This window comes from Neoalteromonas arenosi, assembly GCF_030362855.1.
GTDB classification, from domain to species: Bacteria; Pseudomonadota; Gammaproteobacteria; order Enterobacterales; family Alteromonadaceae; genus Alteromonas_E; species Alteromonas_E arenosi.
The window spans coordinates 1-47444 of record NZ_JAUCBP010000008.1; the positions used below are offsets into that span (position 1 = coordinate 1).

Below are 47444 nucleotides of genomic sequence, written 5' to 3' on the forward strand. Positions count from 1 at the left end.
GACATGACACCGATTGAGTATAGAAATGCCGCCTAGATATTCTACGAAGTAACTGTGTTAGATATGGGGTATTTACACTACTTTGTTAGTGAAATCAGGTTCAACACTCAACGAAAACCATGTTACAAATACGAAAAGAGGATAAAGGAATAAAGAAAGTGGATTCATTTGAAGAGTCATAAACCCGTTATGAATTGAAAAAACAGTACTTCCTGTAAACAAATGAAACCCTATGCCTACAAACACGAAAAAACGAAAAAATTGCAACTTCCTCATATATGCCTAACACCCCGATAAGGGGCAATTGCTTGCATGCGAGAATATCGGATCCGCATGCGAGTAATTGTCCCAGCGAGCGTAGTGAGTGAGCTTGATCGGTTTGTTATACGACATCTATAAATCAACCTCCTCTTCTACAGCTTCTGGATACCTGACTAATGCGAAACGGTTGTCTTTAGCATAGAGAAAAGCGTCTTTAACTACACCATCTTTCATATCCGCTTCATTAGAAACTAATTTGGTTTTGCGGATGTCGATCTGATTCCAACCTAGATCACCCATAAATATAGCTACGTCTTCGATAACATCACTTAGTACTTCATCCGCAGAAAACATCAGAAACGCATAACGCTTTCCATTTTCGAACACAGTCGAATCGTCTTCGGTGTATTCAGCGGTGCCGGTAAAAGCTAACACTTTTGACTATTCCTTTTGTCGTATAACACCCCGATAAGGGGCAATTGCTTGCATGCGAGAATATCAGATCCGCATGCGAGTAATTGTCCCAGCGAACGGAGTGAGTGAGCTTGATCGGTTTGTTAGGTGCCACGATAACTTCCATATGTCCCTACTGAATTTTTTAGCTGTTTCTCCAAAAGCGATTTAGCTTTGCGTTTATCGCTTGGACCAAACTTTTCAAGCTCTGGCATTAACTCTTTCAATGCCTCAAGTGAGTTCTTAGCAAAAGTATCAAAGTCCGATTGACTCTTACAAAGTCCGTTTAAAGGACCAACTTTAATTTTAGCTTTCTTACACACTTTGTGGAGCGATGTGGTTTGTTTCCGGCTCTAATTATCAGTATATTAAAAAATCTCTCTTGGCCAGTAACACTGACTTCAATTTTCAGGTGTTTTTTAGTGTACTCAATTGAGTCGTGCCACCTTTGATTTGACCGCTTAGTTTTATATCCGAATTCAAAAACAAGACAATCAAAGTAAGCTCCAATTTTGTCAAAGTAAAAACCATCAGCCATAACTAGTGGTACCTAACACCCCGATAAGGGGCAATTGCTTGCATGCGAAAATCGCGAAGCCGCATGCGAGGAATTGTCCCAGCGAGCGCAGAGAGTGAGCTTGATCGGTTTGTTATATGCCAACTACCTCTACCCCTGATTTTTCATTTAAGTTCATCATAGTCGCAAACTGTACAACCTCATCCAGTGACTCATTTGGATGACTTGTCGTAGTAACCCGTTTTGGGCTTGAGCCATCACCAATAGCTAATTCGTCAATTACATCCTCTATTTTTTCGCAGTCTTCACCGACCACGCAAAAGAGTTCATAACCTTGTTCCAGTAAACTCAAAATTAAATCATCCGTCTCCGAACTGTATTTATTCTTGGAAACTAAAACCACCTTCGAATGTTTCATGGCATATAACACCCCGATAAGGGGCAATTGCTTGCATGCGAGAATATCGGAGCCGCATGCGAGGAATTATCCCAGCGAGCGGAGTGAGCGAGCTTGATCGGTTTGTTAGGTGCTACCGCCATTGCCTCTCCAACATTTGAATCCTAGACTCTAGAACGTTACACATAGTATTTGCTGCAACCATTATCTCCCCATCACGCAGTGCAAATAATGCGGCAGACTCCTTGAGACCGGAATCATCAATTACATCTAGAGTTTGATATTGGTCTCCAATTTCCTGAACTCCAACTTTACAAGCTTCAAACGCGATTTCAAAATTACCTAGTTTTATTGCCCCTCTACCTTTTTCCAAATGTTCAGTAGGGGAATGCAGTGAATTTACAACGTATAGATAAATTAAAGTGCAACAAATGATTATGCTGGTGAAAGCTATGAACCAAACTTTTGAAACTTCCACAGCTTTCAAATTAGGCACCTAACACCCCGATAAGGGGCAATTGCTTGCGCGCGAGAATATCAGATCCGCGTGCGAGGAATTGTCCCAGCGAGCGTAGCGAGTGAGCTTGATCGGTTTGTTAGTACCCAATACCCAAAAACGACCTAAGAACACTATTCCACCCTATTCCTATTTTTAATTATCGTGCGATAACTAAAATACGTGAAAAACGGAGTTAACAGATAAATCGATAAGATTACATCAAAGGCAAAGAGTGGATAAATAATCTCAGCTTGTCCGACTGACCCACAAAACTCCCATTTAAGGATTGAAATGCATTCATAAACTGAAGTAGACCAAACATAAGCAGTCACACCAAATAAAGTGCTAATAATCAAAAGACTTCTCAGCATTTTCAAATACAATTTTTTGGATGGTTTTACTTTCAACTTCCCTGTTCCCCTTGGGTACTAACTCCCCGATAAGGGGCAATTGCTTGCGCGCGAGAATATCAGATCCGCGTGCGAGGAATTGTCCCAGCGAGCGGTGTGAGCGAGCTTGATCGGTTTGTTAGGTGCCATTTCCCCGAGCCTCTTTTAAAACAGCTAACTTATTACGGTAAACCCACATGATGAATGCAAGTAATAGCATAACAGGGCCTATGTAGAGACCACTCATTGTACTCTTACTCTTGTATCGAAGCGGGCCACCTAAATCTGAGTTAAAACAAACATTAGTGTATTGATAGCAGCTAATAGTTAAATTTGGCTCAAGCTCAACTAATGACTTTATTAGAACCTTAGCATTTAAAGCTTCATAAACGTATATCTCTGGGCCACTTCCTCTTGATCGCTTTTGTGCGTCTGAGTACACAAAATGGCTTACCTGATAAGTTTTTAAGTCATCCAAGATAGCTGCATTCAACTCATCACTTGCGATCCAATAACTTATTCCTAAAGAGACTAGGCCGAATAGAGCAATTGCCGAAATGGATTCTAAAACATCCTTCATATTTGACTTGGCACCTAACACCCCCATAAGGGGCAATTACCTGTAGGCTAAAATACGGAGCGAAGCGAAGGGAGCCTGCAGGTAAGTGTCCCAGCGCAGCGCGTTAATGGGCTTGTTATATGCCTACTCGCTGACCTCTTTCTTAGGCTCCATAAAGTTCATTATTCCGAGCAGGATCCAACCGCCAACCCAAGTGAAAAAGCCCAAGACAAAAGTGGCTAAACCAGCAATAAGTTTAGAACGTTTCTGTTTGTGAGCTAAGTATATAGCCAGTATCGCTGGGATCACTGCAAAGAATAAGGGAAGTAACATAACCATGTTTATATTAATATTCATAAACTACCTTGTTATTTGAAAAATCAAGAAAAGCTCCAAAAGCATAAAGAGTATTGACATGGGAATGTCCAGCTTTCGCAAACCTTTTACTCCTTTTTGAGCGCTCCAATCTTACCATATCACGGTATGAGGATGACCCAATATAGAACCATCCTCGATATACCCATTCGAAGCTACTACCAACTTTAGAAATAAAGTTTATCACCAATTTTCACTAGGCATATAACATCTTATTATGAAGACTTCACAGTAACACCGGGTAGGATTCATGCAACAAATCTCCATATTCGTATTTAATATCAGCAGCTTACAATAATTCACTCGTTAAAAAACACTGTTTTCTATGCGTGTTACTGAGAACCCTCAGTAATAACGGGCTCTGATTGCAAGCTATCATATGTAAATCAATGAGTTATCGTTTTAAGGCGCTGAAATTTGCGTGTTACTAAGACTTCTCATTAACTACACACCCAAATCTTACCCCATTTTCAGCAATAATGAGGCCTACAGCGCGATTTTAGCGTAAATTTATTGCGTATTACTGAGAATTCTCAGTAATTACACCCCCTAATTTGTACCAAAAACCATACGCTACGCGGGCTACAAGCCAATTATTCCTACTTTTTGTTGCGTGTTACTGTGAAGTCTTAGTAATTACGGATGGTCAAATTAGTCTGCTATTGGTCGAAAAGCTGACATTGACGATGGGATTTGGGTTGACTAATTCATCGCTTTAAATTTTTGCCTGATGGGTGGGTTTTCGAATGTCTGCAATACGTACAATCTAGACAGTCAGCATCAGTAGTGTCAATCAGTAAATAATGCAGCTACATGCGTTTTGATATCAGTTGGCAGTGTGCGTTAGTAGGTAGCTCTCAATTTTTTTATCTAGTGCCATGTATGCAGGTAAAAGGGTATTCCTTAAGAAGTCAGAATATCCTTGGCCATAAGCTTTTTGAGCCGCTAATCCACTTCTTAATTTCCCAAGCTCTAATTCTGATTTAATGAGGAGAGTCTCATTACTTCTATCGAAATATTGATGTCTTGTATCTCGAAGAATCGCATCGTGATAGGCATCACTGAGATAGGAGTAAACATCATTTCTATTATTTGAATAATCAAATAGTTTTGTAATATCACGGACTAGATCTTTATCTTGAAGATTCACAAGTTGACCATTTTCCAGCATCAGTTTGTAAACTGATTTATTGGGGAAAAACGTTGGGGTTTCAAGAATATCCAGCTTTTGATTGATTCGTGCCACGTTTTCAACATTTACTGGTGACTCTAGGAGGGCCTCTATCATTTGCTCCAAAGTGGATGACATAGCAGCTCTTTTAGTCAAGATAACTGACAGTTGCTCCATATCATCTTTTAGGTCTTGATGCAGAAACGTCAATGATTGATTGGCACTCTCTCTATCTGTTCGTTGTGCGTCCCACTGACCAATAACAACCGCTAAGTAAACGCCAATCAGAACCACGAATATATCGAGAATGAAAGCGCTCCAGTTCTGATCCCTTATGTGTTGGGCATAACGGCGTATAATCATGTATCGCAGCTCTCCTTATTAGCACTAAGAGGATAGCATCAGCGATTTTAAATAATCAATTTAATCTGCGAGTCGGCCTTTGCAACGCGCACAGCAAAGCGTCAGGTTTGATTGTATCGGAGTGTCATTGTTGGTTAGGCGGATACCCAAGTATCCATTTACTTGGGTATATATCGATAAATTGTACGGCTGAATACTATTCAACGATAAACGACATCCCTGCATTTTGCTCTAGTCGCTCGATTAGATTTTGTCCGAACGCCGATGCAGACGTCCAGATCCCACCTTTGGTGGGTAAGTCATCTTTAACCAGAGACACAGCAGATTCAGCGATCATTTTCGATGTACTTCCATAACCGGGATCCATAGTACCTTTTACCGATACTGTGACGGTGTTATCGTCTTCTTGAGCATGAAAAATCACATCAAAGAATCCGTTTTCACGCTCTTCTTTGCTTGGCCCTTCACCAGGTTTCGGCCCCTTGTCGCTACTCAAACTCTTATCTGAGGCAACGGCATTCGCAGTAGCTTCGCCTTTGTCACCAGGCCCAGTAAAGATCATTTCGTCATACACGAAGTCTTCGCCGTATGCGTGGCCGAGTAACATGTTAGTGCGATGAATATTACGCGTATTGATGGCGGCCATGATAAATGGCGCCGACCAACTGTTGAATTCAGCTTCAAAAATTGGCTTATCCCCGCGAGGTTGCTCGGCACCAGTGAATCCTGGGGTTAGTGAAAAAGGATTAAGCAACACTCCCATTACCGCAGGGTCCTGCTTCGCAGCTGCCATTGTCGCTTTTAAACTCGCGGCAGTGCCGCCCGAGAAAGTGCCTTTCATGCTGCGCACGCGACCTTTGACCTTGTTTACAGTATGCCCAAGTTTTTGCTTGGCTTGCTCTTGCAAGAAATACACGCCAAGATCAAAGGGGATCGAGTCAAAGCCGCAAGAAAATACAATGCGTGCGCCGGATGATTCGGCAGCTTTTTGATGCTTGCCAATCATTTGGTGCATCCATGCGGGTTCACCACACAAGTCAACATAGTCGGTACCGGTATTGGCACACATTTCAACGAGTTCGTTACCGTATAATTGATAGGGGCCGACGGTCGTCAACACCACTTTGGCAGATTCAACCATTGCCGCCAACGTCTCTAACTTTTCTGCGTCAGCAACGATTAACGGTGTGTCTGGAGCTGCGCCAACAGCGTCTCGAACGCTTTCTAGTTTGCTTAAACTACGGCCCGCCAAAGCCCAATTTAAATTATCTTTAGCGGGATATTGTTTGGCTAGATATTCAACGACCAGTTGACCAGTAAAACCGGTTGCACCATAAACCACTACGTCATATTTCTTTGTAATAGTCATATTTTTCGCTCACTTATCGCTAGGTAATTGCTCATAAGCTTAGCGCTAAAACTGATTAAAACAGAGTTTTATTGATGAACAGCGCACTATAGATAAGACTAACAGTGTAAACACAAATTAGACGGAAATTTAGGCGAACTTATGCCTTAACTGAGCGTTCAAGCCTCACTTCAACAACTCATGATCCGCTGGCAATTGCTTCATGATCCACATTACCAAGCGATGTTTGAGACTGGCCAAATCTTCTTTGTCTTCTGGCAGTGGTGTTAACAGCTTGTCATGGACCAATAATCGGTAAAGGCTTTCGACTTTATGCTTAGCTGAATCTGAATCGGAGAAAGGTTTATATCCGCGTTTTACCGCATAACGCTCTGCAACAACCATGGCTTTCTTTAGCAGTGCAGCCTCATTTTTAACTTTCTTCATTTAAATATTTGCCTTTAATTCATCAACGCATAGTGTGTAAAACCACTATAGCGGAATTGCTGGCTATGCGCAGGATTGTGTGACTTTTAATCCTACTCTGTAAGCTATTTCGCTTGCTACTTATACGTGCGTATAACTAAGTTTGCCTAACTTTTTAGTGTTTCCATTTCTGCAATTAAGGTCTTTAATTTTTGCATTTCGTTACCGTAGTAGAGTTTAACATCCGCTCTATAGATACGTTCTGCAGCAAATGCTAGCAGTATCGCAACAATGGCAATACCAATTAGAACAATAATGGGCACATTGAATATTGAAGCAAAAGGTAAAAATTCAGCAAAAAATTGCGCGGCTAAATGTGAATAACTAAGCCTGATTGCACAAACCAGGAATAGGCCTGGGTAGAGCCAACGATAAACATACACGTATTCCTGGATAGAGCGTTCCAGCCAAGCATCAAAAGCTTTTAGGTAGTCGAAACTACTCGCATCTTTGTTGATTTGTTTCAGCGCACGCAATTGTCTTTTACCAACCAAAACTAACCCAGTGAGCATCAGTCCAACAATGCCCCCTAAAATGGGAGCCCCCATGGCACTGAAAATTGCCAATATAACCACTGCGCCAATCAGCACACCGGTTTGATTTACTGCAAACATACGCTCGAATTTATCGACTAGGTTTTTTGACTTTTGGTTATACAAATCGTTTACCTTAGGCGCAATAAGTGCCATGTCATCGACAAAGCCCTCTTTCCACAATGCCTCAATTGATTTAGCCATTGTTGTTGTCTCCTGTGTTCATTAGTTTCGAAAGTCGCTGCTTTATGCGCACAATCCTCACGCCTACGTTATTAGCTGTGATCCCCATAATTTCCGCAATCGCCTGATTTGACTGTTCTTCGAGATACAGAAGAATGATGGCACGGTCGATTTCTGATAGATGATGAATTGCTCGATACAATGACTTCAACGAATCATCGGACAGTACCTTACTATCTTGGATCGTTTCTTCTGGGAGTGAATCGGACGCGAATTCCAGCGGCGCGTGCTGCTTTTTCTTTAAATAAGTAAGGCAGACATTGAGCGCGATTTTATATATCCAGGTAGTCCAAGCGCATTGCTTTTTGAATCGGCTATGGCTGCGCCATATTTGCAAGCACACTTCCTGATAATAGTCTTCAAAGTCTTCCTGACTATTGGTATATGCTCGGCAAACTTTGATGATAATACCGGCATAGGGCAATATCATGCTGTTGTAATAATCGCTACCCAATGTCTTCCTTTACCCTTTAAAAGTGATATTCATCTAATTAGTGGCAGGGTTTTGGAATTGTTACACTTGTAGCGAAAAAAAGTGAATAATATTCCTACTCTGGCGTTCTTGACGATTTACTCTCACTCAAGCCCAACATGTATCAGTAAACTGCAGGAGAATTATTACCCTTTCTGCCACACTTGAATCTTAAAATCAGCCGTCGCATGGTCAAGTTTGGCGAGTATATTGGCCTTTTTATCCTCGGATACGTGCCAATAGTAGGGCGTCATCATTAACAAGCTTTCCCTAATTTCAGCGTTATCCATAGTAATTCCAAATGTGACTTGATGTTCACCAAGGTATTCAAAACCCGTGGTATCGTATGTATTGGCCTGATGCTCAACCACTTCGTCATAGATCATCGCTTTGATCTCAGCCAAATGCTCAGCTGCTGGGTCAACGATTATCCATAATCCGCTCGGTTTAAGTATTCGCCGGATTTCGCTTGCGCTACTGGGTGCAAACACTTGTAGTACCGCATCTTGTTGATTGTCATTTAACGGTAACGCGAAGCTACTGCCCACGGCGAAATGATGCTCGCTACTTCTCTTCGCAGCTTTTTGAATGGCAGGTTTGGCAATGTCGATGCCGCTGGCAATAAGTGGACGTTTTTGACTTAAGAAATGCTGAGCAATGGTGCGCAGGTAGTAGCCCTCGCCACAACCGGCGTCAAATAATTTAAAATTTTCGTTCGCATTTAGGTACTGACTTTGGTTAAGCAGAGTCTCTGCAAGTTTAGCTGCCAGTGGCGCATAGGCTCCGCTGTCTAGAAATAAACGACGCGCGTTAACCATCGCTTTAGAGTCACCCGGGTTTTTACTCTTGCGGTGTTGAGCGAGAAGTAAATTGACATAGCCCTCTTTCGCACGATCGTACATATGCTGGTTTTCGCATTGCCAGATTTTGTCATTGAGGTGGAGCGGCAGTTGACACAATGGGCAAAGCCACTGGTGTTGTAATTCTTGATTCATTTTTGTCACTCAAACCGTCGGGCACAATAGCAACGTATTGGGTTTATACAACGTGTGATCTTGGATACTGGTTATTTAGACGCGTAGAGTAACTGAGATAGGCGGGAAGGAAAACATTTAACGCGAGTCGCGGTGCGATTAATGACTCGCGTTTTGAAAAACATTGGCACGTTGCCGAGCCGTTTTTTGTGGCACAATATTAGATACTTCTGATACCAATTTTTGAGTTTGTGTCCATGCGGTTATGCAAATTCCACCAACCAAAAAAGCTACAATTGGCACCAGAAGAACAATCAGTAAAGTCCATTCATTGATCATAAGTTAAACCTTCTTATTCAGCGCCGTTATTCTTCGGAGTAAGCGCTTCTTCAGCAGAAAGCATCTTAATTTGCACTTTTGCAACAAGCTGTGTAGACGTTTCACTGTCCAATGAATACTGGTAAGCGGTATTGCTAACTACTTCAAACGTTTGATTGGTGAGTTCCAATCGGGTTTCAGCCATATGAGTGTCAACCACCGCGTCTAAATAATGTGCTACGGGGTTTTGTTCAGGTGCCGCTTGAGCTGAAAGAGCTAGGCCGGACAGCAATGTTACAGTTGCGGCAGTTTTAATTAGTGACGAAGATTTCATTAGTCTGTTCCTTGTGTTTAATGGTTTATAAAACTGCACTTTGTTTGCTGCTTGGCAGTTGACTATTAAGTCGCTAACACTATTGCGATAGTTGTGCCAAACTTGAAAAAAATAATAAGCTATTGATATATATGGATATTTAAAATAAAAAAATATCAGGAGAGAACATTTAAATAATATTTTTAACCACTAATTAGCCTTTTTTACAACGGTGTGGTGAATTCTACTATTGCTCTTTATCTAAACGTTTTTGGATAAACTCATCAATGTCGGGTTTGTCGCGGCAGCGCAGTGTGCCACCGGCAAGTTGACTAATTATCCTCAGTACATTAGCTGCTGTATCGTCACAGGCAACCGTTTGGGTTTTGGGTCCTGGCTCCTCGGCAATTTCTGCCATGGTGGGTAAGTCTAAATCAGGTGAAGTGATGCTGCGTCTATATTCCTGGCTTGCGATTTCACCTTGTGATTGTATGTGCTGTTGATGGAGGCGATTAAAATAGCGCTCGGTCAGAGACATACTGCTTGAGCCAAATGAGCCTTGACTCTCTGATTCAACTTGATTTGCCGGCTCTGTTGATAATTCTTCAGTTGAAGAAAAGGGGGGCGTGTCTTGTTGAGTTGCATCTGGCAGCGGTTCTAGTGGCGTCTCAACTGTTTGTTCAAGTTCGCTCTCGAGGGCAACCTCTATTTTTTCTATTGGTTGGTTATCGGTCAGGTCTGGCGTAGTTTCTTCCACCTGAACAGGCAAGGGCGGATAAATAATGCGCGCTTTTATTGGCGCGGCTTTGTTTGGCGCTACTGCGGGGGTTGTAACTCCACCGCGACTTACTATCACTACAACCAGTGTGTGAATGACGAGCGAGACCACAACGAATACGAGAATGCCTCGGTTCGATGGTGGTCTGTATGGCGCTTTGTCAGGTGCAGAGATAGCAATCATGAAGCCTCTGAGCTTCCGCATATTTAAAAGTTCAAGTTTAATCCAGCTGTTTACATTTAAATCAAATGCACCATAGTGGTGCAATTTGGGGTCTGCGATCAAAAATGGTGCGCCAATCCCCATTATCCCTACCACTCGATATTGTAAGTGACTGAAATTAATACCAATAAAATTTGGCATAGGATTTGTGAGTGAAAGTCACCTAATTACAAAAAACACACAAAACTGCCGTGGGAGCAACCTATGAAACTAGTAACCGCCATCATAAAGCCGTTTAAGCTTGATGATGTACGAGAGGCAATCTCGGAAATTGGTATCGATGGATTAACCGTCACAGAAGTTAAAGGCTTTGGCCGTCAAAAAGGTCATACCGAACTTTATCGTGGTGCTGAATATCAAGTCGATTTCCTACCTAAAGTAAAACTCGAAATCGCTGTGTTGGACGACCAAGTCGAACGCTTAGTAGAAGCCATCGTAGGCGCAGCCAAAACCGGCAAAATCGGTGACGGCAAAGTATTTGTTTACGACTTAAATCAAGCTGTGCGGATCCGTACCGGTGAAGCTGATAACGAAGCGTTGTAACGCCAGAATTTAGATTTGCGGAGAACATTATAATGGAAATCACATTTGAACTTGGGTATGCGTTAGATACCTTTTACTTCCTGATTTGCGGTGCACTGGTTATGTGGATGGCCGCGGGTTTTGCTATGCTTGAAGCAGGCTTAGTTCGAACTAAAAACACCACTGAAATTTTAACTAAGAACGTCGCGTTGTATTCAATCGCTTGTATCATGTACATGGTGTGTGGTTATGCAATCATGTACGGTGGCGATACTTTCCTTTCTGGTATCGTAGGTGACGGTGCTACAGGCGAAGCTGATCCAGCGACTTATGCTCCTTCTGCTGACTTCTTCTTCCAGGTCGTTTTCGTAGCGACTGCTATGTCAATAGTATCGGGCGCGGTTGCAGAGCGTATGAAACTTTGGGCTTTCCTATTATTTGCCGTTGTTATGACCGGTTTTATCTACCCAATGGAAGGTGCGTGGACATGGGGTAACGGTGTTGCTGGTAGTATGGGCGAGTGCGGTGTATTCGGTTTGTACTCATTAGGCGGTATCGAAGAAGGCGCTTGTGCAGACATTACTGCATTCAATTGGAGTGACTTTGCAGGTTCAGGTATCGTGCATATGTCTGGTGCTGCTGCGGCTCTTGCGGGCGTTTTAGTACTAGGTGCTCGTAAGGGTAAATATGGTGCTGACGGCAGCGTTAAAGCGATCCCAGGTGCAAACTTACCACTAGCAACGTTAGGTACTTTTATCCTATGGATGGGTTGGTTCGGCTTTAACGGTGGTTCAGTCCTTGCGACTGCATCAGTTGAAAGTGCCAATAGCGTAGCTGTTGTATTTATGAACACTAACATGGCTGCTGCCGGTGGTCTGGTTGCTGCGCTTATCTTAGCTCGCCTATTATTCGGTAAAGCTGACCTAACAATGGCACTTAACGGCGCACTGGCAGGTCTTGTTGCAATTACAGCAGAGCCTTCAACGCCAACTGCTCTGCAAGCGACATTATTTGGTGCACTGGGTGGTCTATTGGTTGTTGGTAGTATCGTAGCCCTTGATAAGCTCAAGATTGACGATCCAGTAGGTGCAATCTCAGTGCACGGTGTTGTTGGTTTACTAGGTCTTCTATTAGTACCTGTTACAAACGATGGTGCAGATTTCATTGGTCAAATCGTTGGTGCACTAACAATCTTTACTTGGGTATTCGTAACTAGCTTTATTGTGTGGATGGCAATTAAAGCAGTGATCGGCGTTCGAGTTTCTGAAGAAGAAGAGTTCGAAGGTGTTGATCTTAGCGAGTGTGGCTTAGAAGCCTACCCAGAATTCACTAGTGGTCGCAGCTAAGACCGACTAGAGACATTCCTGACAGGCTAACGCGCTAAATATAATAATAAGGCCTGCTTACCATACTTTAGCCCCGCTCTGCGGGGCTTTTTTGTATCAGTAGCAAATAGTGGTATTACTCAGTATATTAATAGCTTAGGCAATTACAGGAGAATGAGTGATGCGCAAGCCAGCCGTGTTATTGAGTGCTTTATTAATGGCCGTTAGTGGTGCAGTGAGTGCTTACGATAGAATAACTGGCGAGCCTTTTGCGACCCGCTCTGAAGTGATCGCCACTAATGCTATGGCGGCAACCAGCCAACCGCTTGCTACCCAGGTGGCACTGCAAGTTATGCGCGAAGGGGGCAACGCCATAGATGCAGCTATCGCGGCAAATGCAGTGTTGGGTTTAGTGGAGCCAACGGGCTGCGGCATCGGTGGTGACTTATTTGCCATTGTTTGGGATGCAGAAACACAGCAGCTTTATGGGCTAAATGCCTCTGGCCGGTCTCCTGGAGGCCTAACCAAAGAGTACTTCGTCGAGCAAGGCCTAGAGCAGATTCCTAAATTTGGCCCTTTGCCCGTTTCAGTGCCAGGCGCTGTTGACGGCTGGTTTATGCTGCATGAGCGTTTTGGCTCAGCCCCAATGACTGCAATTTTGGCTCCAGCGATTACTTATGCTAAAGAAGGCTTTCCGGTAACTGAACTCATTGCGTATTACTTTGAATTAAACAAACAGCGTATTGGTCATTACCCAGGTTTTGCTGAGACTTTCATGCCAAATGGTGATGTACCTAAGAAAGGTGAGATTTTTACGAACCCACACCTTGCTGCAACCTATGAAAAAATTTCGACGGGTGGTCGAGATGCGTTTTATAAAGGCGATATTGCTCGAAGTATAGCCGCGTATATGAAAGAACAAGGCGGATTTTTAAGCTATGAAGATTTAGCTTCACATACCTCCAACTGGGTAGCGCCAGTATCGAGTAACTATCGCGGGTATGACGTTTGGGAGCTGCCGCCCAATGGTCAAGGCATTGCTGCACTGCAGATATTAAATGTCCTAGAGCAATATGACATCACGGGTATGGGCTATGGCTCTGCCGACTACATTCATACGTTTGTAGAAGCGAAAAAACTAGCCTTTGAAGATCGCGCGAAGTTCTACGCTGACCCCAACTTCTCGCAAATTCCGGTTGATTGGCTTATTTCTAAAGAATATGCAGAGCAACGCAATCAATTAATAAATCCGAACAAGGCGGCTAAGCGCTACGATGCGGGTCGTTATGACGGTGATACTATTTACCTAACGGTCGCCGATAGCGCTGGCAATATGGTGTCACTCATTCAAAGTAATTACCGCGGCATGGGCTCAGGTATGACTCCACCAGACTTGGGCTTCGTGCTGCAAAACCGTGGTGAGATGTTTACCATGGAAGAAGGGCATGCCAATGAATATGCGCCGAATAAGCGACCGTTTCATACCATTATTCCAGCGTTTGTAACGCGCAAAGGTAAGCCTTTTATGAGCTTTGGTGTAATGGGGGGCGGTACACAACCACAAATGCACGCGCAAATTATTGTCAATATGATCGATTTCGGCATGAATTTACAAGAGGCGGGTGATGCGCCGCGTATTTTACACAGTGGTTCAAGTGAGCCTACTGGCGAAGTGATGGAAGACGGTGGTTATATCAGCCTTGAATCGGGTTTTAGTCCGGTTGTTCGCCGTGAATTGATGGAAAAAGGTCATACACTGCGTGATGTTGTCGGTGCCTTTGGCGGTTATCAAGCGATCATGTACGATGCTAAAACAGGCGTATATTATGGTGCGTCCGAGTCGCGCAAAGATGGTCAAGCAGCTGGTTATTAATTGGAACTCTAATGACGCAACCACAGAAAGGCATATGTGCTGAACCCAATTTACATGCTCAATACTTGATGCTCAATGTGGTTGATGAAGACACTCATGCCATTCGCGCTAAATTGGCGCGTACCCTTGAGTTGTTTGACCATTACGATAACGAACACTATGAGGCTATGGTAACGGGAGTGGTCGCTATCGGCGTGCAGTATTGGCCTGAAGTCTACCCAGAAGGTTATCCGCAAGAGCTACGACCTTTTCCCGACATGCAAAGCGAAGACCGCTGTGCACCTGCTACTCCCTGTGACTTGTTTATACAAATCCGCGCAGATCGTCAGGACATTTGCTTTGCTTTAGGTCTCGAGATCATGGAGTTGTTTCGCCTACATTGCGAGTTAGTCGAGCATCTGCATGCGTTTCGGTATCTCGACGGCCGAGACCTCACGGGTTACCTGATTGCGCCGAATAATCCACGTGGTATGCACAAACAAGAAATTGCCGTAGTCGGCGACCAAGATCCCGATTTTGCTGGCGGCAGTTACATTCACATTCAGCGCTATCGCCATGACTTTAGACGATGGCAAATGTTGACAGAGCGGCAGCAAGAACAAGTGATGGGGGTGACACGTGAACACCACATGGCAAGCCCAGAGGCTAACGCGAGTTCTCACTTTATTCGCATGAGTGCCGCTGATGCTGATGGCAATAATGTACCGCTACTAAATCAATCAATGCCCTACGGCGATATGCACGAGCAGGGGGTGTTTTTCGTCAGCTATGCGAGCTCGAGTAATGCATTTAAAACGCTACTGCACAGCCGTATTGTGGGGGATGAAAACGATGACTATGACCGACTACTCGATTTTACTGTTGCAGAGACCGGTGCAGCCTTTTTCGCACCTTCAATTACCTTTATTCGCACGCAAGCTATGTTGTAAGTGCACCGTCCCAATCACCCGGTAACTCAAGCGTTTTATAGCGGTGACAAACTTCAATATGATGCAGGATTAATGGGTCTGCGGATGAGGTGGCTAGCGCTTGTTGTAGCGACGCAAGTGCGTCGTCAAAGCGTTTTTCTATTCGGGCATCAACCGCTTGTTCAATCAGCTTAGCGACACTGAGTTTACGGGCTTTGAGGTCTTCAGGTAAGTGGGTAATGACTTCGTAAATTTTCAGCGGTGTTGAGCGCCCCTTAACTTTCACCCAATCAAGTAAACGCGCTTGCACCGAGTCACACTTCGCGGTAGCTAAAAGCTGTTCACTGACGACAATATCGGCGTTATAATAGGGCGCTAGCGCTTCCAAGCGATTGGCAATATTGACACTATCGCCGATTACTGTGGTGTCCATGCGGTCGTCGGAACCAACCGTGCCAATGATCACTGCGCCGAAGTGAATACCTATCCCTATTTCAATCGGATCATAGCCTGAATTTGCGCGGTGCTGGTTATACATACGTAAGGCATGATGCAAGTCAATAGCCGCATTCAGCGCATCGTGGGCTTTATCTTTACCCGAACCGTCAGGATGGTCGAATAACGCCATGATGGCATCACCAATGAACTTATCGATAAAGCCACCATTTTGGTGAATAGGATCGTTCATACGCAAGAAGTAAGAATTGAGAAATTTCATCAACTCTTGTGGCTTCATACGTTCAGACAAACCCGTAAAACCGCGGATGTCACAGAACAAGATAGCCACGTCGTCTTCGTCGGCCCGTCCTAGCTCGAGGTTACTTGAACCGTGCTTAGCAAAGTGATCGACAAACTGCCGAGGCACAAATTTTTGAAACGTTTGGGTCAGTCGCAAGGCTTCGTCCGCTTTCTCCTGAAAACGTGTTTGAGCATCTTGGCTACTTTCGGCACTGAGTTGCAACATAGAAGCATCTGAGCGCTGGTCCGACGGCAGATTGTCAGTGTCTTGTTGCCTCGCCATTTGTTGCCGACGCAATAGGAGTGCAGTGATGATGACACTGTATGTGCACAAACCTATAATCAGCCAATCGGTTACGCCCATTACTTCTACACACCTCTACGTTTATGCGATGTTAGCTGCCACGACTTTGGCAAAGGCGCGATCAGCTGCTGCTAGCGTTGTGGCAATAATTTGCTCGTCATGCGCTTTGGATACAAAGCCCGCTTCGTATGATGCTGGCGCTAAGTATACGCCTTCATCTAACATAGCATGATAAAACACATTGAACTGAGCAGTATTACAGTTTATTGCTTGTTGGTAGTTAGTGACCTTCTCAACATCGGTAAAGAATATGCCAAACATACTGCCAGCTACGTTATACGTCATGGGAATGCCGTGTTTATGTGCTAACTCAGTCATGCCTTTTGCCAATCTTTCTGTGTTACTAAAGATACTGTCATACAGGCTCGGGTCGCTCAATTGGGTCAAAGCTGCTAGACCAGCGGCCATAGCAACAGGGTTGCCTGATAATGTACCCGCTTGATAGATCGGTCCAGTTGGCGCTATATGTTCGAGGATTTTGCGTTTACCGCCAAATGCGCCAACGGGCATACCACCGCCAATTACTTTACCTAAACAAGTAAGGTCAGGCTCGACGTTGTAACGAGCTTGTGCTCCGCCTTGGGCAACGCGAAACCCGGTCATGACTTCATCGAAAATCAATACTGCGCCGTATTCATCACAAATTGCGCGCAAGCCTTCTAAGAATCCCTCTACCGGTGGTATGCAGTTCATATTCCCAGCCACTGGCTCAACAATAATACAGGCGATATCATCACCGTGCTCAACAAATGCCTCTCGCACACTGTCTAGATTGTTATATTCAACGGTGAGGGTGTGTTTGGCAAAATCTTCTGGGACACCGGGAGAGCTCGGTACGCCAAGCGTTAATGCACCACTGCCGGCTTTTACCAATAAAGCATCGGCATGGCCGTGATAACAACCTTCAAATTTGAGCGTCTTATTGCGGTTGGTATAGCCTCGCGCCAGGCGAATAGCCGACATGGTCGCTTCGGTACCAGAGTTGACCATGCGTACCATTTCCATAGACGGTACGAGTTGGCTGACAAGCTCAGCCATAATGATCTCAGCTTCCGTTGGTGCGCCATAACTCAAACCGTTCTGCGCTGCGGCCACAACAGCCTCACGGATTGCAGCGTTATTATGACCTAATACCATAGGGCCCCAAGACTGGATGTAGTCGATGTATTGCTTGCCGTCGGCGTCATACATATAGGGACCATCCGCTTTACTAATAAAACGCGGCGTTCCACCTACGGCTTTAAACGCCCGAACCGGAGAATTAACACCACCGGGAATGGTTTTTTGTGCACGGGCAAATAGGGCTTCAGATTTTGACATTCAATTAATTACTCTTATTACTGTGCCAGACAACCGTTTGATCGTACTGGCTAACTAAATTTTCGACACCGAGGGTAAGCGCAAACAAAGCCATTCGCACCAATACACCATTGTCGGTTTGTCTAAATATGGCGAGATTTGGATTAAGGTTCAAATCATTGTCTAGTTCGTTTGCCTCTGCGCGTGAATCGCGTGGCAGCGGGTGCATAATCACTGTATTGGACTTGAAGTGCTTGGTGTAAATATCTTGATTGAGTCGAAAGCGACCGCGATAGCGGTTGGCTTCTTCTTGTGAAGTAAAACGCTCCTCTTGGATCCGCGTTTGATAGCAGATATCAGCATCAACACTGCCACTGAGCTGATCGGTGATAGTTACTTTATGGCCGTGATCCTCTAGCACACTGACGATGCTATCAGGCATGCCAAGCTCTATAGGAGAAATCAACGTAAAGTGCAGATTGTTAAACAAGGCGAGTAACTTCGATAAAGAGTGTACCGTGCGGCCGTGCTTTAAATCACCGATCATCGCGATGTGCAAACCATCGATAGATCCACCCATGGCACGCTGTTCTTTGTCGATGGTGTAGAGATCTAAAAGCGCTTGGGTCGGATGTTCATTGGCACCATCACCACCATTGATAACGGGAACACGACTACCTTCAGCGAATTCGGCGACTGAACCTGCTTGTGGATGACGCATGGCAATAATATCTGAGTAACCACTCAGTACGCGAGCGGTGTCATACAATGATTCGCCTTTGGCCAAGGCTGACATGCTCATGCCTGTGGTTTCTCGTACTTCGCCACCTAAGAGGTTAAATGCAGTACCGAAACTCACTCGCGTACGCGTGCTCGCCTCAAAAAACAAATTTCCGAGAATTGCGCCATTGAGCACTGTGGTGCGTTTTTGTCGCAGAGCATAAGGTTGCATGCTATCGGCAACGGCAAAAACTTGCTCAATAGCGGCGCGGTCAAATTGGTCAACAGAGAGAATATGGTTGCCAGTAAACGTGTGCATAAGCGGCTACCTGCTGAAAAAAATCGCGCTATTGTAACAACTTAAAATGATTGTGTCTCAGACGAATTTACCTCATCGCGCATGTGGCTCGATGGTCGGAAATTGCTGGCACTCGTCGAGTAAGACGGTTATTTGACGACATACGCGGCGACAGATTGTTTGTTGTTGATCGTGGGACAACTCAAACGGCAAACGCAGCATACTGCGCATGTGGAAATCCGCTTTGAGTAGATTGAAAAAATCAGTGGCGGCACTCATTGCTTGAAACTGTGTCAGCTGTGGTTTTACTTTGGCGATAATACTGGCAACTGTTTGCACGCTTTGTTGTGGTCCTGCGCGATAAAACAACTCAGCAACGTGTGGATTATTCTTTGCCTCACCAATGACTACCGTATACATAGCGATGACGTCAGGGTCTTGTAACAAGCTGATGGTTTGATGCGCAATTTCGTTTAACACGTCTCCCAATGGAGCATCACAAGTATCCAATCGCGATGCATCAAGTCGATATTCTTTGCACTTTGCATCGATCACTGCCGTATACAGGTCATCTTTGTTATTGAAATGCGAGTAGACAGTCTGCTTTGACACCGAAGCTGCTTTAGCCACTAGATCCATCGAGGTGTTGGTAAAGCCCTGCTGCAAGAACAACTCACTAGCGGCAGCCAAAATTGTTTGGCGTTTTTCTTGGCTTTTGGGGCGACCTAATTTTGTAGTTGCGGTGGATTGTGACATCTAACTCTCACCTGTTGGATAAATTAAATATTTGTAAAATTACATTATCATACTGGACAGTCTAGTTTATTTAAACTATATTCTCAATTACCGAACTGGGTAGTCCAGTAATTGTTTTCATCCGTATTCGTTTTTTTCTTTGGAACTTTATCATGAATAGTGCTGATCAAAAGTCAAAATATACACTGCTGGGTCTCGTACTGATTTGCTTTACAGGTCTAGTTATGTTGCTTTTGATGTCTGGTGCAGGTCGCGCGCAAAGCGACTCTAATCGACTTGTCGCCGTTGGCGTTGAAGCAACGCAGTTACAGTGGATGAATAGTTTTGACAAAATTCAGCGCGTTGTTGGCCGAGTAGAATCCGCTCAGCGGGCAAATACCGGTTTTGAATTGGGTGGGGTCGTGGCGAATGTCTGGGTAGATGATGGTGATACTATTTCAGCAGGCCAGGTTATCGCCGAACTAGACACGGAATTACTCGAAAGCGAACTCATGCAAGCACAAGCCGCTGTTGAGCGTGCTCAGGCGCAAACGAAACTAGCTCAGTCGTCACTTCTTCGAGTCCAGGATTTGGTCGCAAAACGCGTAGAGTCCCAACAGCGTTTGGATGAAGCACAACAAAGTTTAGACGCAGCGAATGCCACGGTTAAAGAAACGCTGGCGCGCGTCAATACCATTAAAGTCAATTTAAACAAGGCAAAATTGCGAGCCCCGTTTGATGGTCAAGTGCTGACGCGTCATATAGACAAAGGTACGGTAGTAGCCCAAGGTCAGGCGGTATACGAGTTAATTGCGACGGGCGATAACGATGTGCGTATGCCAATGCCAGCTAATTTAATTGAGCATGTGAATTTAGGTGAAGAGTACGTACTTCGCAGCGATAACCGCGATTTTCAAGCAACACTGAAGTCAATTGGCAAGCAGCGCCGCTTGGCTACGCGTACGATTGATGCGGTTTTTGAGTTAGGTACCGATAATCCCAATATCCTGCCCGGCGATTTGATGACCTTAGATGTGAAAATTACTGTGCCTGAATCTGGCGCTTGGGTACCTCTTGCAGCCTTGAGTCATGGTGTAAGGGGGTTGTGGAATGTCTATTCGGTCGATGCAGATAGTGTCAGCCAAGTTACGCCGCGCGCGGTTGAAGTACTCTATAGCGATGGCCAATTTGCGTTTATCCGCGGTGCAATCAATGCTGACATGCTTGTTGTGGTATCCGGAACACATCGACTCGCCCCCGGTCAAGAAGTCGCTGTGACGGTAGTGACTGACAACGACACTGCTGAGCGACAGTAAGTATGGAACAGAAAAGCACCCATACCGACACACAAGGGGCTTGGTATACCCTGTTTTTCCGTCGTGGGCACTTGTTAGTGTTAAGCCTGATTATTATTTTAGTGGCAGGCTACTCTGCGCTATCTACGTTACCGCGTTTGGAAGACCCCCGCATTGATACGCGCAATATGCTAATCCTTACGCCATACCCCGGTGCATCTGCCGAGCGGGTAGAGGCATTGGTGAGCGATGTACTCGAAGATCGCTTGCGTGAAATCTATGAAATTAAAAAAATTGAATCGACATCGCGCGCCGAAATTTCTGTGGTTTCGGTTCAGCTACAAGATTGGGTCGATAACTCATCCAATGAACAGCTATTTTCAGAGATACGCGATGCCATTGCCGAAGTTGCGCAATCTTTCCCAGTTGGTGCCGGTGAGCCAATACTCGATGAAAAGCGCGGCGCAACGGCATTTACCGTATTGTTTGCGGTTAAGCCCCAGTACCCAAGCACTACACCGTTGACCTTAGTGTCTCGGTTGTCTACTGAGCTAGCTGACCGTTTGCGCAATGTCACTGGCACAGAATTAGTTAGGATCTATGGCGAGCCTCAGGAAGAATTTGTGGTCAGCATTGACCCACAGAAATTATCGGAATCAAGCCTCACTATTGCTCAAGTCAGTCAAGCAATTGCGGCTGCCGATCCAAAATTGCCAGCTGGAGTTATCTATACCGAACAGCAAAACATTCGTTTGCAAGTAGCCGAACCGCTTGATGGTTTAAATACGATTCGCGCGATTCCGTTGAGTAACCAAAACGGCTTATTCTTGCGATTAGGTGATATTGCCGATGTACAACGCCGTTATCAGCAACCAATGGCTGATGTTGCTTATGTCAATGGCGAACAAGTTATCTTTGTGGCGGCACGTATGCAAACCACTGTGCGCGTAGACCAATGGACCGCTGATATCAAACAGGCGGCTGCTGCGTTCCAAACGGAATTCGCTGGCTCAATTGCCGCTGATTTAGTGTTTGAACAAAATATTTATACCGAGCAGCGTTTGTCTGAGTTGTCGGGCAACTTGTTGCTGGGTAGTGCAGTCGTCATGCTGGTAATTTTGATCTTCATGGGATTAAAAGCATCGCTCATTGTCGGTGTAGCATTGCCTCTATGTGCCGCTTTCGCGCTGTTTTCGTTAAGTTTCTACGGCGAACAAATCCACCAGATGTCGATTTTCGGCATTATCATCGCCATCGGGCTACTGATTGATAACGCCATTGTTATCACTGATGAAACGCGGATCAATTTACTAAATCCCGATCTCAGTCGATTACAAGCGCTAGAAAAAACCGTTAAGCACCTATTCGCGCCCTTAACGGCATCAACGTTAACAACCATTTTAGGTTTTATGCCAGTGTTCTTATTAAACGGAAATATTGGCGATTTTATCGGTGGTATTGCAATTAGTGTTGTGATGGCTTTGATAGGGTCATTGGCGATTTCACTAACCTTAATTGCTGCACTCGCCGCGCGGTTTTTATCCCGCGATGCAAGCGGTCAACGCGCCTGGTATCGCAGTGGTTTGCAAATGCCGAAGGTCACCCTAGTCTTCAAGCGTCTGCTTGGTGCAGCGATTAAACGGCCGGTTATCGTGCTACCAACAATAATTTTGTTTTGCTTCAGTGGTTTTGTGCTCTCGATGCAATTGGCTAATGTGTTTTTCCCCAGTGCTGACCGCGATCAATTTGAAATCTATCTTTGGACCAAAGACGGCACGGGTATAGAACGCACCGCCAATGCTGCGCTGGCAGTTGATGATGTATTAAGAGCACAGACTGATATTAAACAAGTGACGTGGTTAGTCGGTGGCTCAGCACCTTCGGTGTACTACAACCAAGTGATGACTCGTGACAACTCCCCCAATTTTGCCAATGCTGTGGTCACCGCTGATTCAGTTACCGCTGCCGCGCAGTTGATTGGGGAATTGCAGTTGACGCTAACCGAAGCGTTCCCAGAATTGAAAGTAGTGGTGCGCGCCTTCGGTCAAGGGCCGCCGATTGCTGCGCCGATTGAAGTGGACATTTTCGGCCCAGATTTGGAGATGCTGAACGAATTGGGAATGCAAGTTCGATTGGCTATGACAAAAGTACCGGGTATCACGCAGTCGATTGCTTCAATAACTCAAGCGGAGCCGGAATTTAGATTGACCGCCGAGCGCGATACCTCTGAAATGGCATCTTTATCTTTAGCCGCTATCGCAGAACAACTACAAACGGCACTGCGTGGCCAAGCGGGAGGCAGTGTACTGGAAGGCACTGAAGACATTCCTGTGCGTGTGCGGGTTGACGACCAAATTCGTAGCTCAATTATTGATATAGCGAATCAACCTTTGCTCTCTAGTCAGCTTGCGCAAAATGGCGAGGCTACCAGTGTTGCCGCGTTAGGTGAATTTGAATTACATCCGGCAATTTCCGGGATCACGCGCAAAAATGGCGTTCGGTTAAATCGGGTTCAGGCATTTTTAATGCCTAATGTGCCAGCCATAGACGTATCCAATCAGCTGCGCGATCTGCTGGAAAATGGTGAGATTGAATTACCACAAGGGTATGAGATCAAAATGGCCGGCGATGCTGACGAACAAGCCCGAGCGGTGGGGCAACTCGCAACCTACGCGCCGGTGCTTTTGGTGCTGATGATCACTACTTTAATTTTGACCTTCAGCAGCGTTCGCATGGCGGGTGTAATTGCTGTAGTGGCAATTTTATCGGTCGGATTAGGTTTTTTAAGTTTGTGGATATCCGGTTTACCCATTGGATTTAATCCATTGTTGGGCAGTGCGGGGTTAATCGGTGTAGCAATTAATGGTTCGATAGTGGTGATTGCTGCCATCAACGCCAACCCCGATGCCAAAGCGGGCAATACAGTCGCGATTGTGAGTGAGACTATGAGTTGTAGTCGTCATATTCTGTCGACCACGTTTACCACCGTCGGTGGCTTGGTTCCTTTGCTGTTATTCAGTGAAGGTTCGTTTTGGCCTCCATTAGCGGTTGTGCTTGCTGGTGGCGTTGGCTTCTCGGTGATTTTGTCGCTTATCTTTACGCCGACTATCGTGGCTCTATTATGTCGCGTCCGTGCTGCACGCGATCAACGCCGCTTAACCAGGCGCTCTGAGGCAGCACAGATACAACCGCAACTGTCATAACCTCCCTGTTATTCGGAGTCTGGCGTGCCCCTATGCGTCAGGCTCTTTTTTCCTTCAAATTATCGCTTGAATTGAACGTTTTCGCGGTTATATTCGTTTTAAATATACACAAGTGCTCGCTCAACGTAGGGCGAGCTTGAGGCATGTAATGGCGAGTAAAAAAGCGCGAAACTGGTGGACGACTGACTGTGAAAAGTGCCAGCGCTGGCGTCTAATTATTGTGTGGGGAATTATCATGTTATTGGTGTATTTGTATGTCTGGCAATGAACAAGTGATTGCAATCCGCGCGACATCTAAGCGCAACGGTATCACTACAACGCTTATCGGTGTTGGATTGTTGGTTGTTGGCTTAACGGTAATTTCGGCATTTTCCAAATATTTGTTTCTTGTTGGCGTGTTTGTTGCCAGTGCAGGGATCGTCGGCATTGTGATGGGATGGTTTAAGATACGTGAGCCCAATTTCAGCCTACAGATAACCCCAGACGGGATCACGTACATGCATCGCAGTGGTCAGTGGCAACTGACATGGGATAATATCCAACGGATCGATGCACCGCGTGTTACACGAGGAATAGAGACACGCGACTTGGAGCTTGTGGGTTTTAGACTGCGAGACACAACATCGGTGATTGAAACTATCTCACCGCGATTGGCGACCAATATACTCATGGAGCAGCGCCCGTTACTGCTACAAAACCCCGACGAGAACTGCACCACAGGCACTTGTGCGGGGAATGATTTACTCGAGGACGACCGATTTAAGACCGCTAGTGGTAAAGTTCTACGCGGAGTGCAAGCGATGTTTGCTCATCGCATGCAAAAGCTGAGAGAGCGGCTAGGTTATGATCTGTATATCGCGGCCGCTGAGTTAGATCGCCCGGTTGACGAGTTCATAACGTTACTGCGCAGTTGCCAAGAACAAGTTAAACAATCTACACAAACTTAATTGAAGTGCTAAGCGAGTTGTTGCTGGCCGGCGTCAACGACGCTTTTGCTCTCTTTAACCAACGCTGGCATTTGGCGTTTCACGGCGTCTAAGTCTCCGTTTTTTAACGCAGATTCAATGCTGTGACACAAGCCCTGGAACAGACCAACGCCCGTATAACAACTGGCACCATGGATGCGGTGAATTTGACTTTGTAGCTCATCGAAATTGCTTTGCTGCCAGGCTGCCTCAATTGCTTGCATCGATTCAGGAAGTTGCTCAATAAAGGCCTCAAGTAATTCCCTTGCAGCGGTCTCATTCCCATTAGCGCGACGCACGGCAAGCGCCCAATCCACACTCGGCTCTTGGGGCTCGGAGTTATCGACTGCAGAACACCAGCGGTAGAGCAAGTCAGTAAGCTGATTGAGATCGATCGGTTTGGGCAAATAGTCATCCATTCCTGATGCCATCAGTCTCTCTTGCTCCTCTTTGAACGCGTGAGCGGTGACGGCGATGATAGGGGTGCCCATATTTAATTCAGTTTTGCGGATCTGCTTGGTTGCTTGTAAACCGTCCATGTGGGGCATTTGCACGTCCATCAGAATGATATCAAATTCTTGCTGATGACATTTAGCCAGTGCATCAGCACCACTGTTACTCAAAACCAGATTGACAGGTGTGTCGCTCAACCAAGTTTCGATTAATTTCAAGTTCATTTCCATGTCATCGACAGCGAGAATATTGATTCTTGGTAGTTTCTCGAGGCGTGATTGCAATGGATTATCTTCGGCGTGCTTGGGTGCTCGCAACAAGCTATCAATTTTGTTGGGCGTCAATGGCATGCGCAATTGGGTATTAAAGTACTGACTCAAGCTGGGGTAGTGATTAAACGGATCGGGGCCAGAGTACATTAAGATGCGTTTCGCCGCATTGAACTGTAGCAAATGGCTCAATACATCATTGCGATGCTCTAACTTATAGGCAGGCAAACAGGCAAATAAATAATCAACATGCTCAGGTTCTTGCGCTAGCTGGTCGAGAAAATCCAATGATTCACAACTGACAACGGAAGCACCTAGATAATGCATTAAACGGGCTGTAGCTTGGCGAGTTGCAGCAATAGGATCGAAAATAACGACGCGCTTGTTAATCCACTCGTCGCTTTTCGAAAGATAGTAACGACTACTCAACTGGTTCATACGCAGCGTAATCGTAAAGCAACTGCCTTGGCCTGGCGTACTCTGTAAACTGATTTGACCGCGCATGAGTTTGACCAACTCTTGGCATATCACCAAACCCAAGCCTGTTCCCTGATAATTTCTGTTAAGGGCGTCGTCTACTTGCGAGAAGGCACTGAAGAGTTTCTTCCGATCTTGGCGACTAATACCAATACCAGTATCTTCCACTTTCAATTGAAGCTCGAATAATCCGTGTTCGCGAGTATGTCCGCTGGCGGCAAATGTGATATGGCCCGATGACGTGAACTTAATCGCATTACTTAAGAGGTTATTGAGAATCTGTTTAATCCGAAACACATCGCCAATAAGTTTCTCCGGCAGAGGGCCCAGCTCGAAAATAAACTCCAAGTCTTTTTGATGAGCCGACTTAGCCATCAAACTCACCATTTCTTCGAACACCTGATTAGGCGAAAAAGGTTGGTTATTGAGTTGCAGCTTACCCGCTTCTATCTTAGAAAAGTCGAGGACATCGTTGACAATAGTCAGTAAGCTGTCAGCTGCACCATTAATAATCCGGACTTGTTCTTGTTTTTCGGCCGGTAAAGACGCATGTGATAGTTCACGGCTAAAGCCCAAAATCGCATTCAAAGGTGTGCGAATTTCATGACTCATGTTAGCTAAGAATTGCGACTTAACATTACTGGCTTTGATCGCGTCTTTGCGGGCGATATCCAAACGCGCGTTTTGCTCTTCAATCAGCTCCATATTATTGCGTAGATCCGTTGTCGCCTGCTCGACTTCTTGCTCTAACTGACTACGGCTTTTGTCCATTAACGCCAAGGAAAAGAGCCCAGCCTCTAAAAACACACCTACTTGAAAGCAGTACCCGGTAAATCGGTTTGACGGTAAAAAACCAATCAAACTCAAAATCCCTATAAGTGCGCCAATAGCCAGCATGCCCCATGCGATCATAAAGTATCTGGCGGGTTGAAACTTATTCGATAAGGCTTCTATTCCCGCACAGATATAGCTAGCTATCGCCAAAATTCCGATCGTATAAATCGCACCATTTAGCCAAATAGGTGGAAATATTGAAAACAATGCTGCAATGCCAAGAATACCTTGCAGGTACAGCATTAATATTACGATGATATGGGATTTGGGGGCGTTCTCTGGCGTGTTTAAAAACGTCATACTAAAGACACCGCTGCTGATACCAATGATAACGAACATTAAGTTGGTGTGTTGGATCAGCCAGGGCGAAATACCATTGAAGGTTACAAGGTGAATATGACCACCCCACACGAATTGCCAAATTAAGACGGTTAAGATGTAAGCGACATAAGCTAAAAGACTCTTTTCCTTCGCCCCGAAATACAACACTAGATTGTATATGGCGAGTATTATCAAGCCGCCGTAAAACAGTCCCCAGATAATACTGTCAATCAGCATCGCACGGGTATGATTGACTTCAGAGCGAATAGTCACCGGAGCAATAAGGCTAGAGCTAACACTTTCAATCCTTATAAATAGCTCTACTTCTGCACCTGATGGAATTTCTGATTTCACTACTGGGATGCGATAGTGCTGGCTTGCCCGCAAACGCCCTTGCGAAACTTCTTGCACAAGTTCCCCATCAATCAGTAAATAAAAGTCAACTTTGTCTAATTGGCTGAAGTCTAAATTAATAACCCAGTCATTGTTTTCAGTGAAATGGCTAAACCGCGCCAACAACCAGATGCCTTGATCTGAAAAGCCGTAATTCGGCGTGTCGCGTCCCGACCAGCGAAAGTTGTCTTTCAGTGAAATGGCTTGTTCGATCGTGAAGGGCACTTCGTTTTCACGCAGCACAAAGAAGTTATTAGACAGCTGCACCGTTTCATCACTGCGCAGGATCTGCATATTCATTTGCGCCGCAGTAGAGAAGCTGGCGATTAGACTAATTGCACAAAAAACGCCAAGTAAAAAAGTGACCAGCGCAGCCTGTAATTCCCGAGTCCTTGCAGTGACGATAGTTAAATTCATTTTTACTCTTATTGCGCGTATCACTCTGTGTGTGAATCGTTTATTATGGTTTTTGAAAACAGTCTCATTGTTACCAAAACAACAGCAAAAATACAGTACTACGATCATATGAGCGATAACATCATTATCAATTCAGACGGCGTCGAGCAACTGCCGTTACAGCGCTTTACCGAAGAAGCTTATTTAAACTATTCAATGTACGTCATTATGGATAGGGCTTTGCCCCATATTGGTGACGGCTTGAAACCGGTACAACGGCGCATTATCTATGCCATGTCTGACTTGGGACTGAGCGCGAATGCAAAGTACAAAAAATCAGCGCGGACAGTGGGTGATGTGTTAGGTAAATTCCATCCGCACGGGGATTCAGCGTGTTACGAAGCCATGGTGTTAATGGCACAGCCATTCTCATACCGCTACCCGCTAGTTGATGGTCAGGGAAACTGGGGTGCACCGGATGATCCTAAGTCGTTCGCCGCCATGCGTTACACCGAAGCGCGATTGTCGAAGTTCAGTGAAGTACTGTTATCGGAATTAGGCCAAGGCACCGCTGACTGGGCGCCAAACTTTGATGGAACCCTCAAAGAACCAAAAGTGCTGCCAGCGCGATTACCGCATATTTTGCTCAATGGCGTAACGGGTATCGCTGTGGGTATGGCGACAGATATTCCGCCACACAATGTGCGTGAATTGGCGAATGCTTGTGCCAAGTTGCTCGATAATAGTCGTACTGAACTGGGTGAGTTATTAGAAATCGTACAAGGACCAGATTATCCGACTGAAGCAGAAATTATCACTCCGCGTAGCGATATAGCGAAGTTGTACGAGACCGGCCGCGGTTCAGTAAAAATGCGTTCGGTTTTCCACGAAGAGAATGGCGATATAATTGTTACAGCGTTGCCTCATCAAGCGTCTGGCGGCAAGATCCTCGAGCAAATTGCAGGACAAATGCAGTCCAAGAAGCTGCCGATGGTCAGCGATTTACGTGACGAATCCGACCATGAAAACCCAACTCGTCTAGTGATCACGCCGCGTTCAAATCGAGTCGATACAGAGCAGTTAATGGCGCATTTATTCGCCACAACAGATTTGGAAAAGAGCTATCGCGTTAACCTTAACATGATTGGTTTAGATGGCCGTCCGCAAGTCAAAGATTTAAAAACTATCCTTAGCGAGTGGCTCAGCTACCGGAAGGCTACCGTTACGCGTCGTTTGCAATATCGCCTAGACAAGGTATTAGCTCGGTTACATATCCTTGAAGGTTTAATGATTGCCTTTTTGAATATCGATGAAGTTATTGCCATCATCCGTCAAGAAGACAAACCAAAACCCGTGTTAATGGAGCGTTTTGGTTTATCTGATACGCAAGCAGAAGCCATTCTAGAACTTAAATTGCGCCACTTAGCCAAGCTTGAAGAGATAAAGATACGGGGTGAGCAAGAAGAGCTTGCAGAAGAGCGCGATAAGTTGCAGTTAATCCTCGGCAGTGACCAGCGCTTAAAAACACTGATCAAGAAAGAGTTACTCGCAGACGCTGAAACCTATGGTGATGAACGTCGTTCACCATTGGTAGAGCGCGGCGACGCAAAAGCGCTATCAGAGAAGGAATTAGTGCCTTCGGAGCCGGTTACAGTAGTACTGTCTGAAAAAGGTTGGGCACGCTGTGCCAAAGGCCACGATATTGATGCTGCAGGTTTGAGCTATAAAGCCGGTGATAGTTATTTAGCAAGTGCGATTGGACGAAGTAACCAGCAAGCCGTATTTTTAGATACCTCAGGTCGAGCTTTTGCTTGTGATGCACACTCATTGCCATCGGCAAGAAGTCAAGGCGAGCCGCTTACCGGGCGTTTTGGTTTGGTGGCAGGTGAGTCCTTTGCGCATGTACTGATGGCGTCTGATGAGCAGCAGTTCTTGATGGTTTCTGACGCCGGATACGGTTTCGTCGGTAAATTCTCTGACATGCTCAGTAAGAACAAAGCGGGTAAGGCCTACCTGACTTTACCGACAGGTGCCAAAGCGATGGCACCGCAAAAGGTAACGGACCACAGTAGTGATTGGTGTTTATCAATCACGACAGAAGGGCGCATGTTACTGTTCCCGCTACGCGACCTACCAACGCTAGGCAAAGGCAAAGGCAACAAGTTAATAAACATCCCAAGTGCAAGGGCTCAATCCCGTGAAGAGTACGTTAAAGTTGTTGCTGTGGTGCCCGACGGTGCAAGTATCCGCGTAGTCGCCGGTAAGCGTGGTATGTCGCTAAGTGCCAGTGATCTGGAGCACTATAAGGGTGAGCGTGGACGACGCGGTAACAAGCTTCCACGGGGATTACAACGTGTTGACAGCGTGGAATTAGAAGCGCCGAGTATCACTCTGGGTGAAGAGCCACCGACGCCAGAGGCGGAATAGTCAAAGCGACTTAAAAGTATTGTACCTAGGCGCTTTTATGCGCCAAGGTATGCGCGTTTTGCTCCCAATTCTGGCCGTCAAAGGGCACCACACGTACCGCAGGGGGACGATTGTCTAAACAGCGTAAATTAACGTCTACACCATCTGGATTAGAGCGAGGAATGTAGAAGGATTTAACGCCGCAGGTAGCGCAAAAATAGTGCTTCGCTACACCACTGTTAAAGCGGTATTCAGTCAATTCATTATCACCATCTAGCAACGTAAACGCTGATTTAGGCACAATGACGTGCAGAAAACCAAATTTACTGCACACACTGCAATTACAGTCTTCTACTTCAATTTCGTCAGGTAGCTCAACACTAAATCTAACCTTACCGCAGTGACAACCGCCGGTATATCGCATTACTCGTTTCCTTGTTGAGTAGTGAGTGGGAAGTCCGCTAACAAACGGTCAATGATATATTGCTGAACTTCATGGCGCCCTTTGCCGTCTTTAACTTTGAGCTTGGCATCGTCGCGCGCCGTCCAAATGACCTGATTGTTATCAACCAGATCCAACTGGATGACTTGCCATTCAACCATATCGTCTCCGATAGGTATTTGTACCGAGGTACCAATACCAATACTCGAGTTTCGTGTACTGGTGCCGGTGCCCAAGCCAATGCTGATCGCTTGGTCATTAGGACGCTCTTCGACATAAGCATCAATCAATAGTTTGATATTACTGTCGTCAGTCACCTTTATGTTGCCAGCGACTAATGCTTGTTCGAGTAACAGGGCTATGTGGCGGTGTGAAGGGGTTCCTTCAGGATCGTCTGCAATAATTGTGAGTTGCTGGATATTACTGAAGTTATAATTGGGATCGAAATCAGGAGTAACGGCTTGCCGGGCGCAAGCCGTGATACCTAAAACCATGCATATGAGCAGTACTTTCTTAAGCATAAAACCACCAAACGTTGATAGCTTTAGCATAGCAGCTCAGAGCAGGCGATTGCTATTACATTGCGTTAGTACTTTCAAATATCTTGTCAGCAGATGCAGCGACAAAACCGTGATATAGCTCGCCATTCGGTAGATGATAACGTTGAGCAAACTCATAAAAACAACTAGGGATTTCTAAGGTTTCGTCACTGAACTTGACCTGATAACGATCAGCCATGGTCGACGATTGTGCTAAGAATACGTCCTCGCCACCTTTAATCTCGCCACCTGAGGTATTTAGTGCAAAACCGTTATCTTTGAGAACTTGATTAACTTCTACCAATGATAAACCACTTTGCAGTTGGTTTACGCTAACCGTGAAGTGATTAGCCCTAAAGCCCCAAGCACTCATCCATGCGGCATATTCTGATTCCGCTAGTAAAGTGCGATAGTCTTTAGCAGATACCTGCCACTGTGGACCGGAATACAGAAAGTCTTTGGCTTGAGCTGCGTCATCAGGAATCTGAGCTATTAGGCCATCAACAATTGCCACAGCCTGATCAGACAGCTCATCGACCCGCAACTCACTAATGAACACCTTAGGGTAGGTCGTATTTGGATGTTCAAAGTGCTTTGCCGTCAGCTTCTTAGCTGTGAAGTCGTAGTCGCCTTTGGCTTCATAGCCGAGCGCTGTAAAGTGGGCGGCTAATTTGTCCAAGTTAATTTTCGCCCGGTCAAAGGTGCGAAATGCGACGTGATCATTGATAATTTCTTCACCTTCGGCGGCTAGCAGTTGATGAACTGCATGCGCTGAAGGTGTGATTTGGATGTAGTCTTGCCAAAGTGCTGCAAAAAGGCTTTCTACTGAAGTGTGCATCGTGTGTCCTATAGTTATAACGTCAAGCCAGGGCTTAGGCTGGCTGGCAAAGTGACTTGTTCAAGCTCTACCGAAGCAACGGGGTAGGCGCAATAATCCGCTGCATAGTAGGCGCTCGCACGGTGGTTGCCGCTATCGCCAATACCACCAAAGGGGGCAGCGCTAGAGGCACCGGTAATCGGACGGTTCCAGTTGACTATGCCTGCACGGATATGGGCGAGAAAATGCTCGTAATCGGCACGGCTATCAGCCAGCAATCCAGCGGATAAACCAAAGCTAGTATTGTTTGCTAGCGCGATAGCTGCATCGAAGTCATCGTAACGAATGACTTTTAGCAGCGGGCCAAAGTGCTCTTCATCGGGCATCTGTTCAGCAATGGCTGTGACATCGATAATACCCGGTGTAACAAAGCCTTTGTGAGCGTCTAATTGCTCAAGCTCTAACAATGAAGTAGCACCTTGTGCCTGCAGCGCTTGTTGCGCTGCAACCATTGAAGCTGCCGCCGAGGCTGAAATCATCGCACCCATAAACGGTTGCTCTTCGGCATCATAATCGCCAATCTCAATCGCTTTTGTGACATAGATCAAACGACTTAAAATTGCATCGCCTTGCTCTGTATTGGGTAAGAAAAGCTTCCGCGCACAAGTACAACGCTGGCCCGAAGTGATAAATGCAGATTGCACGATGTCGTGCACTGCAGCATCAATATCGGCAACGTCGCGTACGATTAACGGGTTATTACCACCCATTTCTAACGCTAAGATCTTGCCCGGGTGTCCAGCAAATTGCTCGTGTAATAACTTGCCCGTACGTGAGCTTCCAGTGAAAAATAAACCGTCAATGTTGGCGTGACTTGCTAGTGCCTTACCCGTTTCAACTTCGCCTTGAACAAGGTTAACGACACCTGCAGGGAGGCCCGCTTTTTCCCATAACTGTATAGTGTGTTCAGCCACTTTGGGTGTAAGGTCACTCGGTTTGAATACGACTGTATTACCGGCTAGTAGCGCAGGTACGATATGGCCATTGGGTAGGTGGCCAGGGAAATTATAAGGTCCGAATACCGCTACTACTCCATGCGGTTTATGACGAATAAACGCTTTACCCACGGGCATTGCGTTTTCAACCGTACCTGTGCGTTCCTGATAGGCTTTGACTGATATCGCCACTTTACCAATCATTGCACCTACTTCTGTTGCAGTTTCCCACAACGGTTTACCGGTTTCTTCTGCGATAGTTTGCGCGAGTGCTTGCTTATTTTCTGTCAATTGATCTTTGAACGCTTCAACCACAGCTAGGCGAGCCTCAAAAGTCATCTGTGACCAGGTAGCAAATGCTTTACGAGCAGCCTTAACGGCTAAGTCGACATCGCCAATGGAAGCGCTTACGCCTTGCCATATGACTTGATTCTTAGCCGGATCGATAGATTTAATCGCGTGGCCTTGGCCACTCATCCAATGGCCATCAATAAAGTGAGTTGCTTGTGTCATTAGTTGTCTCCTAAACGCACTGGTGCAAACCGAATCAAGTCTCCGGCTTGCACTTCCAACGCTGCCGCTGCGGCGGCGCTGATATACGCTTTTTGTTGTTCTTCATCGACGAAAACAGGGTTCACGACAGCGCGGAAATCAGTCACCGACGTGTTGATAATAAAACTATCAATAGCGTTTTCGTGTGTATCGTCGCTAATTTCAAGAGGTAAACGCCTGCTTGCCTGCGCGGTTCTGATATTTGATAGCTGCGCTTCAACAGTAGGACCTGCATCAAAAATATCCACATAGCCTCGGCAAGTGAAGCCTTCTTGTTCCAACAACTGAAGTGCGGGACGTGTTTTCTCGTGTACTTCGCCAATCACCGCTTGCGCCTCTGGAGAAAGCAAGTTGACGTAGATTGGGTACTTTGGCATCAACTCCGCAATGAAAACCTTATTGCCTATACCCGTAAGATAATCGGCGGTCGGGAAATCTAACGAGAAGAAGTGTTCTTCAAGCCATTGCCAAAATGGAGAACGTCCATTCTCATCGCTGACTCCGCGCATTTCTGCAATCACAATATCAGCAAAGCGCTCTTGGTGTTCTTGCATGAATAAGAAACGCACTTTAGACAAGAAACGTCCATTGCAGCCGCCTCGCGCCTCTTCGCGCAAGAACAGAGTGCAAATTTCAGTGACCCCAGAATAGTCATTGCAAAACGTCAGAATATCAACGGTATTGTGAATATTCAGTTCACGGGAGGCGTGGACAACTTTGCCGACATGGTAGTGATAGAAAGCATCATCAAGGCCAACGGCAGCTTCAATACCGGTAGTGCCCACAACGTTACCACTGTCTAGGTTTTCCATCACGAACAAATAGCTCTCTTTGCCCGGCTCGGTTACGCCATCAATGAATGATGCTTCAGAACGCTCAATTTTGCGACGCAACAAGCCTTCATTAACAGGTAATGAGGTAAAGCCAATACCTGACTCTTCCGCAATAGCGTGCAGTGCAGCGTAATCGCTTTGGCGAATAGGACGAATAATATTCATGATATGGTCCTGTTTTGCTGCTATTAAGCGGCAGAATCCTGCTCTGCGTTCACAACTTGTGCGACGGCTTTTTCAAAACGCGCCAAACCAAGCTCGATATCTTCATCAGGAATAACCAGTGAAGGTGCAAAACGTATAACATTAGCGCCCGCAACAAGACACATCAAATGATGTTCAGTTGCTGCCATCATGAAGTCACGTGCACGACCTTTGTATTTATCATTTAAAGCACAGCCAAGTAGCATACCTTGACCACGAATTTCGCTGAAGACATGATATTTTTCGTTGATTGCGTCTAAGTGCTTGCGGAACAAAGCTTCTTTTGCCAACACGCCTTGCATCACCTCTTCAGTGTTGACAATATCAAGTGCTTTTTCTGCAACCGCACAAGCAAGCGGATTACCACCGTATGTACTACCATGAGTACCTGGTTTTAAGCTTGCTGCAATCTCAGTTGTGGTTAACATCGCGCCGATAGGGAATCCGCCCCCCAATGATTTGGCTGTAGTTAGGATGTCTGGCGTTACACCCAGACCCATGTAAGCATACAGGTGGCCAGTTCTACCAACACCTGATTGAACCTCATCAAAGATCAATAGTGCGTTGTGCTTGTCGCATAGTTCTCTGACGCCTTTTACAAAGTCAGGATCTGGCACAATTATGCCGCCTTCACCCTGCAAAGGTTCCATCATTACGGCACAGGTTTTGTCAGAAATAAGCTTTTCGAAAGCAGCTAAATCATTGTAATCACAGTGATCAACAGCACCAGGCTTCGGACCGAAGCCATCTGAGTATGCTGCTTGGCCACCCACAGTTACAGTGAAGAATGTACGGCCGTGGAAACCTTGTTTGAACGAGATGATTTGATCTTTGCTCTCACCGTAGTGATCCAGCGCAAAACGACGAGCAAGCTTGAGCGCTGCTTCGTTGGCTTCGGCACCAGAATTGGCGAAATACACTCGATCAGCAAACGTCGCGTCGGTCAATTTCTTTGCCAAGCGAATCGATGGCTCATTGGTAAATACGTTGCTCAAGTGCCACAATTTCGCACCTTGTTCGTTTAAAACTTTTACCAACTCAGGGTGGCAGTGACCTAAAACATTCACGGCGATGCCGCCCGCAAAGTCAACGTACTCGTTTCCGTCTTGGTCCCAAACGCGAGAGCCTTCTCCACGAACGGGGATCATATTGGCAGGGTTGTAGTTGGGTACCATTACATCATTAAACATTTCACGAGTGACGTGCATAAATCTAACCTCTTCTTTGTAGGGCACAGGCGCGCTTGAAAATACCGCTGGTGTGCAAAAACTAGCCGCCTATTATGCCTAAAGATTCCAGATTTGTCTTGCCTGAAAAGGCTGAAGTCCTTGTAAATAAAGGCTTTATGCACCTATTTGCAATAAAACTGCATAACTATTTGGTACGTGAATGCTTTGTTGTTTAACAGTGACTGATGATGTCAGGGATAGATGCGGGTATGTCGTTTATTTGGTCTGCTGCATACTTATATACAAATTTTTTACTCGTATTCGTCTAAATCGGGTTTTAAATTTAACGGTAACTTGCTCAAGTCCAGTTTGTTGAGTTGGGCAATCTCAGAAGCTGGTATTTTAGATGTGCGCAAAACCACTTTGGCTTCGTCTGGCTCAATTAAACGTTGGGTTTTAAGCATCCTGAACTGTGCGTAGGTCCGCGCTTTTTCAACCAATATTGCCAATGGATCTTGTTCGCCAGGTGTTGGACCATTTGCTAGTGTTTTCGCCGATGGGTGAATGAATAGGCGCTTAAGGTGCATGTATTCTAAAGTTTCAGCGAGGGTCTTATCGGCATAGTCATTCCACAGAGCGATGAGGAAATTAGATGAAGGTTCGATTTGGGTTAACGCATCGTGTTGCTTGCGTTGCTTCTTGGCCTGAGCGACTTCCAATTCATGACGTTGCAGTCGTTCGAACAAGCGAAAGTATAATCGCGTAATAGCGTTTCGACCGATGCCTTGGAGTATGCCTAACACATAAGCATCATTGGCACGAACGCCTGCTGCAGGTGCCAGAAATCTTGCTGTCAATCCTGTATTCAATGCTTGTTGCCAGGCACGTGCTTTGATTTGTGGAAACGGGTCAGTGATTTGTGGGATGGTACGTCGGAAGATCAACGCGGGGATTAACAACTGCAAATTGTCGATATTAATAAAGCTTAATGCTGCACGTAATGTTTCTACTACGATAATGCGACCGCGAGAGTCTCGACGCCTGTTTTGCGGTGCATTCACGACCTTTAACAACTCTTCAAACAGCCACGGTACACGGGCAGCCAGAGGCTCTAAGCGGGCGATGGTGCAAGCTTTAACAGCCAGCAAATCCAGTAGGTCGGGCAACGCGTCATTTAGGTTTAGGGTGCGATGGTAAATACTCGTGTAGTCTTGTAGCTCAGTTTCTAAGTGCTTCAGCAAAGTACGGTGAAATTCATTGCGGACGCTATCGACGTAAGATTGATTAGTAATTTCGTCGATTTGTTTGTTTTCAATTGCCTGCTTTTCAACCTGCAATAACTCACGTCGCGCGAATCCTTGCTCAGAATCCTCATACTTGACGTAGCCAGGCAACTCACGCCCAGCCAAATCATTCGCTTTTGCTGTCGATACCATTAAGCATTCAAAGCGATGCTTCATAATGATGTATTGGTTATCGATATTCGTGGTCATATCGCAAGCAGCGGGCTCTGTTGTATTTTTTTAATCTGTAACAAGATCTTAGCGCAAGTCGCTGCGACTGTCATTGCCGTGTGTGTTATGGGTGAGAAAGTTCGACAAAATTTGATGACCAAATTCTGTCATCAGCGACTCTGGATGAAATTGCACACCAAAAAGCGGCAAAGTCTTGTGCTCGATTGCCATAATTTCGTAGCCGCTTTTATCTTTAGCTTCGCCGACCCAAGCAGTAACTTCAAACTCAGTCGCTAAAGACTCAGGGTCGATGACCAATGAGTGATAACGCGTTGCTTGAAATGGTGATGTTACGTTAGAGAATAAACAGCTGTCAGCATGATGGACAAGTGATGTTTTACCGTGCATCACCGTTTGAGCCTTAACGATGGATGCGCCGAAATGCTGAGCAATGGTTTGGTGACCGAGGCAAACGCCTAAGATAGGTATCTTGCCTTTGAATGTGGCAACTACGTCTAGACTAATGCCTGCCTCGTTGGGCGTACAAGGCCCGGGAGATAAAACGATAAACTCTGGCGCGAGTGCCGTTATTCCGGCAATGTCAATTTGGTCATGGCGCACAACTTCCACATGCTGGCCCAACTCAACAAAGTAGCGGGCCAAGTTGTGGGTAAATGAATCATAATTGTCGATTAACAGTAACACCGGCGTTATCTTGGTTTCGGCACAAACCCAACTGCGTTATATACCTGTTCTAACGTCTTAGCCGCGCGTTCGGAAGCGGTATCGGCACCAGCGCGCATAATGTCATCTAAGCTAGCGCGGTCATTGCGCAATTGTTCGTAGCGCGCTTGAATTGGTTCGACTAAAGCGACCACCGCATCAGCTACGTCACCTTTAAGGTGGCCATACATTTTGTCTTCGTACTGTGGTACCAAGTCATTAATGCTGGTGTTTGTCGCGCAAGATAACAGCGACAATAAGTTAGATACGCCGGGCTTCTCTTCAACGTCAAAGTATATGCGGGCTTGTTCATCAGAGTCAGTAACTGCGCGCTTAATTTTTTTGCTGAGTTTTTTAGGCTCCTCCAACAATCCAATAATATTGTTTGGATTGGTGTCTGATTTCGACATCTTCTTGGTTGGATCTTGCAAGCTCATTACACGGGCACCGTGCTGCGGGATATAGGGTTCAGGAAGCGTTAACACATCACCGTATAGATTATTGAATCGTGTTGCGATATCTCTAGTTAGCTCTAGGTGCTGCTTTTGGTCCTCGCCAACAGGGACTTCATTGGCTTGGTAAAGGAGAATGTCTGCCGCTTGCAGAACTGGATAACTATAAAGACCAACGTTGACGTTTTGACTGTGTTTTGACGACTTGTCTTTGAATTGCGTCATGCGATTCAGCTCACCCATTTGCGCATAGCAATTCAACACCCATGACAACTGCGCATGCTCGGGTACTTGTGACTGAATGAATATTGTACTTTTGGCAGGATCGATGCCACACGCGATGTATAATGCAAGTCCATCAAGACAAGCTTCATACAGGGCCTTTGGTTCCTGACGTACTGTAATTGCATGCAAATCTACTAGCATATAGAGACAATCATGACTGTCTTGCATCGCTACCCACTGGCGCAATGCTCCCATGTAATTGCCAATGGTTAATTGTCCGGACGGCTGGCAGCCACTCAATACTATAGGTTTGTTACTCATTAAGACGTCTCGTCGAGTTTGATTAAATTAGATCTGATTTATTAACGCTAACTGCTGACGCATCTCAGCGATCACTTTACTGTAGTCAGGTTGATTAAAAATTGCGGAACCGGCTACAAACATGTCTGCTCCGGCTTCTGCGATTTGGCGAATATTATCGACTTTTACGCCGCCGTCAATTTCAATTCTTGTATTTAGGCCTCGCTCAGTAATCATCTGTTTTGTTTGGCGAAGCTTTTCCAATGTTGATGGAATAAAGGCTTGGCCGCCAAATCCAGGATTTACTGACATGAGCAAAACGTGATGCAAATTCTCTAATGTGTAGTCTAAGGTCGACAAAGGCGTAGCCGGATTTAACACTAAACCGGGCTTACAACCACTATCGATAATAAGCTGAATACTGCGATCAACATGCTTAGAGGCTTCTGGGTGAAAACTAATATAGTCTGCACCAGCGTCGGTAAACGCACTGATCAGTTCATCCACTGGTTCAACCATGAGGTGTACGTCTAAAGGTGCTGTTACACCAAAATCACGCAGAGCTTTACAAACTATGGGGCCAAATGTGAGATTTGGAACATAGTGATTGTCCATCACGTCTACATGGACTACGTCAGCCCCAGCCTCGAGTACTTTCTTAACGTCGTCGCCCAGTGCAGCAAAGTTGGCAGAGAGGATGGATGGTGCGATCAGGTATGAGGGTTTCACTATGGCGTTCTTCAGTAAATTAAATGCAACATAAGTGAAGCATATCAAATCATCACTAACCCTTGATACAATTTATATTTAGCACTAAAGTGGTGCAGTTGAAGCCTAATAGTGCACGCTAGCCCTCTGGCCCTATATGTGTATATTTTTGAATTTAATAAAAAGGCTTTAAAAACAAGGATTTGTTAAATTTATGAAGTTGTAGTCAGTGGCAAAAAAACCGGCATTACTTTTGCGTGACATTGCACAGAATAATAACAAACACAATTTGACAGAATGGTTTGCGCGGATTTTTATACTGTGCAAATTGTACAACCAAGATTGAAAAAGAATATAAATCAACGGAGAACACACATGAAACTCAACAAACTAGCAGCACTTACTGCCCTTGCTCTTAGTTCAACGATGGCCAGTCAGGCTGCTTTCGCAGAATGGTCTGCTAACGCAGGTGTAATGTCTGACTACCACTTCCGTGGTATTCAACAGACTGAATCTGCATCAGCATACGCTGGCGTTGACTTCGAATCAGAAGAGGGTTTCTACGTAGGAACTTGGGGTGCAGAAGTTGAAGACGGCTTAGAAGTCGATTTGTATGCAGGCTATGGTACAGAGCTAGACAATGGTTTGGGCTTAAGCGTTGGCTTTACTACTTATCAGTATACAGGTGATTTCGACTCAGCATACAACGAGTTAAACTTCGGTTTGTCGTATGATTTTGTAAGCTTTGAATATAGCATCGGCGACTGGGATGGTGTTGTAGGTGATGAAGCGAACACTGAATCTAAATATGAATTCCTTGCTGTTACCTTAGAACACGAAGGTTTTTATGCGACTTTTGGTAAATGGGGCCGTGAATTCTCGGGTGAATACGGTGAATTCGGTTACGGTACTGAATACGAAGGTTTCGATCTAGGTGTTGCACTAGTGGTAAGTGGTAGCGAACTAGACGATAGCGAATCGTTGTACTTCACTATCGGTAAGACTTTCTCTCTTTAAGTCTAAGCCTCCTGAAAAAAGCACGGCTCCGGCCGTGTTTTTTGTTTTTTAAGACCAAAAAACAATAATTCTCGATAAGTTTCTTTTCCGTGGAACAATAAACGATTATACTTAGAACATTATTTGTACTATGAGGTCTTGCCTATGAACCGGAAGTCGTTTGGCAAACTAAGCATCGCGGCGACTGCATCAGCAGCGGCTATTGTTTTTGTGCTCCATACAGGATCCGTCGAATCGCAGTTAATGGAACAGTGCGAGATGGTCAAGGCACAATCTAATCACTCAGTGACTACCTGCCAAGTGTCAGCACAGGAAACTGTGAGTTGGTTTGATTGGATTGGTGGAAAATCGCAAAGCTACCAATTTCACTTCTTGGATTTGTTGGAACTGCTTTATTCAGACGATTCCGATAATGACGATTCGTTCCATTCTTCACCTACCAGTTCAATCTAAGTATATTGATGGCAGAAAATAAGCCTACACTGAAGCAGGTACTGTTCAGTGTGTTGGCGAGTTTTTTCGGTGTCCAAAGCCAATCCAACTATCAACGCGATTTTCAGACTCAAAGCGTGGTCCCCTACGTTGTTGTCGGTGTTGTAATGGTAGCAATACTGGTTATATCGCTAGCGTTATTGGTTAGCTGGTTAACACCTTAGAGCGATAACCTTTACTCGAAGTTACCGGATTTTTGAAAGTAACATTAAATCTGCGCGCAGTTTTGTTTATCGAATTTTATTGCGATAGATCATCCTACACTCAAGTTGCGATTGCGTTTTTTAATTAGGCTGTGCCTAAATAACGGCTATCCACTCTCACTTGCGAATTTAACATGGACATATCTGGCCAAGCATCGCTGTTTATTGCCGTTGGTGGTTTGCTATTGTTCAGCCTATTAGTTAATACCATTGGCCAACGCACAGCGCTACCTCGCGTTACCCTATTACTGTTGTTAGGAGTAGCTGTAGGAGAGCAGGGATTAAATATCCTTCCAGACTCTTTATCAACTCGCTTCGACATAATCGCTGACGTTGCACTGCTGATGGTTGGCTTTCTAATGGGCGGCAAGCTGACTATCAAAGAATTGCGAAGTAACGGTAGACATGTACTTTGGATATCCTTATGTGGCGCAATTGTTACTGCAATTGTTGTAACGCTTGTGTGCGTGCTAATTGGAGTGTCTCCTGTTGTTGCGTTGCTATTAGGAGCTATCGCTTCAGCGACCGCACCTGCAGCAATATACGATGTTATTCAAGAGTCACACTTTGCCGGTCCTTACACAGAGACTCTATTGGCAATCGTAGCGACCGATGATGCGTGGGCGCTACTCTTGTTCGGGCTCTGTATCGCGGTATCGTCCTTGTTGAATGGTCACGCGGCAGATGCCTCCGTGTATCGCGTTATGTGGGACATCGGTGGGGCGATTTTCTTAGGGCTCGCTATCGGATTACCGGCGTCCTACCTAACCGGTCGGATCAAACGAGGCCAACCCAGCTTGATAGAGGCTATGGGGTGCGTTTTACTATGTGGCGGTCTTGCTCAATACCTAGAAGTATCCTTTTTAATATCCGCGATGATTATGGGAGCTTGTATTACCAATCTAGCTCGACATCACGATTACCCTTTCCATGCTATCGAGGATATTGAGTGGCCTTTTATGGTGTTATTCTTCGTTTTGGCGGGCGCTTCAATCCAGCTTGATGGCTTAGCTAGTGTGGGTTTACTAGGTTTGGTCTATATATTAGCTCGCACGGCAGGGAAGTGGTTAGGCGCCTATGTCGGCGCAGTAATTAGCCAAGCCCCTTTAGTCACCAGGCATTGGCTTGGTATTGCACTATTACCTCAAGCAGGTGTGGGTATTGGTTTGGCACTTGCAGCGTCAAAATACTTTCCGGAGCATCAACATACGTTACTAACCATTATTGTTAGTACGACTGTTTTCTTCGAGTTAGCCGGTCCAATTCTAACTAAGCTGTCATTAAGTCGTGCCCGAGCACAGGGGCTAGCGTGATGTAAAGGCATCCATACATGGAAGGCGCCTTCACAACTGATAGTCAGCGCTTTTCTGAGCTGGGTTTTAAGCTCACTATCTTCGAGTTTTTAGCAGTTGCATAGTTCCTTTTGCCTCACATCATGCAGGATTTAGTGAAAGATTTGAAATTCTTAACAGGCGACTTAAAAGCTCTCTTTTGTTAAGCTCGACAGTGATAGACAATCATTCAACCATCAACATTTAATACCTTAGCTTGACGTTAAAAAGGAATTTTAAAGTGCAAAGATTCATGCTCATCACCAGTTTTTTATTTTCGGGATTCTGCTTAGCGATAGATGAGAGTCAAGAGCCTCCTCTAGAGTATATTTTAGAGATAGACGGTCATTCCCAGGCTCTACAGTTGGGAGAAACGGTTTCTATAAGCGGCTCATACGATAACCCTAAAGTTAAATTAAATGCATCAGCGACTAGAGCTTTTTCATATGGAAGTGTGTATTTCGAATACCCTGCGTCTTTCGTGTGGAAGGCTGACATAGACGGGATAAACGATCGATCTTGGGTTCTATCTGGGAACGATTGCAAGATAAGTTACTACATTCTTCCAGATGAAATCACTATAGAAGAATTTGCAAAAGCGGTTGCGGCTGAGTTTGGAGAGGGTGCAACCAGAATCACTGATATTCAGCGAAGCCTTGGAGAAAACAACTACAAGGGAAAGCTGTTATTCGTAAAAATTGCAGACGTTAACATCAATCTTGAAATGTATTCATTACAGACTGGAGATATATCTCGATTATTGGTTTTTCAGGACTCACCATCAGAGCATCGAGCAATTAGCCAGGAAACAGAAAATGCATTAAAGCTTATTGCGGAAAGCTTTGTTGATTTAGGACCAATGGGTGTGAGTGAAAAAGAAAGCTCTTAGAAGCCCAAGCTTGTATTAAGATTTAATGTTCGGAATGTACGTATAGCGGTCGTTCAGGTAATAAGAGAAGCCAATTGCAGAAAAGAATATCTAAGCTGACATTCACATTTTGGGTGAACTGAGTAGATGATTTTCAAAACTTGTTCTTGGCAGACATTCGTATGGTTGTAAAAAAAGAGTAAATACCACTTAGGTGCACGTTGGTATTTTACTTAATTTATGAATATCTACTACGCTTTACTTTTTCCAACTATGTAGCCAGTTAAAGATGAACCAAAACGAAAAAAAATACTACGCGTTTATCTCTTACAGGCATGCGGACAACATCGAATCTGGTCGTCAATGGGCGACTTGGCTTCACCAATCTATTGAGACTTATCAAGTACCAGAAGACTTGGTTGGAAAAACTAACAGCCGAGGAGAGACCATTCCTGAACGGATTTTCCCTGTATTTCGTGATGAAGAAGCCCTACCAGCTGATGCAGACCTTTCAAATGTCATAACAAGAGCGCTCGATAATACAAACTTTCTGATTGTTCTTTGTTCACCAAGAGCTAGAGCGTCTACTTTTGTTGCTGAAGAAATCCGCTACTTTAAGCGACTGGGACGTAGTGACAGAATAATTGCTGCAATGATAGATGGTGAGCCGAATACAAGCTTAGATGGAGGAAAAATAAAGCTGGGTTTCAAAGCGGAAGATGAATGTTTTCCAGAACCCCTGCAATTTGTATTTGATAAGGGGGGAAAGCAGACTACTGAAAGAACAGAGCCAGTAGCAGCTGATTTTAGGGTAACTTTAAATCATGTTGATGAACAAGGATGGACCACACCTCAAGCCTTGAAAGAGTACCTTGAGGACAGACAGTTCGATAAAGAGAGTATCACCCATATCGTCTCTAATTATGATAAGCAGCTGAAGTTGATGCTCCTAAAGGTTATTGCAGGAATCATCGGAGTCCCACTCGATGACCTTACACAACGTGATAAAACCTATCAATTGGAATTGGAAAAAAAGAGAGCAAAACGTCTCAGACAATGGTTAAGCGCAGTAGCTACATTGGCTGTCGTTGCGATTGCTGCAGGTATTTTTGCAAACGAACAAAGAGAACTTGCGATACAAGAAAGAAATCAAGCATTAACGACACAAAGCCTCTTTTTGGCAGATTTAGCACAGGAGCAGATTGCAAAGGGCAACTATGACACAGCATTACTGTTAGCCCTTAATGCTGTCCCCGGTGAGTATGGTGGGGTTAGACCATCTGTTATTGAGGCTGCAGAGGCGCTTTCGGTGGCCTCTCACTATCAAGACAAATTTGCGGTTCTGACCCAACGTGATGAAATTGAACGAGTAGCTTTAAGTGAAAATCAAGCTCTAATCGCTACTGCGAGTTTACGCCTAGAGGAAAGTGAAATATCAATTTGGTCAACAAAAACTGGTGAGCAAAGACACAGCATCAGGCTCACTATGGATAATTGGTCTGAACTTGCATTTAGTAAGTCTGGAAAGACATTGCTGGCTGACACAAACTTATACTCCGTGGAGACGGGGGAATTAATTACAGTGATACCCGTCGCATTTTCATATAGGCCCACGTTGAGTCCATGCAAGAGGTTTATAACAGGCGATTCTGAGGACGGTACAACGCTTTTTATTTGGTCTTCAGATACTGGAGAACTCTTGCATAGCCTCAATCATCAGACAAAAATTAAAGCTCTGAGCTTTAGCGAAGAAAGCGACACCCTTGCAACGTTTACAAGAGGTGGCACTTTCCATATATGGTCTTTGAACAATGGCCAAGAGTTACAATCCATTGAAAAGTTTTCCGAACCTTCTGAGATTTACAAATTTGGCATTAGCCAGTTCCTTCACTTTTCAATTAGCCCTGACGGACAACATTTATACATTCGGAATACAGATATAAGTTTACTATGGTCTTTAGATGATAACAGAGCTCTAAACACCATTTCAGACCAGTCTAAGTTTGAGGAGCTGACATCGTTCTTAACGACAGAGAAAGAAAAGCTATGGCTTTTCAATCAATGGTTACGTTCTTCGATAAACAACAAAGGAGTAAAATTACTAAAGAGCGACTATCATAAAGCACTTTTTATAAAAACCGATGCGGCAGTATCTGTTTTTGCAATTGATGGCACCCTTATAAAAAAAATTGAACCTGATGAACCAGTAATGGACTTTGGGCTGAGTCCAAATGGAAATATGCTGGTTACGACTTCTTCTAGTGGTGAAATCATTGTATGGGATGTGAAAACTTTTGAACCTCTACAGCATTTTAAATCAGATGTTCCTCTTTCATTTTTTTATGGTATTGATAATCCAATGGGGTTTGAGACTAGTTACTTCAGTTCAGATAATCAAAAAATTGCGACCATAAACAACGAAGGATCTGTGACTCTTTGGTCTATAGGCGGATCAAAGGTTTTCTCGCAAAAGAAACTCGATGGAACAGTTAAATCAGTAAACTTTGGATCAGGAAATAGTGTTCTCGCTGTAGCTTATGACTCCCGCTTTGTTGATTTATTCTCGATTAACAATGGAACGCTTTTGAATCGCATTGAATATATCCACAACAATGTGGGCTTCGCAATCGAAGTGTATGTAGATCCTAGTCAAAAATATATAGCGATTGAAAGCATGGGCTCGCTTGAAATTCGCTCTTTTGATAGTGGTGAGATTGTGCAACGTTTTTCTCTAGGATATAACAGCGGTATAACTGCTGTTAACTTTATAGAAGGTACTGAAAAAATTGCTATAAAAATGGATCGACGCAGTTACTTAGGCAATCAGTTCATAGATATTTGCTCAATTAAAAATGGTGATTGTACGCATCGTATCTCTGGCGAATTCGAGTATTCCGGTCAGTCATATTCGAAATTGATCGAACATGTGCTTTTTTCGAAAAACAATAAAAACGTGGCGATAGAATATGGTACTGATAAGCGTTTTGTAGTTGTGTATTCTGTAGAAAGCGGTTCAATTCGGCAATTATTCAAGGTGGACAATAACGTCAGACTCGTGTCGTTTAGTCCAGATGATAAATATGTCTTTTGGGACTCAGAAAGCGGCGACAGTGAGGTCTGGTCCATTGAATCCGGCAAAAAAATTCAATCTATGGAGGAAGTTGATGGTGAAGAGGTTTTATACAGGTTAGAAGCTGGAGGTCACTATTCAATGTTTAGCCAGAACAGCAAGTTTTTAATTTTGAGCCAAGAGAATAGCGTATTGGTAAAATCAATTTATACTCGTGGAACGTTATTGGAAATTGAAACTCCCGGACAAGTTCGTAAGGTAGTGCTCAGCTCTGATGATCAATTTATCGCGGTGGAGGACGAATTCACATTGTCTGTATATAAGATAAGTTACAATACTGATGCTCATCTTGTTAGGTCAAAATTACCTAAAAATAGAACTTGCCTATCCCCGAAAGAACGTGAAATTTTCTTCCTTCCGAAACTTTGCAAAACTCAGTGGGAGCTTAGAGATTGTGAACATTATATCACCCAGTCTGAAGAGTGCTGAGTTAAAAGCAAGGCGCTTCTGTAAATACCCCATATCTAACACAGTTACTTCGTAGAATATCTAGGCGGCATTTCTATACTCAATCGGTGTCATGTC

General features: G+C 45.0%; 44 protein-coding genes. 14 read left to right on the top strand and 30 right to left on the bottom strand.

What is annotated here, in order from left to right; all coding sequences use genetic code 11:
• Positions 1-393: 393 nt before the first annotated feature.
• The 15 genes from QTP81_RS11490 to QTP81_RS11560 all read right to left on the bottom strand — a co-directional run bounded on the left by QTP81_RS11490 (position 394) and on the right by QTP81_RS11560 (position 10812).
• Complete coding sequence (locus QTP81_RS11490; protein WP_289365651.1) at positions 394-696, bottom strand: hypothetical protein; 303 nt, start codon at positions 694-696, stop codon at positions 394-396.
• 122 nt (positions 697-818) lie between these two features.
• A complete protein-coding gene (locus QTP81_RS11495) occupies positions 819-1037 on the bottom strand; it encodes a hypothetical protein (RefSeq protein WP_289365653.1) in 219 nt (72 codons plus the stop codon).
• A gap of 327 nt (positions 1038-1364) precedes the next feature.
• Positions 1365-1649: a DUF7684 family protein gene (locus tag QTP81_RS11500; protein WP_289365654.1), complete on the bottom strand. Its 285-nt coding sequence runs from the start codon at positions 1647-1649 to the stop codon at positions 1365-1367.
• A gap of 112 nt (positions 1650-1761) precedes the next feature.
• A complete protein-coding gene (locus QTP81_RS11505; protein WP_289365655.1) occupies positions 1762-2115 on the bottom strand; it encodes a hypothetical protein in 354 nt (117 codons plus the stop codon).
• A 540-nt stretch (positions 2116-2655) separates the two neighbouring features.
• On the bottom strand, positions 2656-3096 hold the full coding sequence (locus QTP81_RS11510; protein ID WP_289365656.1) for a hypothetical protein: 441 nt from the start codon (positions 3094-3096) through the stop codon (positions 2656-2658).
• A gap of 123 nt (positions 3097-3219) precedes the next feature.
• On the bottom strand, positions 3220-3432 hold the full coding sequence (locus QTP81_RS11515; RefSeq protein ID WP_289365657.1) for a hypothetical protein: 213 nt from the start codon (positions 3430-3432) through the stop codon (positions 3220-3222).
• Between the two features lie 844 nt (positions 3433-4276).
• Complete coding sequence (locus QTP81_RS11520) at positions 4277-4984, bottom strand: DUF6090 family protein (protein ID WP_289365658.1); 708 nt, start codon at positions 4982-4984, stop codon at positions 4277-4279.
• Between the two features lie 196 nt (positions 4985-5180).
• On the bottom strand, positions 5181-6353 hold the full coding sequence (locus QTP81_RS11525) for a saccharopine dehydrogenase family protein (RefSeq protein WP_289365659.1): 1173 nt from the start codon (positions 6351-6353) through the stop codon (positions 5181-5183).
• Positions 6354-6518: 165 nt separating this feature from the next.
• Positions 6519-6779, bottom strand: coding sequence for a DUF5062 family protein (locus QTP81_RS11530; protein ID WP_289365660.1), 261 nt, complete (start codon positions 6777-6779; stop codon positions 6519-6521).
• A gap of 146 nt (positions 6780-6925) precedes the next feature.
• Positions 6926-7555, bottom strand: coding sequence for a hypothetical protein (locus QTP81_RS11535; RefSeq protein WP_289365661.1), 630 nt, complete (start codon positions 7553-7555; stop codon positions 6926-6928).
• A complete protein-coding gene (locus QTP81_RS11540; protein ID WP_289365662.1) occupies positions 7548-8048 on the bottom strand; it encodes an RNA polymerase sigma factor in 501 nt (166 codons plus the stop codon). The genes QTP81_RS11535 and QTP81_RS11540 overlap by 8 nt, the downstream gene beginning before the upstream one ends.
• 164 nt (positions 8049-8212) lie before the next feature.
• Positions 8213-9061 (bottom strand): putative RNA methyltransferase, encoded by an 849-nt coding sequence (locus tag QTP81_RS11545; RefSeq protein WP_289365663.1) that lies wholly within the window; start codon positions 9059-9061, stop codon positions 8213-8215.
• Between the two features lie 138 nt (positions 9062-9199).
• Positions 9200-9379, bottom strand: a complete 180-nt coding sequence (locus QTP81_RS11550) for a hypothetical protein (RefSeq protein WP_289365664.1) — start codon at positions 9377-9379, stop codon at positions 9200-9202.
• 13 nt (positions 9380-9392) lie between these two features.
• Positions 9393-9692 (bottom strand): hypothetical protein, encoded by a 300-nt coding sequence (locus QTP81_RS11555; RefSeq protein ID WP_289365665.1) that lies wholly within the window; start codon positions 9690-9692, stop codon positions 9393-9395.
• A 226-nt stretch (positions 9693-9918) separates the two neighbouring features.
• Positions 9919-10812, bottom strand: coding sequence for a hypothetical protein (locus tag QTP81_RS11560; RefSeq protein ID WP_289365666.1), 894 nt, complete (start codon positions 10810-10812; stop codon positions 9919-9921).
• A 63-nt stretch (positions 10813-10875) separates the two neighbouring features.
• Here QTP81_RS11560 and glnK point away from each other — a divergent pair, with 63 nt between their 5' ends.
• From glnK to QTP81_RS11580, 4 genes are all read left to right on the top strand, one after another.
• Positions 10876-11214, top strand: coding sequence for a P-II family nitrogen regulator (gene glnK, locus QTP81_RS11565; protein ID WP_289365667.1), 339 nt, complete (start codon positions 10876-10878; stop codon positions 11212-11214).
• A 32-nt stretch (positions 11215-11246) separates the two neighbouring features.
• On the top strand, positions 11247-12539 hold the full coding sequence (locus tag QTP81_RS11570) for an ammonium transporter family protein (protein ID WP_289365668.1): 1293 nt from the start codon (positions 11247-11249) through the stop codon (positions 12537-12539).
• 160 nt (positions 12540-12699) lie between these two features.
• The gene (gene ggt / locus QTP81_RS11575) at positions 12700-14391 is read left to right on the top strand and encodes a gamma-glutamyltransferase (RefSeq protein WP_434532981.1); all 1692 of its coding nucleotides are present in this window, start codon (positions 12700-12702) and stop codon (positions 14389-14391) included.
• A gap of 11 nt (positions 14392-14402) precedes the next feature.
• Positions 14403-15320: a Dyp-type peroxidase gene (locus QTP81_RS11580; protein WP_289365669.1), complete on the top strand. Its 918-nt coding sequence runs from the start codon at positions 14403-14405 to the stop codon at positions 15318-15320.
• Here the strand turns inward: QTP81_RS11580 and QTP81_RS11585 are convergent.
• The 4 genes from QTP81_RS11585 to QTP81_RS11600 all read right to left on the bottom strand — a co-directional run bounded on the left by QTP81_RS11585 (position 15310) and on the right by QTP81_RS11600 (position 19474).
• The gene (locus QTP81_RS11585; protein ID WP_289365670.1) at positions 15310-16401 is read right to left on the bottom strand and encodes an adenylate/guanylate cyclase domain-containing protein; all 1092 of its coding nucleotides are present in this window, start codon (positions 16399-16401) and stop codon (positions 15310-15312) included. The genes QTP81_RS11580 and QTP81_RS11585 overlap by 11 nt on opposite strands.
• A 21-nt stretch (positions 16402-16422) precedes the next feature.
• Positions 16423-17721: a glutamate-1-semialdehyde 2,1-aminomutase gene (gene hemL, locus QTP81_RS11590; protein ID WP_289365671.1), complete on the bottom strand. Its 1299-nt coding sequence runs from the start codon at positions 17719-17721 to the stop codon at positions 16423-16425.
• A 4-nt stretch (positions 17722-17725) separates the two neighbouring features.
• Positions 17726-18739 (bottom strand): aspartate carbamoyltransferase, encoded by a 1014-nt coding sequence (locus tag QTP81_RS11595; RefSeq protein ID WP_289365672.1) that lies wholly within the window; start codon positions 18737-18739, stop codon positions 17726-17728.
• 72 nt (positions 18740-18811) lie between these two features.
• Positions 18812-19474, bottom strand: coding sequence for a TetR/AcrR family transcriptional regulator (locus QTP81_RS11600; protein ID WP_289365673.1), 663 nt, complete (start codon positions 19472-19474; stop codon positions 18812-18814).
• A 152-nt stretch (positions 19475-19626) separates the two neighbouring features.
• Here QTP81_RS11600 and QTP81_RS11605 point away from each other — a divergent pair, with 152 nt between their 5' ends.
• The 3 genes from QTP81_RS11605 (at position 19627) to QTP81_RS11615 (ending at position 24898) form a co-directional block, all read left to right on the top strand.
• Positions 19627-20769, top strand: a complete 1143-nt coding sequence (locus tag QTP81_RS11605; RefSeq protein ID WP_289365675.1) for an efflux RND transporter periplasmic adaptor subunit — start codon at positions 19627-19629, stop codon at positions 20767-20769.
• 2 nt (positions 20770-20771) lie between these two features.
• A complete protein-coding gene (locus QTP81_RS11610) occupies positions 20772-23951 on the top strand; it encodes an efflux RND transporter permease subunit (RefSeq protein WP_289365676.1) in 3180 nt (1059 codons plus the stop codon).
• Positions 23952-24205: 254 nt separating this feature from the next.
• Positions 24206-24898, top strand: a complete 693-nt coding sequence (locus QTP81_RS11615) for a DUF2982 domain-containing protein (RefSeq protein WP_289365677.1) — start codon at positions 24206-24208, stop codon at positions 24896-24898.
• 8 nt (positions 24899-24906) lie between these two features.
• Here the strand turns inward: QTP81_RS11615 and QTP81_RS11620 are convergent, their stop codons facing one another.
• Entirely contained in the window at positions 24907-27963 is a 3057-nt protein-coding gene (locus QTP81_RS11620; protein ID WP_434532982.1) for a hybrid sensor histidine kinase/response regulator, read from the bottom strand.
• Between the two features lie 225 nt (positions 27964-28188).
• On the opposite strand from QTP81_RS11620, the gene parC reads away from it, so the two are divergent.
• Positions 28189-30486, top strand: a complete 2298-nt coding sequence (parC, locus tag QTP81_RS11625) for a DNA topoisomerase IV subunit A (protein ID WP_289365679.1) — start codon at positions 28189-28191, stop codon at positions 30484-30486.
• A gap of 25 nt (positions 30487-30511) precedes the next feature.
• Here parC and QTP81_RS11630 read toward each other — a convergent pair whose 3' ends face one another.
• The 10 genes from QTP81_RS11630 to rpe form a co-directional block, all read right to left on the bottom strand.
• Positions 30512-30889: a GFA family protein gene (locus QTP81_RS11630; protein WP_289365680.1), complete on the bottom strand. Its 378-nt coding sequence runs from the start codon at positions 30887-30889 to the stop codon at positions 30512-30514.
• A complete protein-coding gene (locus QTP81_RS11635) occupies positions 30889-31458 on the bottom strand; it encodes a DUF4136 domain-containing protein (RefSeq protein WP_289365681.1) in 570 nt (189 codons plus the stop codon). Before QTP81_RS11635 ends, QTP81_RS11630 begins: the two co-directional genes overlap by 1 nt.
• Positions 31459-31483: 25 nt before the next feature.
• Positions 31484-32284 carry a DUF1338 domain-containing protein gene (locus QTP81_RS11640; protein WP_289365682.1) on the bottom strand — a complete coding sequence of 267 codons (801 nt, stop codon included), beginning with the start codon at positions 32282-32284 and terminating at the stop codon, positions 31484-31486.
• A gap of 14 nt (positions 32285-32298) precedes the next feature.
• Entirely contained in the window at positions 32299-33771 is a 1473-nt protein-coding gene (gene astD, locus QTP81_RS11645; protein ID WP_289365683.1) for a succinylglutamate-semialdehyde dehydrogenase, read from the bottom strand.
• The gene (gene astA, locus QTP81_RS11650; RefSeq protein ID WP_289365684.1) at positions 33771-34808 is read right to left on the bottom strand and encodes an arginine N-succinyltransferase; all 1038 of its coding nucleotides are present in this window, start codon (positions 34806-34808) and stop codon (positions 33771-33773) included. The genes astD and astA overlap by 1 nt, the downstream gene beginning before the upstream one ends.
• A gap of 23 nt (positions 34809-34831) precedes the next feature.
• Complete coding sequence (locus tag QTP81_RS11655) at positions 34832-36055, bottom strand: aspartate aminotransferase family protein (RefSeq protein WP_289365685.1); 1224 nt, start codon at positions 36053-36055, stop codon at positions 34832-34834.
• Between the two features lie 272 nt (positions 36056-36327).
• Complete coding sequence (locus QTP81_RS11660; protein ID WP_289365686.1) at positions 36328-37509, bottom strand: HDOD domain-containing protein; 1182 nt, start codon at positions 37507-37509, stop codon at positions 36328-36330.
• A gap of 48 nt (positions 37510-37557) precedes the next feature.
• Positions 37558-38175, bottom strand: a complete 618-nt coding sequence (locus QTP81_RS11665; protein WP_289365687.1) for an anthranilate synthase component II — start codon at positions 38173-38175, stop codon at positions 37558-37560.
• A 5-nt stretch (positions 38176-38180) separates the two neighbouring features.
• Positions 38181-39191: a tryptophan--tRNA ligase gene (trpS, locus tag QTP81_RS11670; RefSeq protein ID WP_289365688.1), complete on the bottom strand. Its 1011-nt coding sequence runs from the start codon at positions 39189-39191 to the stop codon at positions 38181-38183.
• Positions 39192-39218: 27 nt separating this feature from the next.
• Entirely contained in the window at positions 39219-39899 is a 681-nt protein-coding gene (gene rpe, locus QTP81_RS11675; protein WP_289365689.1) for a ribulose-phosphate 3-epimerase, read from the bottom strand.
• 354 nt (positions 39900-40253) lie between these two features.
• On the opposite strand from rpe, the gene QTP81_RS11680 reads away from it, so the two are divergent.
• The 6 genes from QTP81_RS11680 to QTP81_RS11705 all read left to right on the top strand — a co-directional run bounded on the left by QTP81_RS11680 (position 40254) and on the right by QTP81_RS11705 (position 47348).
• Positions 40254-40895 carry a TorF family putative porin gene (locus tag QTP81_RS11680; protein WP_289365690.1) on the top strand — a complete coding sequence of 214 codons (642 nt, stop codon included), beginning with the start codon at positions 40254-40256 and terminating at the stop codon, positions 40893-40895.
• A gap of 144 nt (positions 40896-41039) precedes the next feature.
• Positions 41040-41348, top strand: coding sequence for a hypothetical protein (locus QTP81_RS11685; RefSeq protein WP_289365691.1), 309 nt, complete (start codon positions 41040-41042; stop codon positions 41346-41348).
• Between the two features lie 8 nt (positions 41349-41356).
• A complete protein-coding gene (locus QTP81_RS11690; RefSeq protein WP_289365693.1) occupies positions 41357-41551 on the top strand; it encodes a DUF2970 domain-containing protein in 195 nt (64 codons plus the stop codon).
• A 173-nt stretch (positions 41552-41724) separates the two neighbouring features.
• Entirely contained in the window at positions 41725-42903 is a 1179-nt protein-coding gene (locus QTP81_RS11695) for a cation:proton antiporter (protein WP_289365695.1), read from the top strand.
• 259 nt (positions 42904-43162) lie between these two features.
• Positions 43163-43810, top strand: coding sequence for a hypothetical protein (locus QTP81_RS11700; protein ID WP_289365696.1), 648 nt, complete (start codon positions 43163-43165; stop codon positions 43808-43810).
• A gap of 268 nt (positions 43811-44078) precedes the next feature.
• Positions 44079-47348, top strand: a complete 3270-nt coding sequence (locus QTP81_RS11705) for a WD40 domain-containing protein (protein ID WP_289365697.1) — start codon at positions 44079-44081, stop codon at positions 47346-47348.
• Positions 47349-47444 lie beyond the last annotated feature (96 nt).

Excerpts from the sequence above, each read along its gene's own strand:
- QTP81_RS11500 (WP_289365654.1), bottom strand. The coding sequence starts at position 1,649 with ATGAAACATTCGAAGGTGGTTTTAGTTTCCAAGAATAAATACAGTTCG.
- QTP81_RS11510 (WP_289365656.1), bottom strand. The coding sequence starts at position 3,096 with ATGAAGGATGTTTTAGAATCCATTTCGGCAATTGCTCTATTCGGCCTA.
- QTP81_RS11515 (WP_289365657.1), bottom strand. The coding sequence starts at position 3,432 with ATGAATATTAATATAAACATGGTTATGTTACTTCCCTTATTCTTTGCA.
- QTP81_RS11520 (WP_289365658.1), bottom strand. The coding sequence starts at position 4,984 with ATGATTATACGCCGTTATGCCCAACACATAAGGGATCAGAACTGGAGC.
- QTP81_RS11525 (WP_289365659.1), bottom strand. The coding sequence starts at position 6,353 with ATGACTATTACAAAGAAATATGACGTAGTGGTTTATGGTGCAACCGGT.
- QTP81_RS11530 (WP_289365660.1), bottom strand. The coding sequence starts at position 6,779 with ATGAAGAAAGTTAAAAATGAGGCTGCACTGCTAAAGAAAGCCATGGTT.
- QTP81_RS11535 (WP_289365661.1), bottom strand. The coding sequence starts at position 7,555 with ATGGCTAAATCAATTGAGGCATTGTGGAAAGAGGGCTTTGTCGATGAC.
- QTP81_RS11545 (WP_289365663.1), bottom strand. The coding sequence starts at position 9,061 with ATGAATCAAGAATTACAACACCAGTGGCTTTGCCCATTGTGTCAACTG.
- QTP81_RS11550 (WP_289365664.1), bottom strand. The coding sequence starts at position 9,379 with ATGATCAATGAATGGACTTTACTGATTGTTCTTCTGGTGCCAATTGTA.
- QTP81_RS11555 (WP_289365665.1), bottom strand. The coding sequence starts at position 9,692 with ATGAAATCTTCGTCACTAATTAAAACTGCCGCAACTGTAACATTGCTG.
- QTP81_RS11560 (WP_289365666.1), bottom strand. The coding sequence starts at position 10,812 with ATGCCAAATTTTATTGGTATTAATTTCAGTCACTTACAATATCGAGTG.
- glnK (WP_289365667.1), top strand. The coding sequence starts at position 10,876 with ATGAAACTAGTAACCGCCATCATAAAGCCGTTTAAGCTTGATGATGTA.
- QTP81_RS11570 (WP_289365668.1), top strand. The coding sequence starts at position 11,247 with ATGGAAATCACATTTGAACTTGGGTATGCGTTAGATACCTTTTACTTC.
- ggt (WP_434532981.1), top strand. The coding sequence starts at position 12,700 with ATGCGCAAGCCAGCCGTGTTATTGAGTGCTTTATTAATGGCCGTTAGT.
- QTP81_RS11580 (WP_289365669.1), top strand. The coding sequence starts at position 14,403 with ATGACGCAACCACAGAAAGGCATATGTGCTGAACCCAATTTACATGCT.
- QTP81_RS11585 (WP_289365670.1), bottom strand. The coding sequence starts at position 16,401 with ATGGGCGTAACCGATTGGCTGATTATAGGTTTGTGCACATACAGTGTC.
- hemL (WP_289365671.1), bottom strand. The coding sequence starts at position 17,721 with ATGTCAAAATCTGAAGCCCTATTTGCCCGTGCACAAAAAACCATTCCC.
- QTP81_RS11595 (WP_289365672.1), bottom strand. The coding sequence starts at position 18,739 with ATGCACACGTTTACTGGCAACCATATTCTCTCTGTTGACCAATTTGAC.
- QTP81_RS11600 (WP_289365673.1), bottom strand. The coding sequence starts at position 19,474 with ATGTCACAATCCACCGCAACTACAAAATTAGGTCGCCCCAAAAGCCAA.
- QTP81_RS11605 (WP_289365675.1), top strand. The coding sequence starts at position 19,627 with ATGAATAGTGCTGATCAAAAGTCAAAATATACACTGCTGGGTCTCGTA.
- QTP81_RS11610 (WP_289365676.1), top strand. The coding sequence starts at position 20,772 with ATGGAACAGAAAAGCACCCATACCGACACACAAGGGGCTTGGTATACC.
- QTP81_RS11615 (WP_289365677.1), top strand. The coding sequence starts at position 24,206 with ATGTCTGGCAATGAACAAGTGATTGCAATCCGCGCGACATCTAAGCGC.
- QTP81_RS11620 (WP_434532982.1), bottom strand. The coding sequence starts at position 27,963 with ATGAATATGCAGATCCTGCGCAGTGATGAAACGGTGCAGCTGTCTAAT.
- parC (WP_289365679.1), top strand. The coding sequence starts at position 28,189 with ATGAGCGATAACATCATTATCAATTCAGACGGCGTCGAGCAACTGCCG.
- QTP81_RS11630 (WP_289365680.1), bottom strand. The coding sequence starts at position 30,889 with ATGCGATATACCGGCGGTTGTCACTGCGGTAAGGTTAGATTTAGTGTT.
- QTP81_RS11635 (WP_289365681.1), bottom strand. The coding sequence starts at position 31,458 with ATGCTAAAGCTATCAACGTTTGGTGGTTTTATGCTTAAGAAAGTACTG.
- QTP81_RS11640 (WP_289365682.1), bottom strand. The coding sequence starts at position 32,284 with ATGCACACTTCAGTAGAAAGCCTTTTTGCAGCACTTTGGCAAGACTAC.
- astD (WP_289365683.1), bottom strand. The coding sequence starts at position 33,771 with ATGACACAAGCAACTCACTTTATTGATGGCCATTGGATGAGTGGCCAA.
- astA (WP_289365684.1), bottom strand. The coding sequence starts at position 34,808 with ATGAATATTATTCGTCCTATTCGCCAAAGCGATTACGCTGCACTGCAC.
- QTP81_RS11655 (WP_289365685.1), bottom strand. The coding sequence starts at position 36,055 with ATGCACGTCACTCGTGAAATGTTTAATGATGTAATGGTACCCAACTAC.
- QTP81_RS11660 (WP_289365686.1), bottom strand. The coding sequence starts at position 37,509 with ATGACCACGAATATCGATAACCAATACATCATTATGAAGCATCGCTTT.
- trpS (WP_289365688.1), bottom strand. The coding sequence starts at position 39,191 with ATGAGTAACAAACCTATAGTATTGAGTGGCTGCCAGCCGTCCGGACAA.
- QTP81_RS11680 (WP_289365690.1), top strand. The coding sequence starts at position 40,254 with ATGAAACTCAACAAACTAGCAGCACTTACTGCCCTTGCTCTTAGTTCA.
- QTP81_RS11685 (WP_289365691.1), top strand. The coding sequence starts at position 41,040 with ATGAACCGGAAGTCGTTTGGCAAACTAAGCATCGCGGCGACTGCATCA.
- QTP81_RS11690 (WP_289365693.1), top strand. The coding sequence starts at position 41,357 with ATGGCAGAAAATAAGCCTACACTGAAGCAGGTACTGTTCAGTGTGTTG.
- QTP81_RS11695 (WP_289365695.1), top strand. The coding sequence starts at position 41,725 with ATGGACATATCTGGCCAAGCATCGCTGTTTATTGCCGTTGGTGGTTTG.
- QTP81_RS11705 (WP_289365697.1), top strand. The coding sequence starts at position 44,079 with ATGAACCAAAACGAAAAAAAATACTACGCGTTTATCTCTTACAGGCAT.